Source organism: Pseudobdellovibrionaceae bacterium (assembly GCA_020635075.1).
Taxonomy (GTDB): Bacteria; Bdellovibrionota; Bdellovibrionia; order Bdellovibrionales; family UBA1609; genus JADZEO01.
Genome location: JACKAM010000001.1, coordinates 230,686 through 288,356, shown reverse-complemented (window position 1 = coordinate 288,356; position 57,671 = coordinate 230,686). Strand labels below are relative to the sequence as shown.

The window sequence follows — 57,671 nt, the reverse complement described above, 5'->3', positions numbered from 1 at the left end:
GAATCCCAGCGGCCACCTTAAGGGCAGAATCGCCGTTTGCATTGCCGACAATTATTTGTGGTGGTTTGTGGTAGCGCAAGAAGCGTTCGTAAAGGCCCACCTGCACAACGGCAGCAGCTAGACTCTTCAATCGAATGTTACTCATGAAGACACGGTCTTCAGAGGCAATGAAATTGAAGAAGTCGAAGTGGCTGGCTTCACTGGAGTCCCAAATCCTTTGAGCTTCCATGATTCTCCGGGTAACTTCCGGAATACGAACGACGCTTGCGCGAATCTCTTCGAAGTCTAGGGCATTAAGACCCTGAAAGACCACTGCATCAGACATGAATTTCCCCTCCCAAAAAATGGGTTCACGGTCGGCAGATGACAGTCACCTGCCACTTTGTTTCCAATACCAATTGCGAACCTTCCTTTTATTTTTTGAGTCCCCTCTGTCGCCGCCAATGGGATTGGCTGTCGACACAATTGATAGTGAGCAATCCCCGTGCCTGACAAAAATCTCAAAAAATTTGCCTCATTTAGCCTTGTGTTCGATTTGGTAAAAATGCTGCACTCCTGCCAAGACTAAGGTCCTTGAAGATTTTCTACGTGACCCTGAAGAAATCAACGGGGACTTAGGTCCTGCTCTCGGGCCTCTCCCGGAGTTCGATTTCCCAGACCTAAGGACCGGGACCCTTTTTGTCATCCACCGCAAAGGGTAAAGTCCTTTGAATCATTCAAAAAAATGAAATTTTTTTGGCCTCATGCCATGGCCTTTTGCTAAACTTTTTACCAATGAGATGGTTTGGTGGCGGAGGAACATTTTTAGATAACATGAAAGGTGGGGGACGCCCGCCCTTAGAAGGGGTCTATGTTTATCTCCTCGCCGCCTTCGCGGGTTACGTAATCGCCGATCTTTCCATCATGTCCTACCGACCCTCGATGCTGCCAACGGAAGCTCCACCTGCTCAGGTTAGACCTACTTCGCGGGCCCGCATGGCAACAAAGATGGACTACGAGTCCATTGCTGATCGAAACATTTTGAATTCAGACGGAAAGATTCCTCCCTCACTGGCTTCGGAAGGGAAGGAAGACGCGCCCACCGATGGGCCGGCCACACTGTCGCAACTGCCGCTCAAGCTTGAGGGCACCATTGTTCACCTCAACGTAAAAAAGTCTGTGGCCTCCATCAACATTCGCAATCGCAATGAAACCCAAGTGCTGTCGGTTGATGAGGAAATCGAAGGCATTGCCCGTATCACTAAGATCGAGAGGCGCAAGGTCACCTTCCGCAACCTGGCCAACAACCGCCTAGAGTACATCGAAATTCCCAAGGACATTAAGATCAATTTTGGAGTCAAAGCCATCAAGTCGGCTGAATCGGGAGAAGTGGAAAAGCGCGGTGAATTTGATTTCTCAATCAAGCGCTCTGACTTGAGCAAGTACACCTCCAACCTGTCTGAGATTCTCAATCAAGCGCGCATGGTTCCCAACATTGTGCCGGGCTCGGGTGGCCGAGTGGAGGGCTTCCGCTTTGTCTCCATTAACCCTGGAAGCATTTTTGAAAAACTGGGCTTTAAGACCATGGATGTGATCAAGTCGGTTAATGGGGAACTGATCAACAGCCCCACCCGCGCGATGGAATTTTACAATGCCCTTAAGACGTCGAACCAGATCGAATTGGGCGTTGAGAGAAACGGCAGGGATGAGAATTTTAACTACTCAGTCACTGAGTAAGTGAAACGGCAACAGTAAGTTGAGGCAACAAGGAAGGATTCCCATGAGAACCACAGCATTGCTTTCGGCACTTTTGGCTTTCTATTGGTGGACAGGCGTGGCCCAGGCCCAAGCCCCCATCCCTCCGCCTGCTGGTGTCGCCCCCATGACGGAGCCCAGTGCGAACGAGGAAGATCCCAAAAAGAAAAAGTTTGCCTACGCCAATCCGGAAGATATCACTAACGAGAATTTCCCTGATTTGATTGAGAGCTTCGACTATCCCAATGCCGACATTGCCGATGTGATCAAGGCCATCAGTGAACTCACGGGCAAGAACTTCATCGTCGATCCCCAGGTTCGCGGGAAAGTCACCATTATTGCCCCCACTCAGGTGTCGGTTGCTGAAGCCTACAAGGCCTTTTTGTCAGCTCTGGCCATTAACGGCTACACGGTTGTGCCTTCAGGAAAGTTTTTGAAGATCAAATCTGCACGGAACGCCCAGCGGGACAGTATTGAGACTTACTCCGGAAACTACTTCCCCAACACCGATCAGATGATCACCCGGATCATCAAGCTCAAGTATATCAGTGCGGCTGACGTGAATAAGCAATTGAGGATTCTGCCCTCTAAAGATGGCGAGATGGTGCCCTATGAGCCCACCAACTCGATTATTATTTCTGACTACGGTTCTAACATTGAGCGGGTGATGAATATTATCAACCAACTCGATGTTCCCGGCTTTGAAGAACAGCTGGCGGTGATTCGCATCCGCTACGCCAAAGCCAAGGATGTGGCCGATCTTTTGGACCAGATCATCAACAAGGGTGAAAGTTCAAACAAAAGCCGGTTTTCCTCCGGCGTTCCCCGCTTTCGCCGCAACACCAACCAGACCTCTAGCGGCGGCTCGGGGGCTGAGTCTTATTCCCTAGTGGTATCCGACGACCGTACAAACTCAATTATTGTCGTCGGTAACAAGGCCGGAATTGCCAAGATTCGCCGCCTGATTAGCAAATTGGATTTCAAATTGCGTCCCGAAGACCAAGGGGGCGTTTTTGTCTATTACGTTCGTCATGGCGAAGCCGAGCAAATCGCCAATGTGTTAAACGGCATTGCCACTGAATCCAAAAAGAGCCAACAGTCGGGAGCGAAGGCTTCTACAACCACCCCTTCGCCCACGGGGACCACCAATCCCCTAGCTCAATCCGCCAGCGTGTTCGGAGGCGAAGTTCAGGTGGCGGCTGACAAAAACACCAATAGTCTGATTATTACGGCCAGCCGCCAGGACTATGAAGTGGTAAAAAACATCCTTTCCAAAATCGATATTGCCCGTGATCAGGTGTTCGTGAAGACCATTATCATGGAAATGAATGCCACCAAAACCCAAACCTGGGGTGTGGACTACTATGCCTTTGACCGCAGCAGTAAGGGCGTCGGTCGTATTGGTTTCCGCTCCTCCCCCATCGGCAACCTGCTCAATCCAGCGACAGACTCGGGTGCCATTCTCGGTTTTGGTAGCGGGCAAACTTTTGAGCTTAAGGCCGGCGACTTTACGGCGACCGTCACCAGCCTTGTGGGTTTAATTAAGTTTTTAAAGGGAGCCGCGGGTGGAAACGTGCTGTCCACGCCACAAATTATGGCCCTCGACAATGAGGAAGCTGAAATCGAGGTCGGTGAAACGATTCCTGTGAACCTGTCCCGCGACTCGACCGCCACCGCTGGCACGCTTTCCACCACTGCCAACCGTGAAGACGTAACCATCAAGCTGAATCTCACTCCCTTCATCAGTCCCGATACAGATTCGGTGAAACTGAAGATTGAACAGCAGGTAAAGCAATTGTCCCGCACCAAAGTGGAAGCCGATGAGCTGGCTAAATCCGCTGTGGCCACCACCAAGAGGGTGATAAAAACTCAAATTGTGGTCAATTCCGGTGACACGGCCGTTCTTGGTGGTTTGATGTCGGACGTAGAATCAGAAGACGTCACCAAAGTCCCTGTACTGGGTGACATTCCGATTTTGGGGTGGCTCTTTAAGGGCAAAACCGTGGACAAACGGAAGTCCAACCTGGTGGTCTTCATCACGCCAAAGATCATTCGCAACACCACTGACAATGCCAATCTCCTCAACGACAAGATCAATGAGCGTATTACCTTTATTCAGCGCTACATGAACGGTCGGGACCCCCATGGCGAAGCCATTGACAAGCTTCCTCGTCGTTCCTTTGGCAACAATCAACCTCCTCCTTCCTCTTCGGCTCCATCTCCCCTGATGGAGCCGACTGATGATGGTGACGATGATGATGCCTCCCGTTTTTCCGATGACGAGCCCAAGGAAGAACCTGCCGTCGAGACGTTTTAAGGAATTGCTATGGCCACACCGAATTTTGAGTCTTTGCTAGTTAAAGGGACGGGGATCACTGAGGAACAGCTCCAGTCCCTCCTCAAGACCAATGATCGTGATGGCAACCCCCTGCGGGAGGCCATGGAAGGAAAAACCTACCACACGCCTGAGGACGCCTTGGCCGAGTTGTGTGACCGTTTGAATGTCGCCTACATCAAGGACATCCCCTACGGGGATATTCCGGTGGACTTGGTTCGAGATATCCCCATCAACTACGCAAAAAACCACGAAGTTCTCCCTTTTAAGTTGGAATCCGACCATCTGATCGTGTTGACCAGCAATCCGCTCAATTTAAAGGTTTTGGATGATCTAAGAGTCCTGTTTGGCAAACGCATCGAGGTCAGAGTCACCACCAGCTCTCGCCTGCAGGATGCCATTAATCGGGTTTACGAAAAGAGCACGGCGGCCCTGGAGGGCCTGGATGAAATCGAAGGCGAAGAGTACGACCTGGACGACCCGGTGATTGACCTTTTGGAAGCCGGTGACGACGACGCCCCGGTGATTAAATTGGTCAACACTCTGCTATTCCGCGCGGTGAAGGAAAAGGCCTCGGATATTCACCTGGAGCCCTACGAAAAGGATATGGTGGTTCGCTTCCGCATTGACGGAATTTTGTTCGATATTTTTAAGCCGCCCAAGAAGCTTCAGAACTCTATCACTTCTCGTGTTAAAGTAATGGCCAATTTAAATATTGCCGAAAAGCGCCTCCCACAAGACGGTCGCATTCCCCTGAAATTGGCGGGAAAAGACATTGATGTTCGTGTGAGTTCCGTGCCCACCGCCTTTGGAGAGCGGATCGTGATGCGTCTTCAAGACCGCAGTAACGTGGTGCTTGAGCTGGAGCAACTGGGCTTCTCGGAGAACAGCCTGGAACAAATCGATCATATGCTGACCAAAACCTATGGCATTTTTCTGGTCACAGGCCCTACGGGTAGCGGTAAGTCGACCACTTTGTATGCGGCCTTGAGCAAGATCAACACCGTCGATAAGAATATCATTACTGTTGAGGATCCGGTGGAACAACGGATTCACGGTATTGGCCAGATTCAGGTGAACTCCAAGATTGGTCTGACCTTTGCTTCGGGCTTGCGTTCGATTCTTCGTCAAGACCCGAACGTGATCATGGTGGGTGAGATTCGTGACTTGGAAACCGCTGAGATTGCCATTAATGCCTCTCTCACAGGTCACCTGGTGCTCTCAACCATTCACACCAATGATTCGGCCGGTGTATTCCCTCGTCTGATCGACATGGGTTGCGAGCCCTTTTTGATTGCCACTTCACTTTTGGGCGTGGTCGCCCAGCGTCTGGCCCGTGTGTTGTGCCCTCATTGTAAGGAGCCCTATGATCCCACAGAGGTAGAGTTGGCCTCACTTGAGATCAGCCGAGATCAGGTGCGCAACGCCAATATTCATCGCGCCGTGGGCTGCAATGAGTGCAACCAAAAGGGCTACATTGGCCGAACGGTCATTCAAGAGCTCTTGCTCGTTACCGACGAAATTCGCTCTTTGATCATGCAGCGCCAGGATGGGGGAACCATTAAAAAGGCCGCTCTCCGTAATGGCATGCAGACTTTTCGTGACCATGGAATTCAAAAGGTCCTAAAGGGCGTCACCACCATTGAGGAAGTATTGACCAATACCCAAGTGGATGCCTAAAGTGAGTTAAAAGGGCGGTCCAAATCATGCCATTATTTGAGTACAAAGGCCTTAATAAAGCCGGGAAGAATGTGCGCGGCTCGATCGATGCGGATAATGCCCGTACCGCACGTGCCCGCCTCAAAAAAGATGGCATTTACGTCGTAGATCTTAAAGACAAATCCAAGGCTGCTAAGAAAGGCAAAGCCAAAAAAGGGGGCCACAACAAAGGGGTCAGCGTTAATGATCTGTCGATCCTGACCCGTCAGCTGGCCACTCTGCTAAAAGCCAACATACCATTGGTGGACAGCTTGGGGGCGGTCTCTGATCAGTTGGAAAATGAAATGCTTTCTGACGTGATGGCGGAGATCAAAAACAACGTCAACGAAGGAGCTCCCTTTCATAAATCCATGCGCAAATATCCTAAGATCTTTAACAAGATCTATGTTTCCATGTGCGAAGCTGGGGAAATGTCGGGAACTCTGGACGTCATTTTATTGCGTCTGGCTGAATTTACTGAAAGCCAGAATGAGCTTAACAACAAACTCAAGTCGGCCATGATGTATCCAGTGCTAATGACGGTGTTTATGTTGGCCATGCTGGCGGCCCTTTTTATCTTCGTTATCCCAAAAATGGTCATGGTCTTTGACTCCAACCCTGACCTGGTCCTTCCCTGGTACTCGGTCATGGTCATCGACTTCAGCGGCCTGTTGGTGAACTACTGGCATGTGATTGTGGCCACCTTTGTGGTGATCTTTGTGGTTTTTAGAAGTTGGAAGAACTCGCCCAAAGGCCGAGGTCAGTGGGATGCGGTTGTCCTCAAGCTCCCCACAGTGGGCAAGCTGGCACGTATGGTGGCGGTGAGTCGTTTCACCCGCACTCTGTCGACTCTTTTGACTGGCGGTGTACCTATGCTGACCGCCATGCAGATCGTGCGCAATGTTGTGGACAACGAAGTCCTGGCCACAGCCCTGGACAACGCCCGGGAGAACATCAGCGAGGGGGAATCCATTGCCGGCCCACTTAAGAAATCAGGGCAGTTCCCTCCCATCGTGATTCACATGATTAATATTGGAGAAAAGACAGGCGAGTTGGAACAAATGCTAACGCAAGTCAGCGACGCCTATGACTTTCAAGTGAAGACCGAAGTGGAAGGCCTCACTTCCCTTCTCACTCCCATCATGTTGATCCTAATGGGTTGCGTTATTGGGGTGATAGTCTTTTCCATCATGATCCCAGTGTTTGAAATGTCTGGCCTTGGAGGATAAACTGGGTCCTCTTTCTCAACGATTGCTTGCGGAGGCAAAGGTATGCGCAAAATCTTGAACGCCCATGGCGTGGCCCAGAATGAAAAGGGTATGACCCTTTTGGAAATCATGATCGTCCTTGTGATTCTTGGTGGATTGGTTGCCAGTCTTGTGACTGTGGTGATGGGCCGATTGAAGTCAGCACGAATTAAGCAAGCAAAGATCACCATGGCTGAGGTGGGTAAAGCTTTAGATATGTACTACACCGACTGTGGTGGCTATCCGACGACAGATCAGGGCCTCGGCGCTCTGGTTGAGGCTCCCGGAGATGGCTGCTCCAGTTGGGGCCCAGATCCTTACGTCAAGAAAGTACCCCGCGACCCATGGAACCATGAGTACATCTATGAGTCTTCTGGTGGGACCTATGTTCTTCAGTCTCTAGGTCGCGACAACCGCGAGGGTGGCTCTGGCGAAGACGAAGATATCTCCTCTGAGAACCTCTAATTTCAGAGGCCTTTTTAAGTTACCGAAAACAATCCAGAGTTGCCGGCTCTCTGAAGCTGGCTTTACTCTTATGGAAATCATGATCGTGGTGGCGATCATTGCTGCTCTGTTGGCAACCGTCATGCCCCGGGTGGGCAATCAAAATAACCAACTTAAAGAGGTCATCCGCCGCTTTACTGTTTTAACCAAGGATCTACGTCACCGCGCCCGTCTGGAAAATGCCACCTATCGTCTGGTCATCGACATGAAGGACGGTTGGGAAAAAGGCGAAAAGGAACACGAGTACTGGGTGGAAAAAACCATCAAAAAGGTCGTTCTGCCGGGAGCAGACGCCGAAGAGGAAGAAGTCCTTGAGGATGAGGACGGCAATCCCATCGACCCTAACGGCTTTGCCATGGACGACACCGTGATGAGAAAGCAAAAGCTCCCACGTCCCCTCTTCTTTGAAAACGTGGAAGTGGCCCGGGAGAAGGATCCCATAGGAACAGGAGTGGCCTATATTCATTTTTTTCCCCAGGGCCTGGTGGAAGAGGCGGCCGTTCACTTTAGGCTGAGCGAACAGGCGCGCTGGACCCTTGCCATTCACCCGCTGACGGGTAAGAGTGAAATAGTCACAGAATACCTGGAGTTAAAGGATATTCGCGATCAGTGAAACGCCGGGCAAAAGGATTTACCCTTCTTGAAGTCTTGATTGCCATGTCAATTCTGACCATGGTCATTGTCACTGTGTCCTCGACCTGGTCGGGTAACTTCAACCGCATGCGTAAAATAAATCTTTCCAACAATGTGGCCACCCTGTTGGAAAGAAAGATGGTGGAACTGGAAGCCAAATACAAAGGCAAGCCCGTCAGCGAGATCCCCGAGGAAGAAAGTGGGGATTTTGGTGACGACTATCCCCAATACCGCTGGTTTCTCACCTCTCAGGAATTTCAAATGCCGGATTTGACCGCTCTACTCACCTCCCAAGAGGGCGGGGCCGACGAGATGCTGATCACTATGATCAAGCAGGTCAATGAGTTTGTCTCCAAAGCCGTGAAAGAGGTCACTCTAACGGTCTTGGTCACCGCTGGCAAAAAAGAGGTGTCTTACAAGATCACCACTTATTTTGTCGACTGGGAACAGGACATCGGCCTCCCGGGCGGCGGCGGTACCGGTGGCGGCGGCGGTACCGGTGGTGGCGACGGTTCAGGCGGTGGAAGTGACGGCGGAGGCAGCGGCTCCGGAGGCGGGGGTGAAAATTGAACGCCCTTAAGTCCCAGTCCGGCCTGACTCTTTTGGAGGTGGTGATTGCCACCGCTATTTTGGCCATCCTGTCCATCTACACGGCTGAAAGTGTACAAAATGCTGTGAAGTCCAAGGTGAAGGTGGAAAAAGAGGTCGACCGAGTCACCGGTGTTCGTGATGTGTTACGGATTATGGAAAGAGACATCAATATGGCTTTCCATTACCGTGACATCAACATTGATCTCTACAATTTAGCCGAGAAAGAGCGGATTGATCGTCTCAATAAGGGAACTGACACAACCAAAAAAGACGAAAACAAAAAACCTGACGAAGAAAAAACTGAAGAAGAAAAAAAGAAAGAGGAAGAGGAGAAAAAAAGGGCTGAAGAAAAGGCCAATCAGCCCAAAGAGCCTGCCAAAGAGTTTAAGCCCAAGGAACAAAAGATTCTGACCCATTTTCTTGGCGAGGAAGATGAGCTCAATTTCACCACTCTAAACAACTCGCGCATTCGCGCTGATGACAAATCCAGTGACCAGGCCGAAGTGGGTTACTTCCTTAAGGACTGCCGCAGCCGCTTTAACAAAAAGAAAAAGAGCAAATGTTTGTGGCGACGGATTGATCCGATCATTGATGACGATGTGACCAAGGGCGGGACGGAGACCGTACTTCTTGAGCATGTCACCCGCTTTGAACTGCGCTATTTGGGGCCAGGAAAGGAAGAAGAATGGGTCAAACAATGGAAAACCGACAAGGGCGGGGACGCCAACTCACAGGGCAAATTTCCCTATGCTGTTGAGATCACATTGGAGTTTCACAATAAGGAAGTGGAAAACGAAAAGCCGGTGGGCATGACGTTGGTTGCCGCGCTTCGCTTTCCCAATAACCGTAAACCCGAGGAAACGGATGAAAAAGGCAAAGCTAAACCTCCGCCAACGCCTTTTGGCACCAATAACTAACACACGTGGGGTAGCCATGATGATGGCTCTCTTTGTGATGATGATCCTCACCTTTTTGGCGACCGAGGTGGCCTTTCGCACGGGTATTGAAAACAACATTGCTGTGCAGGGGATCTCGCGTCTGCGCGCCTACTATGCAGCCAAGGCCGGACTGGAATTGAGCCTGTTTCGCATTTTGCTCTACAAAAAGGCCATGGCCTCGTTTGGTGAGCAACTTGGGGAGAACAAGTCCATGCTTGATCCGATTTGGCAGTTTCCCTTTGTCTGGCCTCCAGTTTTACCGGATGAAATATCAGGCGTGGATAAGAGTCAAATCCAGGCGGCAGTAAAGGAATCCAAGATGGACGCCTCCTACGCCGTGACCATTGAATCCGAGGGGGGAAAGATCGACATCAATGATCTGGGCTCCGATTCGGAAGCTCTGGTGAAAGCGACAAAGGATCAGATTCTTCAGATCTTCCAGGTTGAAGTAGAAAACAACGAGCAGTTTGCTGAGAAATACGGCACTTTCAATTTTGAGGACCTGGTCCACCACATGATCGATTGGGTCGACGAAAACAGCGAGAGCCTGGTCGGTGGGGATGAACGGAACTACTACCAGGATGTGCGCAGCGAATTCATTCCGCCCAATGCCCCATTTAAGACTCTAAATGAGCTTCACATGGTGGCCGAGATGACAGATGACCTCTATCAGGTACTGGCCCGCCAGGTGACGGTTTACGGCTCCAAGGGCGTAAATGTGAACTACTCGGATAAACATGTGCTCAAGAGTCTGGATGTGCAAATGACGGATGAAGTGGTCACCAAAGTGATCGAGAGGCGCAGCTCCCCTCAGGAAGGGGGGCCCTTCCGCAACTACGATGACTTTCTTGATTTCCTCGGCACTCAGGGGGTACGCACTGACTCCTTTAATCCCGCCGGCATTCCTCTGGTCTTTGATGCAGAGCTTAACTTTCGCATCAAGAGTGTGGGCAGCTACGGTAGGGTGACCCGTGAGATCGAAGTGGTCACCTATGACTTCGATAACATCAAGGAGAGATACATCGACATCTTGACCAAAGCCGAGGAAGAGAAAAAAGGTGAAGGTGGTGGCGACCCGGGCACCGCTAACAAGGGCGATGGCAAGTCCGATGATAAGGGAAAAACCACCCCTACAGCTAAGAAATTAAATGCCCCAAAAGGCCGCCCTACAGTAGTATATTGGTACGAGAACTGATACGATTCGGGAGTGATTTCCCTAGAGTGGAATCGAGCAGCACTGTGATCAACACCAGGAAGGTATTGGAGTACCGATAGCATGAGAAGCGTGGGCATCGATATCGGCCACTTCAGCATTAAGTTGGCTGAGGTTGAAGCGTCGAACCGATCATTCACACTCACTCGCCTTGAGGAGTTCCCCCTAAGCACCGATCCCACTAAAGACCATGAGATTGAAATTCTCGATTTCCTCCGCCAACTGTCCAGTCAGTATGACTCCAGCAGCACCTCTTTTGTTTTTGGTCTCCCCCAGGAACACACAGTGGTCCGCAACCTGGAGTTCCCTTTTCGTGAACGTCATAAAATTTTGAAAAGCATTCCCTTTGAGTTGGAAGATGACATTCCCTTCTCCGGAGATAATGCGGTCTTTGATGCCAAGATCACCCGCTACCGGGGACCTGGGGCTGAAGTGTTGGCCTGCACCAGTCCGACGGAGAGAGTTCGACGGGTTCTCCAGGTGGCTCGCGACGGGGGAATTGAGCCGGCCATTATCTCAGTTGAGGGATTGGCCTTCGCCAATTTATTTGAGGAGTGGACCGAGCCGCCTCGCGAAGGCCCCCCGCTGTCTTTGGACGAGGAAACCTCCCCGGCAACTCCTGGCACTCCCCTGTCAGCAAAGGTCGTCCTGAACATTGGCCACCGCTCAACTCTCATGATCGTGTGGTGCGAAGACCGGCTGTTGACGGCGCGAACCCTCGACTGGGGCGGTATGGACGTGGCCCAGGCCCTGGCCGGAAAATACAGTTTGCATATTGTGGAGGCTCTGAAGGAGCTGCGCAAAAAGGGATTTCTCCTGACCAGCAACGAGGGAGCCACCCGAGATCAAGTGACTTTTTCGGACACCATTAAGAGTGTTGTCGACGACTTTGCCCACGAGCTTCATCTGGCAATTCTGGAAACCGAATCGGATCATCAGATTCACATTGATAAGGCCCTGATGACGGGGGGCACCTGCCAGATCCAAAACCTGGGCCCTTATTTGACACAAAAGCTGGAGATACCTTTTAACCGCCTCAAACAGATTCCCGCCCATTCGGCTCTCAATTTTGAAACCGGTGGCGCAGGTGAGGTGACAAAAGCGGTAGCCATTTCCTTGGCTATTGAAGGCCTTAAGCGCCCGAGAAACCCGGCTATCAATATGCTACGCGGGGAACTCGCCAAACAAAGTCAGACGTTTAAGCGGTTAGTTGAAAAGTGGGGCCACACCATGGTCGTTGGGGGTACTGCCTTTTTGCTGCTTCTTGTTTGGTCCATCATGCGCGATTCATTTTCTTCAGACATGGCCAGCCAGGCCTATGAGCAAATGAAGATTCAGGCTAAAAATGTGACCGGCGGAGATTTAAAAGGGCCCCGGGCCAATCCGCGCAATATCCGCAAGTTCATTCGCGACCAGGAGAACGAGGCCAAGAACCGCAAGCTGGCCGAGAAGGTTCAGACCATCACCTCGGCCCTGGATGTGTTCAAGAGCCTCACCGAGACCACACCTTCAAAAAAGAAACTGGTCGTCGACGTGCAAAAGCTCATCGTTGATAACGACAAGGTCGAGGTACAGGGCTTGATTGCCCGCGGACCCGATATCGATGTCCTCGCCAATGCATGGAAATCCCTGTCGACCGACGGCAAGGTGGAGAAGTTTCGCCCTGGCTTTGCCAGCAAAGATGGTAAGACTCCATTTGGGCTGCGCCTGAAAGTCAATCGCCTGAAAGGAAAGTGATAGTTGCTGAACCTGGATGATCTCAAAGATAAGTTCACGGAAACCTTTAATCAGGTTAAGGATACCGTCGAGGAGAGCTCCCTCTACAATACACTGCGTGAACGCTATGAGACCCTGCCCTCCAACGGACAAAGGGCCATTGTCATTGGCAGTATCACCTTCGTGGTTCTGATTTTTCTTTCCATACCTTGGAGCTTTTTGAGTTCCTCTAGTAATTACGTGACCGAATTTGAAGACAGCCGGGCTCTTATTCGTGGTCTACTGAAAACTCGCAGTCTCTCAAAAGGGGCGCCCCTCCCAAAAGGGATGTCTTCGGGAGAAATTGAATCAAAGGCAAAGGGAATGCTTTCCACTGCCGGTCTACTGGACTCCCAAATCGGTTCCTCTATGCAATTGCCCGAAGGTGACCCCGGCAGCCGCCTGGCTCCGCCGAATGTGCAGCAGCAGGGAGTAAGACTAGAGCTGAAACAGCTCAATTTGCGGCAGATCATCGACATTGGCTACCAGCTGCAGAATCTCGATGCCAGCGTCAAAATGACAGGCATGGAGGTTCATGCCACGGCTGAAGACCCACATTATTTCAATGCCACTTTTAAGCTGATTAGTTTTTCCTTGCCTGAGACTGAAGAAGCTTCGGCCGGCAAAGATGCGGGCGGTCCAAAGGGTAAAAAACGGGGACGGGGTAAGTAATCATGCCAGCAGTGACCATGATAGCCAATTTTCTGCGCGATGTGGTCAAGTATCACAAAAAGAAAATCCTTGTCGCTCTCCTCAGCCTCTTGTTTTTTTCTGTCGTCCTGTTCCCCTATGATGACTTAGCGGATGTGATCACTGTCCAGGTGGCCAAACTTTCTAATAACCAGGTTTTTCTGCAGTTTGAACACCTTGGTCTGGACGTCATTCCCGCTCCTGGATTGAATTTGGAGCAAGTTGAGGTTTCCACCCCCTCCCTGCCCCCTCTCAAGGCCGATGAGCTCACACTGTCGCCCAGTATCGCAGGGCTTCTCACCTTTAAGCCAGGCTTTGTGGCTCGGGCGAAGGGCTTCCTTGAGGGCGATATCACCCTCAACTTCAAAAGTGGGGATAAGATTGAAGAGGGGGTTTACCGTCAGGATATTGATCTAAGTGTGGGCAGTTTGGAACTCAGCGCCCTAAAGGATTTGATTGAGCTTCCCGTAACACTTAAGGGAAAGGCCAACCTTCAGACCTCTCTGGTGGTTGATCCCACCTATCGGGATCAACCCGACGGTGAACTGGAACTCTCGACAGGAAAGATCAGCCTTCCCCCTTCCACTGTGCCCACCTACTATGGCCCACTCAGTTTACCCGCCTTTCATTGGTCGCAGGTAAAACTGAAGGGCCGTCTCTCAGCCGGGAAACTTTATATCGAAATGGCTGAGATCGGTGATGCCAAGGATTCCTTTAATGGACAGGTCAAGGGCTCCATCTCTATGAGTATGGCTCCTGGTCCCGGCGGCATGACACCCAAGTTTGGGGCCTATGAACTAAAACTCAAGTTGAATGTGGACAAGACTGCCCAAGACAGTCTGTCGTTGTTTTTGGGAATTCTCGACGGCTACAAAAAGCAAACTCTTAAAGGGGCCAGCTACGAAGTGAAGATTTCGGGTACTCAGTTTGGCGTGAACCCCTCCATTTCGCCGCTCACCACCTTCTAAGGTCTTTCACCCTCGCGGGTGATTCCCAGTCATTTTTATTCCGGGTTACCATATGAAGACATTCCTCCCACCCAAACAAATGAGGATCAATGGCCGGCATTTCGGTTCTGGTATCAAGCCCGGGAATTTTCACCCATCGCACCTACTTGCCTTACACCTGGGCACGGCTGAAAACCTACTTTGAAGTGGACCATAAGGCTTGTCCGGTCATCAAGTCACAACTGAATTGGCTGCCACCGCTGTTTCAAACGCGCACCGTGGAAGACCATCTTGCCCAATACGACCTTGCCTCCATTGATGTCCTTGGCATCAGCCAGTATTCGCCAAATTGGGAAATCAATATTGCCTTGGCAAAAAAGATCAAAGAGGCCAATCCCAACTGCGTGGTGATTTCCGGCGGCCCCAACAATAAGTGGGACTTCCCTCAGTTTTTCGCCGACCACCCCGAGATTGATGGGGTCGTCTTGGGTGAGGGCGAGTGGGTTTTCGCTAGTATTCTCGAAGCTCTGGTCAAGGGCAATGACTGGCGCGAAACCCCTGGCGTCGCCAGCCAAAAAATTCACAACCCGCCACGAGCACCTTACTTGGAGCTGGAATCACTCACCAGCCCCTGGACCCATCACCACGCTTACTTCACGGACCTGGTTGCGAAGCTCAAAGGCGAGGGACAGGCGGCACATGCTGTGTGGGAGACCAATCGAGGGTGTCCCTACAAGTGTACCTTTTGCGACTGGGGAAGTGTCACGGGAACTAAAGTCAGGATGTTTGACCTGCAAATGCTGGAGAATGAGTTGCGGACATTTGCTGAGGTGGGAATCGAAGTGATCACCATCTCCGACGCAAACTTTGGCGCTTTTAAGCGTGATATTGATTTGATCAAAAAAGTGATCTCACTCAAATCGGAGATTGGCTGGAAACCCAACATTGTCTTTACTGGCTCGAAGAATCCAAAGTCATCGGCCAATCTGGCCTTACGGATATTGTACGAAAACCAACTGACCACTCACTTCCAGGTGGGTTTTCAACACACTGACGACAGCGTTTTGGATGCCGTTAGCCGCTCGGACATACCGCCGACGAAGCAATTGGAATATCTCCAGGAGGCTTTTAAAGTTGGCGCCCCGATCGTTGGAGTTCTGATCTGCGGCAACCCGGGCGATACGCCGGAAAGGTGGATGCGCTCCTTTGATGATCTACTGGAGTGGGGGTTTCACGATAATATTCGTGTTCATGACTTTCTCCTGCTGCCAAATAGTCCCGCCGCCCAAAAGGATTACGCCCAGAAGTGGAAGATTAAAACTCTGCGCCGTCGGGTCACGGAGAATTACACCTTTGGCTTGCCCGACAATCTGAAGAGTCACGGCGATATTGTGGCTGGCTCTTATTCTTATAACCTGGATGATTTTGCCCAAATGCAGCTGATATCAGCAACTCTATTGGGCCTTCACCTTTGGGGCCCCCTCAAGTTGATATCGATTTACTTGCGTTACAATCAAGACGTCCGCTTCAAGGATTTCTACTCCGCCTGGGTGGATGATCAAACCAACGGAGCGGTATGGTCGAATATCCGGCAGCGGGTTGCCCAGGCCGTCAAGGAATTCGTCTCTAGCGAAGCAAAGGAGAAATTCATTGAGGAATACGGAATGAGAATGTCCTGGGATGATTACATTCTCATCACCATCTTGCAGAACAAGGAGAATTTTTATCGAGAAACACTGGACTTCCTTCTCACTCACTATGCCAGAACTGCTGAGCAGAAACGCCTCTTGACGGACTTGGTTCACTACCAAAAAGAGCTGCTTATTTCTCATGATTACAATCCTGAGGAGGGCAAACAGTTCCACACCAACTATGATTGGCACCAGTTGTTTCAGGAGTTCTTCGCCATAAACCCACTGGCTCGGACCTCCATGGCGACTCCCCGGCAGATTCACTGTGACATTGAAATCCGTCAGACTCACACGGGCCTCTACCAGGAAATCCAAATCCCTGGGAACGGTGATATACGCAAATACAAGGGCTGGATCATGAACTCAGGTACCTACTTTCGCCACCGCATGACCCTGTTTGAATCCCTCAACGTGACACGGGAAAGCCTCCCCTCCATCTCCGCCTCTTGAACACTTGACGCGTAGCTTAACCGGTGGCCGCAACGCATTGACTGAAAAGTACAGGTGACTCAGCAGGCCGTGGTTGCAAGGCCCTGACAAATGGGCCATAAGAAGTGACACACCTAAATTTGGGGGATTTCTAATGTCTGGAGTCAATAAGGTTATTCTCGTGGGTCGTTTAGGAGCTGATCCGGAAGTTAAAACAATTTCATCTGGAAACACCGTTGCTCAATTGAGTGTCGCCACCAGTGAAAACTGGAAAGATCGTGATGGCCAACGCCAGGAGCGCACCGAGTGGCACCGTGTGGTGGTATGGGGAAAACAAGCTGAACTCTGTGGCAAGTACCTGAGCAAAGGCCGCCAGGTTTACCTTGAAGGCCGACTGCAAACCCGTTCTTGGGAAGATCAGCAGGGACAAAAACGTTACACCACTGAGATTGTTGCCAATACCATTCAGTTCTTGGGTGGCGGAGCTGAAGCCTCTTCGCGCGGTTCTCAAGACTTTGACTCTCAGGATTTTGGTCCAGAGCCCAAGTTTGATGCTGATGAGGAAATTCCTTTCTAAGTTTCGGCTGAGCCAAAACTGATTATTTGAAAATCGATTCAGAGGTCCTGTTCTCAGGACCTCTTTTTTTTTCCTTCTCCCTCTCGACCCGGGATTCCGCTAGAATGGGGAGCATGATTCCTAATCTTAAACCGGCTCTTGTTGCGCTTATATTTTGCCACTTGATTGCTGCGACTCTTATGGGCTGTACCATCTGGCAATCGGAAGGACGGGAATTTTTGGAGAAGCAGGGGCTGGAGTTTGCCGCCAGCAAACTGCAGAAGTTTTTGGACTACAAAGACAAGGCCTGTAGCCCCGACGCCAGCACTCACCCCGAGCACTTGCTGGCCACAGGTGCTTTTGTCATTAACAGCGAGAGCGGTATCTGGCTGCTCGATACCTTTAGCCAAGAAGAAGGTCTAGGATTTTCCCAACACTTTGTGCAAATCAGGCCGAATGAAGGAGATTCAGTTTTTTATTGTTACCCAATTCAGGTGGATCCACCAACGGATCACCTTTCCTCGACCCATATTGACGAGTTTTTTGCCGAGTAATCTCAGGAACCTAAGTCCTGAATAGGTCTTCATCAGGGCTTTATTTTTGCGTTAAACCTCTGACTTTCTTAACATTATGTAAGAGCAGGAGTGCACCTATGAAGCCCATCATGCGATCCCTTGTGGTTCCTATTCTCGTTCTTATTGCCAGTCTGGTTATCGCTCACCCATCTGCATGGGCGGCGCGAGTGACCAAAGTCAAAGGCAAAAAAGTTTTGATCAACCTGGAAGGTGAGCCCGCGAAAAAGGGACAAATCTTTTACGTGGTGGATGAAAAAGGCCGCAAAAAGGGTGTGGTTAAAATCCGCTCCGTCAAGGGCGACAAAGCCATCGGACAAATGGGCAAAGGGAAGGCAAAAAAAGGCTACGCCCTACTCGAAAGAACCGGAAAAGGTGGCGGCAAGAAATCTGGTGCTGACAAGGCCGCTGCTGCTCCCAAAGATAGCAGCCCGACGATGAGCAGTTCACAAATGGGTTGGGGCCTTTTGCTGGGAATGGGGATGGACTCCATGGAAGTGGATTTGGATATCACTCCAGCAGAAAAAGCGAGTTTGTCGGGCTCGGGCATGAGTTATAAAGCCCTGTTTGACTATGCCCTGTTTGAAAAAATCTGGTTTCGCGGAACCCTCGGAATTGAGAACTTTGAAGCCGAAGGCGACAAGAAATCCTCAGCCTGTGACAATAAAACCTGTGGTGTGAGTATTCAGTATCTGTCTCTGGATTTTTGGGGCCGCTATTTGTTTTCCCTCGGCACCTTCCGCCCCTGGCTGGGAGCGGGCTTCACCCTGTGGTTCCCCATGTCTCAGGAAACCACGGCTCTTGAAGAGGACTCGATCACCAATACCAGCGTCATCGGTATTGGTGGCGGCTTTGACTGGTTTATGAACCCCAGTTTTTATATTCCCTTTCAGGTGGAATATGGTCTTCTGCCCGCCAGCGAACAGGTCAGTGCCACGGTGATTTCCATCCGCTTCGGCCTTGGGATGAATTTTTAGGTCAATTGTACCCCATTTGATAGTTGACCTCGCCCGTCGAGTTACCTCTTGAGGGTCGATCTCTTGCGATCAATAAGCTTAAAACCTCAGACATACGTTTGGCAGCAGCGCTCTCGCTCAGAGCGCAGCACCAAGCCGAACTCGGTTTTAACCATATTGATCTCCAAAGCTCGCCCCTCAACCAGCAACAAGAGCGGAGCTCGGTCAAAGGCGACTCGCCCTCTTCCGGGCATTGCTAGTTGACCAAGGAGATGGTGGGATGAGGATTCTATCTTAGTGTTCGCCGCCCTGGGTTTGCGGCTCGAAGCGTCTCTCAGGGCAAAGCGTGTAGTCCTTAATGTCGGCGACTTTACCATTCTCTTCAAATAAGCCGTGACTGATGACGAACTTACCATTGGGGAAGAAGGCTCGGGCTATTCCGTCTTTTGGCCAAGCGGTCTTGCTGCAGAGACGGTTGCCAACGGAATACTCTCCATAGGTTTGAATGGGCTCAATATACTGTCCCTTTTTCATCAGATAATGCCGGCTCGGCCCGCGATTAAATCCCACATAGGTGGGCTGAATGAGCCAAATGGCGTCTTCATATTGTTTTTGTAGTTCACTTGGGTTTTCACCAGTTTCGCGAAAAATCATCCAGGGCTCACCAGCTGCCCAGTCCTCGGGACCCCATGGGTTATAGAGAACCCAATCTTTGTTCATCCGAGTCCCAATACCGCCGAGAGTGGTCTCTTGGCGCTTAACCAGTTTGCTGCGTTTGATGTTAGCAACGGGTTCATTTTCAAAGAAGTAAAGCTGAATGCGCAGTTCATCCGCCTGAGTGGAGGAGCGACTTTCAACCTTGTAAGCGACAGTCCCGCGCTCAATATCCAGGTAGTAATCAGGCATGGCCTGGGCGCTGAGGGAGGATACCAATAAACTTGCGATGATTAACAGAGAATGCTTCATGACACTAATTCCTAAATCAGTTGCCAGGGCTAACAGATGTACCCTGAGGTTGAGCCAGGGCAATCGTCGATGCTTCGTCCTGGATTTTTATGTAATTGGGAGCCATATGAGCCAGTTCCAATCCTTGAAAGCTGGTCTCCCCTTCTTCAATCCACCGGTTCTTGACCGTGAGTTCGTAAAACTGCTGATCGGCCTGTCTTAAGGTTTCGTAGTAGACCTTGTTAGCACCCTCTTTATCGGGATTGACCGTGCCTTTCGAAAACCAAGGAGCATGAAGAACAAAGGTGGAGGCCGCACCTGCAATCCGCTCATCGCCGGCATTAAAAACCATCACACAGGCGGAAGCGCAGAGATAACCCGAAGGCACCTCGGTTTTGATTGTCACTCCCTTGCCGTTGAGCCAACGCAAGAAGTGATAAATGTTGTAACCCACAGCTGTGAGGCCACCAGGAGAATTGAGATATACATGAAGGGTATCGCCGGGACTCAATGGCTGAAATCTAAACTGGTCCACCACGCTCTGGACATCTTGCTCAACCAGGTCCCCATCAATCAGCAAGGTTTTACCTTGCATGATGATTTCAGCTGCCGGGGCCTCCAGCCCAGGAAGGGAACAGAACAATGCAACAATGAGAAGAAGGGGGATCCTCACTTTTGGCCTCCGTTAACGCGTTAGGTCAGACTCTATCTATAGGGGAAATCATGGAAAAAACGAAGGTCCCAGCTGTTCCCGGGGCCGGCTCCTGCAAAAATTACAGGGTTCAGATCACCTGGAAAAACAAGCCCTTATAGGTCCCATAAGGACTGGCTAGTTGTCGCCCCGGTAGCCGCGGTTCACATGGGTGCCGATGAGAAGCTGGATTTGCTGGTTCATGGACTGAATCCTCAGGAGTAGCCCGGTAATGACCCATTCGGGAATTTCCATCCAGGCTCTCATCGATGGATCATAGAGGGAGGACGGGACGGATGACAATACCTGTGATTCGCCACTTCTTCGGCGAAGAATTAAAACCTTAGTGAGGTATTGTTCATCATTTGAGAGTCGGCGCGAGGCCGCCTGGAGAACATCTAACACCGGGACTTTCTCCTGGGTCCACTTACGAAGGTCGTCTTCCTCAAAGCGCAGCTCCCGCCAAAACTTGGCGGTGGCCTGCAAAAAATCCATGTGATGGAGGTTCAGAAATTCCTCAAGACTCCGGCAGCGGAAAAACATTAACCAAGGATCTTTTCTTTTCAAGGGGTCTTCCCCATCAACCAAACGCATGGAAGCAAAATCATGGCCCTTGTAAGGAGCCAGCGCCTCCTTGACCGACATCACTCGTGGCGAATCACCCGCACCGTTAAAGGTTTTTTGAAACACCTGAGAGTCGTTCAAGTAAACGGCACCATGTTCTTCAGAGATATAGGCTTCACCCAGTTTGCTACGCGTGGACCGAACCGCGACGATATCACCCGCCTGCACTTTATCCTCCCCACGAAGAGGCCGGCACAAAGGGGATTCCATCCAAAAGCCAAACTGGCTGCCATCCATGTAGCCGGCTAAGGGGACCACGCCAGTGGCAGCCAAGGCAGTTGCCCAGCAGTTGGTTCCCATGGCAGTCGGATATTTGTTGGAATTCTGCTCGATGTAGGATTTAAGAGGCTGTGGGAGTTCAGTTTCTTCACCTATGGCCACGATGGCAATGGAAACCAGAGTGATCACAACCAGGGCGCGCAAACCCCATATGATGTCTTTCATGCTGTTCTCTCCTTAAGGCTTTTGCAGGACAAAGATCTTCACCTTTTCCATTCCCTTGTGAATAAAACCCAGGGCTTTGGCCGCCTGGTAGGACAAATCAATAATCCGGTTCTTAATAAAGGGGCCACGGTCATTGATGCGCACTTGAACCGTTTTTCCGGTCGCCACACTCTGCACCAACACCACACTGCCAAAGGGCAAATTGGGGTGGGCAGCTGTCATTTGATTCATATCAAACTTTTCACCACTGGCGGTCTTATGCCCGTGAAAACGCTTGCCGTAGTATGAGGCCACACCTTGCGAGTGAACCGTTAACCCTTGAGTGGGGCCCGGACGGGTTTCCACCGTCTGACAGGAACTCACGTAAAGCGCCACCACTGTCGCCGAGACTATGCAACTGAACCTCTTCAGTTGGCCCTTGCTTCTGTTGTAGACCTTCTTGGTCATGTCAGTTCCATGAGTCCCCATGGCTTTGACCTCCATCTATAGATGTTTAGAGATCAAAGCCCATACCAAATTGACTGTGGGAAACATTTAGTTCTTTAGTGATTTCAAGCTAATAGCTGGGCTCTACCGGCCCAACTGTTGCCAAAGGGTTGCAACTACCCAGGGTGCCCATTTGTGTTATCCGCCTGACTACTTTTAGGTGATGAGGCCGTTTGAACTAAGGCATCATGACGAACTCGATTTGCGTTCGTTCCCGGGCTTTGTAGGCTCCCATTCGCGCCAGGGCGCTGACCATAAAGCCGACAACCTCTCCCCTTACCCATCTAGGTGGCAAAGGTGAGCTTGTAGATTGAGGCTCCCGGGTGATCGGCGAGATCAAGAAGTTCAAGGTCATCGATTTCCTCAATTTGTAAAATCGCCTGGCATTCACGAAGAGAGCCAAGAGCAATTGAGTAAAATCGCCTCTTGTCTTTTGGACTTGGCTTACCACTCCCCTCTGCGAGATTTAGTGCCACCGAGGAGGATGCCCGGAGCATCTGATCCCGCAAATGAATCGGCAGCTTCAAACGTTTCACCATCTGACAAAATTCCACTGCCAAATCCAATGATCTAAATCTGTATACGCATTTTTTCTGATTCATTTTAACTTCCTTTGTAAAGTGTGTTGGCCGTCACCCCAAGGTGGGCCAACCACTGCGACAAAGGAACAACTCCCGTGAACGTTACCCGTAACCCGTTAACGTGACAGTGACAGTCTCCGATTCCGTGACTGTAAACGGTGCCGTCCACAGAAACGGAAACCGTCACGGAAACGTTTACGGATGACGGATCACGGGTTACGGACCACGGGTTACAGACTTCGGATTACGGACGACGGAAACGCGCCCTAAGAATGGGTAATCCTCGTCACCCCAATAATGCCATTGATTTTCATGAGATTGCTCATGACGTCGCTGAGTTGATTGGTGTTGCGAACACTGACGTCAAAGATACAAATGGCTTTGCGGTCCTTGGTGGTTCGCGCCTGGGCATTGTGAATGTTAATACCGGCGACTGAGAAGACTTCAGTCATAGATTTGAGCAATCCTGGAACATCGTGGCTGACCACGCGGACGCGCACCAGGCGGCCTTCGTCTTGCCCTTTCTCACTGTTCCATTCCACATCAATCCGGCGGGCCTGATCCATTTCGAAGGCCTTGGCACAATCGGCTCGATGAATGGTAATCCCCCGTCCACGGGTAATAAAGCCCATGATGGGATCCCCCGGAATGGGCGTGCAACAGCGGCCAAAGCGAACGAGGAGATCTTCCATCCCATCCACGCGAATGGGTGAAGAACTTTTTTTGCGTTTGTTGACGGCCGATTTGAAGGCCCGAGCCAAAAACGAGGATTCCTCTTCCGTCGGAGAAACCGGGGCTTCTTTTTCTTCAGGAATGAGGCGATCCAGAACATGCTGGGGCATGAGTTTTCCGTAACCCACGCGAATCAACAAATCATCAATGGCGTTGCAGCCATTGTCTTTACAGAGCTTATCAAACTCAGTGCCTTGCATGTACTTGGTGTAATTGACCCCCTTCTTCCGAAAGGTCTTTTCCAAAAGCTGGTGGCCAATCTCGGCGGCCCGCTTACGCTGCTCGGCCTTCACATGGGCGCGAATTTTGGATTTCGCTCTGGTGGTGACACAAAACTTGAGCCAGTCCTTTGAAGGCGTTTGGTTCTTACTGGTGATCACTTCAACCGAGTCGCCGTTTTTGAGCTTGTACTTTAAAGGCACCAAACGGCCATTCACTCTGGCGGCCACCACCTTGTGCCCGACATCGGTGTGGACACTGTAGGCAAAATCAATGGGAGTGGCTCCCTCAGGAAGCTCTTTCACATCTCCTTTGGGAGTGAAGACGTAAATCTCTGCATCGAACAGATCGGTCTTCACATTCTCCAGAAACTCGTCCGGATTGTGGGTCGACTGATGCATATTAACCAATTCGCGTAGCCAATTGAACTTCTCAACGGCATCGTCACTATCGTCGTCGGCATCCCCACGAGAGATCTCTTTGTATTTCCAGTGGGCGGCAATACCTCGCTCAGCCACAAGATTCATCTCAAAGGTGCGAATCTGGATTTCAATGCGCTCCCCGCCTGGACCAATCACGGTGGTGTGCAGACTCTGGTAGTTATTGGCCTTGGGCATAGCGATGAAGTCTTTAAAGCGCCCGGGGATGGGCTTCCACAGGGAATGGACAAGACCTAAAACCTCGTAGCACTCCGCTGTGGAATTCACACACACGCGGAAGGCAAGAACGTCGTAGACCTGCTCGTAGTCAATAGCGCGAACCTGCATCTTACGAAAAATGGAGTAAAGATGCTTCGGCCGACCGGTGACTTCGAATTTAATCTTGGTGCGCCCGGAGAGTTCTCCCGACAAGAGCTTTTTGACCTCGTCGATGTACTTCTCCCTTTCTCGCTTTTTCTTGGCCACTTTTTGCACCAGAGTGTAGAAGGAATCTGGGTGGGCGTAACGAAAGCTCAGATCTTCCAGCTCCACTTTGAGAGTGCTAATACCCAAGCGGCTAGCCAGGGGAGCATAAATATCCAAGGTTTCGTTGGCAATGCGGGCCTGTTTTTCGTAGGGCATGTGGTTGAGGGTTCTCATGTTGTGCAGGCGGTCCGCCAGCTTGACCAGTACCACTCGCACATCGCGACCCATGGCCACAATCATCTTGCGGATGTTCTCTCCCTGCTTTTCATGGGTGTTGCGGAACTTCATACGCGAAATCTTGGTCACGCCATCCACCAGGTGTGCGATCACCTTGCCAAACTTGTCCTCAATGTCCTCTAAGGTGACCGGCGTGTCTTCCACCGTGTCGTGCAGAAGACCGGTGGCAATGGTGGCAAGATCTAATTTCAACTCGGCTAGGATGGTGGCCACCCCTAAGGGGTGGGAGATATAAGGCTCTCCACTGCGACGGATTTGCCCCGAGTGGGCTTTCTCAGAAAACTCGTAGGCCTGTTCGATCAATGTGAGATCATCATCCGGATAGTACTCACGGATTTTGACCAGCAGGTCGTCCAGACTCCGCGGATTTGATTCAGCTATGACTTCCAGTGGTGAAGTGTCACTCATATGGCGTAGAATTTCCCTACTCACATTGTCGGAAAAAAAGCCCTTCCCCTGAAGAGGAAGACCCGCCTAAAACTGGAAAAATTCAAAGGAAATGGGAATTTCCCGGCGCTTTACCGATTCAGATCATTAACGATCTGAGTTTCCGGATTCCCCATGGTCTCATCCACGTCAAAGTAGACGTTGCCACCCGCCACTTCTCGCAGTGAAACCACGACATTTTTATTGCTTTTAGCAGAGAGGGTGGCTTGAGAGCCCTTCATTAGCTGCTTGGCTCGCTTAGATACCAATAGGACCAGAGCAAAACGATTTTGAACCTTCGTCAAACAATCTTCAACCGTAACTCGGGCCACGCACCTTCTCCCTTTTCAGATTAGCGTCATGAAGCTCGCAGATTAACTGGACTTCAGTAATTCATCAATCATTTTCTTGAGTTCAGCGTAGGACTGATCAAACTCCCGATTGACCATCTGGCGGTCAAATTCCCCGGATACAGCCATCTCCTTTTGGGCGTTCTCCAGCCTCAATTCCAAATCCTTAGGCGGACCCCCATCCCGCTCAATGATTCTACGACGCAGCTCGTCAATTGAGGGCGGGTGGATGAAGACCGTTAAGGCGTGGGGGAATTCCTTTTTGAAGGCTCTGGCCCCCTGGACATCCAGGTCCATAATGATGGCCAGGCCCTGAGCCCAGGCCTCCTCGATAGGCTTCCGGGGAGAGCCATAGTACTTGTCGTGGACCCGAGCCCACTCGACAAAAAACTTCTTCTGGATCATCTCCTCAAAGCGCTCTTTGGCTACAAAGTGGTAGGGACTCCCCTCGCTCTCACCCTTGCGCATGGGGCGCGTGGTGTAGGTGATAATGTCACGAAACTGGGAATAGTCTCCTAAGACCTTCTCAAGAAAAGTGGACTTTCCGGCTCCACTGGGGCCCACCAAAATGATGATTGGCTTGGTGGCCATTGATCTTCCTTCCCGATGTTTATTCGACGTTTTGCACCTGTTCCCTGATTTTTTCAATCCTTGTCTTGGCTTCAACCACCATCTGCGTCAGACGACTGACTTGAGACTTGGAACCAATGGTGTTGGCCTCACGAAGAAGCTCTTGGGCGTAGAAATCCAGTTTTTTCCCCTCACATTGAGTGGATTTGACGGCTTTGCCGAATGCCTTCACGTGTTCGGTCAACCGCAAGATCTCCTCGCTGATATCCGCCCGATCCACGAGCACGGCCACTTCCTGAGCCAGCCGATCGGCGTCCACCCGATCCTGGAGTTGCAGAGTGCTGAGACGGGTTTCCATCTTCTTGAGCAGCTCCTTGTTGGCTCCCTCTCGCTCTTTCTCCATGTCCGTCACGAGTGAAGCCAAGGCGTCCAGATGACCCATAAGATCATCGCGAAGAGCTGCGCCTTCCCGCTTGCGTTCTTTGTCCAAATTGGCCAGTGCCTTTTTGACGTGGGTAAAGACCACTTGTTTTTCCTTCTCAGTGACCTCGCCCACTCCTTCCACTTCCAGGACATGGGGAATGGACGCCAAGGTTTCTAGGCTGAGTTTCTCGTCAAGACCGACAACTTTGGCCAACTCGTCATAAGCGGCCATCCACTTTTTGGCGAGGGGCTTGTGCACACCCACTTTGACTTCGGGGGCATCTTCCACAATCCGCCTTTGAACAAAAACATCCAAAGTCCCGCGCCGGGCCACCTTGGACACTTCCTTTTTCATTTCTAATTCAAAGGGAAAGTACTCGCGAGGCAAATGAAAGCGCACATCCAAAAATCTTCCATTAATGGACTTCACCGACACTTCAAGATCTAAATAAGAGGACACCCCGGCACTGTTTCCATAACCTGTCATACTTTTCATGGGACAATTTTCCTTTTCAACATCTTCATGGCACCGATTCTCTCTGTCAAGGCGACCGCAAACTGAACAAAAACTCCTCGGCAAAACCAATGGCCTGTTCCCACTCAGATTCCACATCGAACCATTGAATCGCCGAATCCCGACGAAACCAAGTCCCCTGCCTTTTGGCCAATCTCATGGTGTTTTTGCTGATCTCCTCCACCAACTGGTCTTGGTCCCACTCCCCGCGCAAATAGGCTTGGGTCTCCTTGTAGCCGACACTGAGCATGGGACTCCAGTTGCCCCAGCCCTCACCAACCATGGCCTTTACTTCTTCAATCAACCCCTGATCGATCATGGCATGGGTTCTTTGTCGTACCCGCTCCCGCAACTGATCCCGATTCATTTTAAGCCCTATGGTGGCCATTAGGTAAGGAAAAGCCTCGTCCTGTTGAGAGGAGAACTCTCTCTGAATCTGGCTCGGGGATTTCCCATGGGTACGAATCAAGGCTAGGGCACGAAGAACGCGGTAGGCATCCTGATTACTGACTTTTCTAGCAAACTCCGGGTCCTGGATTTTGAGTTCCTCATACATAGCAGCCAGGCCCTTTTGCTCCTTTTCTTGTTTCACTTGCGCCAAGATCTCTTCATCGACCTCACTGGTCTCGTACATTCCCTTTTGCAGAGCCTGCACATAAAAACCACTGCCCCCCACCACCAAAACCGGCGATTGAGGAACGAGTTCAGCCAAAACCTCAAGCGCGCGACGGCGAAAGTCACCGGCGGTAAAGGTCTGTGGCGGAGCGACTTCATCGAGTAAATAGTGAGGGACTTCTTTCCGTTCCCCATCCGTAGCCTTGGCGGTGCCAATGTTCACTCGTTGATAGACCTGGACACTGTCGGCGTTGACGATGGGGAGTCCATGGCGTCGGGCCAGCTCGATGGCCAATCGGGATTTCCCTGTTCCAGTGGCGCCAACTATGAAGAGGACGGGATGATGCTTCACCAATCACCCTTTAGACGATGCGCCCGAAATCCCGCTCCAATTTGCTGAAGGGGTATTCGACAAAGACAGGACGGCCGTGGGGACAAAAGCTCGACAGAGGATGGCGGTCCATCTCTCGCAAAAGACCCTTCATCTCCTCAAGGCTCAACGCCTGTCCAGCGCGAACCACCGAATGACAGGCCATAGTGGCACACAGATCAGCGATCACTTTTTCCAAGGCAAAGCTTCCACCTTTGTCGACGATCTCTTCCCCCAGCCACTTGAGGGCTTTTGCAATACCGGATTCTTTTAGTAAAGCAGGAGCCGAACGAACAGCCACAGATTCAGGACCCATTTGCTCCACAGCCAAACCCATTTTTTCCAAATAGGGCACCTGCTCCATTAGGGCTTCGATCTGCTCGGGATCCAGATTGAAGGTGAGAGGTAGAAGGAAGTTTTGAACTTCAATCTTTCCGTCCTTCCAAGCCGCCATTAGATCCTCAAAGGCCACTCTTTCGTGGGCGGCATGTTGATCGACGAAAACCAGAGAGTCATCACTCTGGGCAACTATATAAGTCAAATGAGCCTGACCCAAAACCTGCAGGGAGCTCCACTTACCTTTCGTGGCCAGGGCCTCACCTGCTTCAGGAGTTGAGTCGTCTGGCGCATGGACCGAGACCTGAGCTGCCCGCCGCAAATCCTCAAGACTGATGGTTGGTTCCTTCACCTGAGAGGGACTTCGCGGCGCCCACCCTGACTTTTGTTGATATTGGGTGCGGGTGAGTTCTTGATCTTCAAACTTCAATGTGGGTGGAGTGATTTCGACGGATAATGAGCGATCTGAATCCAAAACATGCTGATGACTAGCGGATACAGTCTGATCCTGCAAGATTCCACTGAGCCACGGGGCTTTTTCCAAAGCCGCTCGTAAGACGTGAACCACAGCGCGGAAGGCTTGAGGCTGCTGACGAAACTTCACTTGAGACTTGGTCGGGTGGATATTGACGTCCACTTCATCGGGCGGGCAGTCCAACCACAGGGCGACTACGGGATACTCTCCGTGCATCAGTAAATTGCGGTAGGCCTCCATCACCGCCGTGGCCAAGCCTCGATCGTTCACCCAACGGCCACGCACAAAAATCCATATCTGCCGATTGTTGCCCACCACCTGGTGAGGAGCACTAAAAACCGCCTTAACCTTAAATCCGTTCTCCTCCCCTTCACAGAAGTAAAGGGGTTCATGGTCCAACACCAATTGGCAGCGCTCAATGGGGTCACCGGTTCCTGGCCAATAGTGGAGAAGCTTTCCCTTGCAACGCACGCGAAAATTCACTTCTGGTGAAGCCAAAGCCATAGCCTTGAGCACATTGCGGATCTGGGTTGTTTCAGCTTGATCTGATTTGAGAAACTTCAAGCGTGCGGGTAAGTTAGCAAAGAGATCGCGAATCCACACCAAGGTGCCTTCTTCGCCACCCACGGGTATGGGCTCAATCAGAGAGCCGTAGTGGCTTTTGAGTTCGTAGGCGGACTCTGCTCCCTGGCGGCGGGAAATCAAACTCAGATCACTCACTGCCGAAATACTTGCCAGGGCCTCACCGCGAAACCCATATGTATTCAGGTGCCACAAATCATCGGCCACATGGATCTTACTGGTGGCATGGCGAGAAAGAGCCAAAGCCAAATCTTCCGGACTGATCCCTTTGCCGTTGTCACGCACCCGCACCTGGCGGCCGCCTTCGTCCAACTCCACTTCCACTTCAGTGGCTCCAGCATCCAGGCTGTTTTCCACCAATTCCTTGACCAAATGGGCGGGACGCTCCACCACCTCACCGGCTGCGATCTGGTTGACCACCTCAGGGCTTAAAGTCTGAATCTCCATGGCTATGGCTATAACCTCTCCCCTCGGCCCTGTCCAACCTGGAGCCCAGGGGTCCTCTTTTGCCACATCTTGTCGTTTCAAAATGAGAGGTCAATGGTGCAGCAGGCTATTTGTGAGGAGATCTTCATTCCGTCCTCATACGGTTCTGACAGCCAGGAAGTAAATTGAATGAAGACGAGGTCAAGACAGCTCACAGAAGAGGGATGTATGAAGAAAAAGCTGATAAGGACAGGGAACTCAGCAGCACTGGTGATCGAAAAGTCCACCATGGAGGCCATGGGCCTGGACGCTCAATCTCAGGTATTGGTTCACTTTGATGGGGAAAAGCTCACTGTGCAGCCAGCCCCCTCACAAAGAGAAAGCATTGAGAGCCTTCTCGAAGTCTCCAAACGAACCAATGAGCTACTCGAAAAACTCCTGGCAAAGTTAGATGGATAAGAAGCCTGGGCTCAAGGGCATGAGCCCGGGCCGCTTGATGACAAACTAATAGCGGCCCATAAAGGTGAGAAAGTAAGCCAAGTAATCGGTGCGTTCGTAGTAATACTTGGCTTCGAGACGCAGCAAATATTTATTGTCAAATCGGACTGAGTAGCCAGCTTGAAGAGCCAAACCGGCACGTAGCTCCTGAGAATCAAAAATTGTGTTTTTGATTTGTAAACTAAACTTGGTGTATGTGGCCATAAAACCAAGTCCCCACGATACCAGTGAATCCTCGGTTTCCAAAAAAGGATAGGGAAGAAAAAGATCTCCCAATATGAAAAATCCAGATGGGTTTCCTCCTGCCACTTCCTTTTGGTAATAGGTTGGTGCTCCCGAGTGAAACAATACCGCCAGGTCCATGGGGAGACCCTCAGTAACTGTTCCCGGACCAGACATTCTCAAGCCTGCCATCCATTCGCCAGAGCTAAATTTGCGTCCAGAAAATTTCTCGGTAAAATTCACCGTCCCGAAAGTTCCACCGATGTAGCGAGTGAAAAAGATCGGCAATTTTTCCTCAGGCGGTTCATTGGGATCGCGGTCAAAGCCGGGATTCTTCTCCGCCGAGTTATTGCCCTTACCAAAGTTATTTGGCGCCTTGTATTCGGGTGCCATATCCACATCAGCAACGTAACCATAGGTCTTCCCAGCAATCTTCACCTTGTAAAAGGCGCCAAATCCACCGATGCCTTTGTACACCTTTTGTGAGATGCGCAGCTTTTGACCGGCCTTTAAGTAATCCAAAACCGGGGCATCAAAATTGGGCACCTTGTAGGCCGCCGCACCGTCAGTCTGGACAATTCCCCACTGACCTTTGACCTTTGGCTTTTTTGTAGCCGTTTTCTTCTTGTTATCTTTGCCAGATGGTTTTTTCTTTTTACGCCTCTTCTTCTTCTTTTTAGGCTTTTTCTTTTTTGATGACCTGGCATCGTCGAGTTTTTTAGGTGGATCCGAAATCAGTGGTTTGGCTTCGGCGGTGGGAGCTTCTTCACTTCCCACATCGCCCGATGGTTCACCGGCCTTTGGGGCTTCGTCGGCCGGAGGTGGTGGCGGCGCCTCTGCCGCGGGCGCATCTCCTCCGGTTGATCCTCCGCCCTCCTCCTGTGCCATAGTGGAAACGAGGAAAAACAGACTGAGGGCGACCAATAGGACTCTAATCATCCTGCTTTCTGTGCCAATGGTTTAAAGCGAATAAGCCAGACACGGTACAGAGCTTCCAAAACAATTCGCGAAGACATTTTGCTCTGTCCTTCCCGACGTTCATCAAAAATGATAGGCACTTCCGTGCCTTTGAATCCACAGGAACACGCGCGAAACTTGAGTTCGATTTGAAAACTGTAGCCTTCAGATTTAACCTCATCCAGGCCAATCCCTTGAAGAACCACCGCCCGCCAGGCATTAAATCCCCCAGTCCAATCGCGGAGAGGGTAACCAAGAATCAGGCGCGAATAAAAACTTCCACCAATGCTGATCAGTTTGCGCCATATGCTCCAGTTGAGGGTTGAACCACCCTTGATCCACCGTGAACCAACCACGAAGTCATGACTATTTGCCGCCTCAAGGACTTTGACCAGATCGACGGGACGATGGGAGAAGTCGGCGTCCATTTCGACAACGACTTCGTAGCCCCTATCGAGTCCCCAGCCGAATCCAGCAACATAGGCGCGTCCCAAACCTTGTTTCCCAGGGCGCTTGAGGCAATGGACCTCCCCTGGATGGGACTCTCCCAACTTTTCAACTAAGCCAGCCGTACCGTCAGGTGAATTGTCGTCAACGACAAGAACGTGCAACCCGGGACGGGCTCCACGAATTTCGGAAATCAGCGACACGATATTGGCCGCCTCGTTATAGGTGGGAATCACCACCAATGTCTTCATCGGCATGCTGCTACACCTAGGTTGTCATTACTATCATAGCGAAATCAAAGGAGGAGGTAACGTCAAATCTGTGCAGAAGGCAAGGACGTCGAGTCGCCTTTTTCCTTTGCTAACTCCAACTCGCTTAAGATATTGCGCCGCGACTTCTTAGTCAGCGGTGCCAGGTGGGTCCAAGGGTTGTGCACGGACAAAAGTGCAGTGCCTTCTTTTGCCCTTTCAAGCTTCACCCTTACCCTTGAAGCGGCTTCTTGGGGGTTTTTAACGTACAAGACGGGATCAAATCCACAAAAGGGACAAGCCAGTGTCAAACGCCAACGAATCTGAATAAACAATTCTGAAATGGCCAGGCAAAAAACAAAAACAACCAGCACCCGAGCATCCACGGCCTGCCAAACGCCAATCATCACCGCCAGACTGGTGATCATGGCGAGCAGGATGTTAGTCGGGGATATGTGTTTTTTACGGTAAATCCTTCGCTCCAATCGGCAAAAGGCACACAAACATTTGTCCGGTTTTTTAGCCATAAGTCCTCTCTTGCCCTATTTTCGCCTGTTCCGTGTCTTTTGCAAAGACGAGTTTTTGCAATCAAAGAAACTTTTGCTAAACTGGAAACAGGAGGACACGGATGTTTTCCAAGTCTAAATTATTAATCTGTTGTTTGTTTTTATCGACCTCAGCCTGGGCCCAGTCGGCGGACGAAGACTATGTTGGCTACGACACCATTGTCGATGATCTCACGGCGTCCACCCGTGCTCCACAAGTCCGAGGCGGAGATCCATTTGACCTGATCAGTATCCATGGCGGGTTCGGACTGGTGACCAGTCACCTTGCCCTCGATATGGCTGACGGCCAAAGATACACAGGGTTTCAAAAGGGATTCGAGGCTAGCCTGGGGATTGATTTGTTCTCCCCTCGATGGATGGCCGAAGGGGCATTGAGGAGCTTTTCCTCGTCGCAGTTAGAAAAGGGCGCTTATGCAGCCCTAAGTGAATTCAATCTGCGCCTCCTCTACCGCAACCCCGTCAGTCGTTTGGTGAAGATCCGGCTTGGGGGCGGAGTTGCCGCTCGCTATTTGGAACTCAAAACCAACGGGCAAAAGAAGGAGTTTTCAACTCCGGCATCGATCCTTTCCATTGGACTTGAAGCAGCTCTTTCCAGAAATCTCAGTGTTGGCGCCGAACTCGCCTATCGCTCGGCCCTGATCACCGAAACCGCCGATAGCGGAGCGGCCGATGCCACCCTGAGCCTGGGAGCTCACTTCTAAAGAAGGTAACCCGTGGAACTTAGAGGACTTCTATTATGTTGTGGATTGCCATCGCAAGCGCCCTTATATTAGTTGGCCTGTTGGTCGGCCTCAACTACTGGAGAGGCAAGGTCCGTTTCGACTTTGAACTCCAACCCAACTGTCTCTTAACCCGTCACCCACTTCTTTTTCTCAGTGGCCGTCGTTCACTATTGTACTTTCGGGATTATTGGAATCACATTCCCGACTATCTCAGTTCTCACGGCTACGAAGTTATTCAGCTCAATCTGCCGTGGCGAAACCCATCTGTTCGCGACAAGCACCTCAAAGCTTTCTTGATCGCAGCAGAGGCCGAAGGACTCAAGGTTCACGTCATAGGCGACGCCACCTGCGAAAGGGAACTTAAGCACCTGGCCCAGGGCAACTCACCGGCCATTCAAACTTGTTGGGAAATCTTGCCGGAGGAGAAGTCCCGTTTAACCAAGAGTTACAGACCTCGGGTGGAGGATCTAAAACCTCGAGTATCGGCTTTGCGCCACTACTTTCTACCCACTTCGAAGCTCAAGGGATCATCCAAGGGCTTACTTTGGCGGATTCTACTTAAGATACATAATCTCGTAGTTATGCCGGAGAAAAGTCTGGACCCAGTGACTTTGGCCGTGCCTAAAGTCAGTGACCGATTGGCTGTCTCCAAGGAATACCTGAATTTCGCTATTTCCCTTGCCGAGTCTGATTTGAAATGTTCCCATTAATCTATGTCTGAGGCCACATCCAAGATCGACTGGCAGGCACTACAATCCCGTACAAAGGAAGTATTAGGTTTTCTACTGGAGTACTTTAAGAATCCCATCATTGGGATTCGTCAGGTACCGGAATGGGATTGGCCGACCGTGCTGATTGTCCAAGGTGCCTTAAGTTCGATCTGCGGAATGTTGTCGGGTATCGTAGCACAGAGCTTTTCCGGTGCCATACTGGGCTTTTTGTTTTTCCCCATCTCAGCCATTGTCACACATTTTATTGTCTCGGGTTTTTTCTATTACACGTTTTTGTTTTTTTACCAAAGCCAGGTGGTCTTTCGTAAGCTCTATATCATTACCGTGTTGGCCAATCTGCCCTTCATTGTCCTGACCATTTTATCCCCACTCCTACGCCCCATCACCTTGATTGGACTGGCGGTGACTGGCCTATTATTGCTGGTCGGATTTGTTGAAAACTTCCAATTGCCCAAGCGATCCATTGCCCGCTTTCTGTTGATTCTCTATGCTCTCTATGTGCTGATGTGGGTGGTGAGCACACTGAATCTCAATAAAAAGGAAACCGCTTTTAGAAAAATGGCGACGCCTGAAAGCTTGGATATCTTGGAAAAGGAACTCAAGAGCGACGAATAGCCTTACTCACCAACGATATTTTGATTGGCAACAATCTCGCCTGTGGGAAACTCAGCTGAAATATCAAAATACTCAACCTTGCCGTCACGAACATAAGAAAAGCAACCATTTTTATTGGCATGGAAATACAAGCGAAGATTGGTCGAGTATCCGGGCACTACATTTATCAAGTTACTGTTGTCGCCTTCCTTTGCACCACCATTTAAGACTTCGAGTGCGCGGGAGCCGTCATTCAGGCCAAAAAGGTTGCGGTTCATGAATCTGTGCTTAACGTAGTCACGGTATCTTCTCAATTCCAGATCAACCTGCCGAACCTTGGTCTTCTCTGCAATTACTTTTGGAGCATTTAAGTTCATCTGCTCAGCCGTGTGGTAGAGCATTCCAGTTTTATCCGAATCAAGAACCCGAGTGTAGTACTCCGGCTGGGTGTCTTCCAAATCACCAATCATTTGCCCAAAGGAGGCTGACTCCGTCTGCATGTGAACGTGACCCATGTCAGGAAAGGCCACAACTTCGCCGTACTGATGATCCATAGCCTCTTCGATGTGTCCCGCATAGTTGTCTGGCAACTGCATGGGCACCTGGAAATTCACATCTATTCCTGCGAACTCGTCAATGTAGCGCATACGAAGCTGACCACTGTCGGAATCGTAGTAGGCGCGCTCAAACATGCGCTTCCCGGACTCATACATCTCGATACTTTGGTCTAGCAATTCCGCTGGACTGATGTTCCAGGGGAAATCACTGCGGACCACAACCGGCTCAGAATCCACAGGCTTTTGGCAGTGGCTGCGCAAACGACGAAGCTTCTCGTTTAGACTCAACTTTGGACTCACCGTCAGTTGGGACTGCATCCGCTTGAGATCCTCGTTCACGCCCCCATAGGCCAGGCTGCTCACCATGGCTACACCAACCAATATTCCCCCAAGTCCCAATGTCTTTGCCAATTTCTGTTTCACGGTCACATTCCCTTTTTTTTCTTTGGACAACCATTTGTGGCAAAGGGATGCGAAATTGATAAGACAGAAGACATAAGTGGACCCATAATTGATATTTATGAGTCGCTACGCCTATAAGTTACTGAAATTGTTAGACTTTAAAAGGCGGTCAAAATAGAGCGAAAACCGACATGAAATCTTTTCTCAAATCTCTCAGTTTTCAGAACTCGCCGAGGCCAAATCCGACTGTCCGGTGCTGCCAAAACCGCCCTCACCCCGCTCGGTCTCACCCAAGTCGGTGACGGCTTCCAACTCAGCCTGCAAGACAGGACACAAGACCAATTGAGCGATACGGTCTTGGTCATTAATAATCACTGTCTGCTGACCGAAGTTGATCAATATGACTTTCACCTCACCTCGATAATCAGCATCCACTGTTCCCGGAGCATTGACCAAACCGACACCTTCGCGAATGGCCCAACCAGAGCGGGGACGCACCTGCAGCTCAAATCCCGGCGGGATTTCAAAGCTCAATCCAGTCGCCACGAGAGCCCGTTGCCCCGGGGAAAGGCTGATCGGCTGGTCTAGCTGAGCCCGTACATCAAAGCCACTGGCTAGCTCGGATTGGTAGCTGGGCAGATCCCCTTTAAAGTGATCCCACTTGCGGACCTTTACTCTGAGTTTCCCTCCAAAGCGCCCACTCCAACTGTCTTTGACGAATTTCTCCGCATTCTGCAGTAGCCCCTTCAATTGAGCATCGAGCTGATCTTTTTCAATGAAGTTCTGCTCGACAAAACGTTCCACCACACCGGCAAGCGCCTCAACTCGGGTGGAAAAATGCTTCATCTTGTCTGCAAAACGGGGTTGTTGTGTTTCCATGTTACTTCCTCCTCTTAAAAGGCGGCCGAAACCCAGCTCTGGGCCGTGGCTTCATCCACATCACCCATCACCATCACTCCGCGGTTCTCAGGCTTGAAGTTGTCGTCGATGTATTCGCGAATAGAGTCGACCGAAATCCGATCAATTTCCTCAACGATTTCCTCAACTGGACGGTAACGCTGAAAAATCATTTCATTCACCGCAATTGAGTTCATTCTGTTTTCAATATCATCAGCGCCCAAAAGAATCGTACCTTTGACCTGGGTTTTAAAGAAATCCAGATCTTCCTGAGTCATTCCCTCTTTGCGTAGACGTTTCATTTCCTCAGCCATGTTTTGCAGCACCACAGGAGCGTTCTTCGCCGACGTCCCGGCATAAACCATGATCAGGCCTGAATCGGTAAAGGTGTGTAAATAGCTATAGATAGAATAAACCAGGCCCTGTTCTTCCCTCACTTTTTGATAGAGTCTAGACGTCATCCCTCCGCCCAATAAGGCATTCACAATATAGGCTTCAAAACGACGAGGATCCACAAAGGACCCTGAAGGCATTCCAGCCAGTAGATGAATTTGCTCGCTGGGCCGATGAATCACAGATGAAAAGGGTTCCACTCGCGGGATATCTCGCTTTGGCGTCTCAACTTTAGAGCGGGTCTGACTTAGGCTCTTTTCCACCAGCTCCAAAACACGGTCATGATCCACATCTCCGGCCACACTAACTAGAAGATTCTTGCCTCCATAACGGGAGTCATAGAAATCAAACAAGCTATTCCGAGTCATTGAGTGAAGACTTTGCCGAGTTCCCAGGATTGGTAGGCCCAGCGAATGGCCTTTATAGGCATGCTCAAAATAGAGATCAAAAATGTACTCTTCAAGGAGATCCGCCGACATATCGATCTCCTGCTCGATCACCTCTCTCTCCTTGCCAAACTCCTCCTCAGCAAACACCGCCTGGGTGGCGAGATCCACCAATACATCTAGGCTGAGCGACATGTGTTCACGAAGGCTGGTGGCGTGAAAACAGGTGTACTCACGGGAGGTGTAGGCATTGAGCTCACCACCAACAGCCTCAAGGCTTTTAGCAATTTCAAATGCGCTTCGCTCCTTGGTGCCTTTAAACACCAGGTGCTCTACAAAGTGGGCAGCTCCGTTCAGGTGTTTAGGTTCGTCCCGAGTGCCAAGGTCCACATACACGGCCGCACTCGTGGCGCGGGAAAAGGGATGGTGTTCAGTAACAACCCGAACACCATTATCTAATGTCGTTTTTTTAAATACTGGCTGAAAATCAAAAGCCGTCACCCGGCCTCCTTAGCAGCCTTAGTGGGGCTTCTCGAGCAGAGCCTTACGACTCAGCTTGATTCGGCCAGCGCGATCCACGTCCAGAACTTTCACATCCAGAACATCGCCTTCATTCAACACATCCGTCACATTGCGAATGCGCTCATGGGCAATTTCCGAGATATGGAGCAGCCCCTGGTTGCCAGGCAGCACTTCCACGAAAGCACCAAAGTCCATAATCTTCACCACTTTACCTTTGTACACCTTGCCCACTTCGGCCTCGGCACAAATGTCGTTGATGATAGCGATGGCTCTTTTGGCGGCCTCAGGGTCAATTGAGGCAATGTGGATTTTACCGTCGTCTTCAATATTAATTTTAACGCCGGTTTCCTCAATAATGCCTTTGATCACCTTACCACCGGCACCAATCACCTCACGCACCTTTTCAGGCTTGATTTGAATGGTCTCGATGCGAGGAGCGTACTCGGAAATCTCTCCACGAGGGGTGGTGATAACTTCTTCCATCTTGCCAAGAATATGGTTACGCCCCTGGTTGGCTTGAGAAAGAGCTGTCTCCATGATGTCAAAGCTGATGGAATCAATCTTAATGTCCATTTGCAGAGCGGTAATTCCGTCGCGAGTACCAGCCACTTTAAAATCCATGTCACCTAGGTGATCTTCATCACCCAAGATATCTGACAGAACAGCAACTTTGTCGCCTTCCTTGATCAGACCCATGGCAATACCTGCGACATTACCCTTAATGGGCACACCGGCATCAAGTAAGGCCAGAGTTCCTGAACATACGGTTCCCATTGAGCTTGAACCGTTTGACTCAAAGACTTCACTGACCACACGGATCACATAAGGAAACTTCTCAAAGTCAGGGAGAACAGCCTGCAAAGCACGTTCTGCCAGGAATCCATGACCAATTTCACGACGGCTTTGTCCGCCCATGCGTCCGGTTTCACCCACACAGTAGGGAGGAAAGTTGTAGTGAAGCATAAACTTCTTTTTTACCACACCTTGAAGAGCATCAATAAACTGCTCGTCATCGCCCGTTCCTAAGGTCACAGTTCCCAACACCTGGGTTTCCCCACGGGTAAAGAGACCGGAACCGTGAGCGCGAGGCAGCAGAGCCACTTCACAGGCAATCGGACGAATGTCAGTCGTCGAGCGGCCATCAATGCGGACTTTCGTGTCCAACACAAGATCACGAGCTGTCTTGTATTTGACGTCACCAAAGATGGTGCCCAAGTCCTTAGTCCTCTTAGCCGCCTCGTCCTTGTCTTCCACCTCAGCTACAAATTTCTCTTGTGCTTCTTTGAGAGCAGCATCCAAGGCATCGTAGCGACCCAGCTTTTCACGAATTCCCAAAGCTGCCGCAATTTTGGGGGCGAGGAATTCAGTGGCCTGATTGGTGAAGTCAGAGTCAATCTGAGGCGGAATAAATTCACGCTTCTCTTTGTTACCCGATTTTGCGCGCAGCTCCTCCTGGGCGGCAATCGAAGCCATCATCGACTGGTGACCAAATTTAAGAGCTGCCAAAACATCAGCCTCGGAAACAAACTGACACTCACCTTCAACCATGAGCAGACCGTTTTTGGTTCCTGCGACGACGATGTCCATGTCAGATTCTTTCAACTGCTCAAGCGAAGGATTGGCCATGAACTGACCATTGATCCGCGCCACCTGAACGGCTGAAGTTGGGCCATTAAAAGGGATGTCACTCACATGGAGAGCGGCACTGGCTCCAATACTGGCCAGAATGTCAATGGGGTAGGTTCCATCGTAGCTCAATGTGGTGGCAACAATTTGTGTTTCCTGCCGATAGCCCTCAGGAAAGCTGGGACGGATCGGACGATCGATCATGCGCGCATTCAAGGTCGCCATATTGGTCGGGCGGCCCTCACGCTTAAAGTAGCCACCGGGGATCTTTCCCGAAGCATAGAATTTTTCAGAATATTCAACCGTTAGCGGAAAGAAATCCAAGGTGGACTCTCTTTTACTTGAAACCGCTGTCACCAAAACAATATTGCTTCCACAAGTCACAAGAACGGACCCGTCAGCCTGTTTGGCCAGTCGACCTGTTTCCAGAACGATTTCCTTACCGTTCAACTCGAAGGTCACTGTTTGCTTCATCTTTTCTCCTTCCATTGGGCACATTTCTCCCCCTCAGGAGCCAATAGCAGACCCCATGGGATTAGTGCCAACCCATTTATTGAAGCGTCAATTTTTTGAGAATGGTTTCCTGCCATTACTTTCTCAAGCCGAGATCGGCGATGAGTTTTGTGTACTCAGCAGGGCGCTTGCGGCGCAAATAATCGAGAAGCTTACGGCGACGATTCACCAGCTTCACCAATCCACGTTGGCTGTGGACATCCTTTTTGTTGGTCTTGAAGTGCTCGGTCAGCTCATTGATTCGTTGAGTGAGTAGAGCCACTTGAACATGCGAGCTGCCTGTGTCGAGCTCGGATTGACGGAACTTTTTTACCAGTTCTTCTTTCTGAGATTTCTGTAGTGCCATGTTTACCTCCTGAAATGGAACCCTCCCTGGACGTTTTGGCTTTCGTCACGGAGAGCATTAAGTGGCCATATTTACAGGGATTTCCCTAGGAGCGCAAGCCTTCACCAGGATTTATTTGGACCCCCGGCCGGGAGCCAGGAAAATCCTGCGTATTTTCAAGCCCCCCTCTGGCAGGGCCTCCAAAATGGACAGTAAATTGCCGCTTTGAGAGCTCAGGATCTTAATCGGGACGGCCCTTTGCCTTTGGCTGGCCTCTTTTTTCTCCACGATGAGGCGTCGGCTGAGATCGTGGCTCACCTGCCCATTGGCCATCAGTTGCTCGTCCCGGCCACTGATGGTGACGGCTTTCCACTGGGGGAGGGCACTTTTCAGCGGAATATAGACATTTCCGAAAGCCTCCAGGCCCTTTTCCTCCGCGTCCTGAACAAGCTGCCCCAGCCTTTCCAGACTCACTGACTCTTCCACCCGGTGTTGGCCGGAGGCAATCCGCCTCAGTTCCTCAACCGAAGCTCCGCAACCCAACTCTTCTCCAACGGCCACGGCCCAGGAGCGGATATAGCCGCCCTTATGACAAAAAACCTCGGCTTCAAACCAATCTTTGCCGCTGGCGACAACTCTCACATCATAAAAATGCATGGTCCGCAAGGGGGCTTCAACCGGGATGGATTCCCGAGCCAGCTCGTAGAGCTTTTTGCCTTCTTTTTTTATTGCCGAATAAAGGGGGACAGGCAGCTCAAGACGGCCCTCACACTTATCGACCGCCCGACGGATCTGCTCATCGCTAAAGGCCACTTCCTGACGGGATTGGACTTCACCGGTCATATCCAGGGTGTCCGTGGTCACTCCCAGACGCACCTTCACTCGGTAACCCTTATCTCCCGACAAGATGTACTGGGAAATTTTGGTGCCCTCACCAAGGAGAATCACCATCAGTCCCGTCGCTAAGGGGTCCAGGGTTCCGGTATGACCAACGGCTTTGGTCCCACAAATGCGGCGAATAGCCTGAACCACATCGTGGCTGGTCACACTCTGGGGCTTATCCACCAAAAGTAATCCATGAAGAGAAGGACCAAGACTAGTCTTCATCCCCATCCTCCTCAACGGCCAGAGAACGCCCGGTTTTTTGCACCTCTGCCAGCATTCTCTCGATCTTGTCGGCGTATTCTGCTGACGTATCCAATATCAATTGCACTTTAGGAGTGTACTTCATCTTGAGCTGACGACCGACGTGGCGCTGAATTTCCGGAAGTTGCTCCTCCAACAAGGACCAATCATCATCTCGGTTTGCTTGATCACCGATAATACTAACAAAAACCTTGCCGTGCCGAAGATCGGGGCTCACCTGAACACGTGTCACTGAGGCCAAGCCCATCAACGGCTCTTTGAGCCCCGTGGTCAAGTAGCCTGCAATTAGCTGGCGCAGCTCTTTTTCAACTCTTAGAATACGGCGGTTCGGACCTGCCATCAAAGCTCCCGGGCAATGCTCTCCATCTCGAAGGCCTCGATGACATCCCCCACTTTGACATCATTATAATTCTCAATGCCAATTCCACACTCAAAGCCTGATGCCACTTCTTTGACATCGTCTTTAAATCGCCTCAAGCTGCTGACTTTACCTTCAAATATAATCCGGCCATCACGCACCAGCCGTAGTTGGCTGTTGCGATTGATTTTGCCATCGACAACGGAACATCCAGCGATAGTTCCAATTTTGGGCACGCTAAAGGTGTCTCGCACTTCAGCCCGTCCCAGTGATTTTTCCACCACCTCGGGATCGAGCAAGCCTGAGAGAGCCTTTTTCATGTCATCCATCAGCTCATAGATGATGGTGTAACACTTGATCTCAATGCCATTTTCCTTGGCCATCTTTTGAGCCGAGCCATCGGGCCGCACGTTAAAGCCCAGGACTAAACCTTGAGCCGTGCTGGCCAAAAGAACGTCGGATTCACTGATTCCTCCGACAGCTGAGTGAATGACTTTAATCTTCACTTCGTCGGTACCCAATTTATCAAACATTCCCTTGATGGCTTCCAAACTTCCAGCGACGTCACCTTTGACAACAACTGAGAGTTCTTTCACTCCACCCGCTTTAACCTTGGAGAATATCTGCTCCAAGGACATGCCTTTAGCATCAGTTGCCGCTTCAGCATCAGCCTTTTGTTTTCGCAAGTTCGCCACTTCCTGAGCCAGCTCTTCCGTTTTGGTCGCATCAAACCGATCTCCAGCCTCTGGGGTCTCAGGCAGACCAGTGATCTCAACTGGCGCACCAGGTCCAACCTTCTTCACCTGTTCGCCGCGATCATTGGTCATGGCACGAATACGACCGGCCACCTTACCCACAACTACGGACTGCCCAACCTCAAGAGTCCCGTCTTTCACCAACAGAGTGGCCACACTTCCACGTCCCTTGTCCATGCGACTTTCAATGACCAGGCCTGTTCCTGAGCGTTCGGGGTTCGCTGTGAGCTCACCCATTTCAGCCACCAAGTGGATCTGCTCGAGCAGCTCCTTAATGCCATCGCCCTTAAGAGCAGAGACAGGACAAAAAATAGTGCTTCCACCCCATTCTTCCGGCACCAGTTCAAACTCTGTCAGTTGCTGCTTGATCTTGTCGGGATTGACATCAGGTTTATCCATCTTATTGACAGCAACAATGATCGGAACCCCGGCCGCTTTGGCATGGTTGATCGCCTCAGCCGTTTGCGGCATTACACCGTCATCAGCTGCCACCACAATGATGGCGATATCAGTGGCGTTTGCTCCCCGCGCCCGCATGGCGGTAAAGGCAGCGTGCCCAGGAGTATCAATAAATGTCACCTGAGCACCATCTTCCAATGTCACCTGATAAGCACCAATATGCTGGGTGATCCCTCCGGCTTCGCGGGAAGCCACGTCGGCGTTGCGAATCGAGTCGAGCAAGGTTGTTTTACCATGATCAACGTGACCCATAACTGTGACTACAGGAGTGCGAATCACCGGTTCTGCCTCAAGATTACCAAATGAAGCTTCCTCAAGAAGACTGTCTTCGTTTAAAGCAACATTAGTCGCTTCAAAGCCAAACTCAGGAACTATCAAAGAAACAGTATCAAAATCCAAATCGGTGTTCATGGTAGCCATCATGCCATCCTGCATGAGCTTCTTGATTAACTGAGGAGCTTTGATTCCCATTTGGTTGGCCAGCTCACTCACTTTGATCACGTGATGAACCTTCACCACTCGTTTACTCGCCTTAGGGGTGGTCAACTGAGTTTTCTTAGCTTCGCCCTTGCCTGGAATCTTCTTCTTTTTGGGCTGGAACACGATTTCGCGCTTGCGGAACTCCGTCGCAGTAAAGGTCACTGGTGGTTGTTCCTTGGCTCCGGGCCGTTTTTTCAGGCGATCATCTTTTGCCTCATCCACCTGATCATGTATCGGTGACGGAGCAACAAAACCAGTGCGCAGTGTGCGCCCGGCACCTGCACGAGGAGGACGGCCGGCGAGGTCGGGACTTCCCGCGGCGCCAGCAGGGCCTCCGCCGGCCTGAGCTCCACCGGAATCTCGATCTCCTCCACGCGGCGCCCGTTCTTTGGGGGCGCGTGTGACTCGCTTCAGGTCCATACGGCCAACAATGTTTTGTCGTACCTTAGGCGCTGGAGCTTCAGCTTGAGTCGCTGAATCTGCCGCCACCACTGAGTCCGCTGCCGCAACCTCAGCATCTCCACCTTCCGGCACCTGTTCAGTTTCCATGGCACTGACAGCTTGGGCGGCTTCAACATTTGCTGCTGCTGCTTCAGCCGCAGCCTGTTCGGCCTCTTCTCTTTCCTTGTCCGCCGCGCTTCGACGAATCACCGTCTTTTTGCGAACGACCTTTTTAGCCGTTTTCTTTTTAGTCCCGGTGTCATCATCGGCTGCTTTGGTGGCTGCCGTTACCACTTTACCAGCCACTTTTTTCTTGCGGGCGGTTGTGGTCTTTTTTGCCGCTGTCTTCTTAGCAGCCCTTTTCTTAGCCGTTTTTTTGGCTGTCTTCTTTTTAGCACCTGATTTCGCCGCCGTTTCAGCCTCCATGCGAGTCTTGATTTCCTCGATGGTGGCTTCGTCCAGGGCAGCCATGTGACTCTTGACCGGCAAATTCCACTCACGGATCTTGTCCATCAAGGCCAGGGTTTCAACGCCAATCTCTTTTGCAAATTCATATACTTTCGGTTGGCTCACTCAAACTCCTTCAACCGGGTTGTCTCTTCTACTCGTCGCCAATACCTATTTATTCCTTCGCTTCTTAACTTTCTACCGGAGGCTCTTCCTGACCTCCGCCCTCGCTTTTCATTTCTTCAACAGGAGCCGCATCTGCACTCCCTTCAGTAGCAGCTGCTGTGGCGCCCATTTCTGAGTCAGCCGCTGCCGCTTCGCCAGACTCTGCCTTTGCCAACTGGGCCATTTCTTCCTTCAAGCGCTGAGCCGCCTGGGCCTTGGCATCGCCTGTTCCCTCAGTGGACTCCTGACCGCCACCTTTTGTGGGCGCCGTGGGAATCTCCTTACCTTCATCAACATACTGCTGAAGAAGGGTTTTGGAATCGTCCACCAGTTTTTGAGCTTTTGCTTCCTCGTCGTAGCCAGGAATACGCATAATGTCTTCCACATTTGCTTCCGCCAGAGCCTGGAACGATCCAAAACCAGACTGGAAGATATTCTGAGCCATAGTCTGAGTCATGTTTGGCACCAACATCAGGTTGAAAATGGCCTCGGCTGTCCTTTGAGCTGCGTTGGACTCCGACATAATGTCCAATTTCCAGCCTGTCAGCTTTGCCGCCAATCGCACGTTTTGACCCTTACGACCAATCGCCAAACTGAGCTGGTGATCAGGAACCACGATCTCCATTTCCATTTGGTTTTCATCCATATAGACCTTGGAGATTTCCGCAGGTGCAAGAGCATTACAAACAAAGCGGGCAGGATCTTCGTCCCAGTTCACAATGTCGATCTTTTCACCGCGCAACTCCTGCACGATGTTTTGTACCCGACTTCCTTTCATACCCACGCAGGCACCTACTGGATCAACAGCGGCGTCCTTACTGATCACCGCAATCTTGGCCCGTTGGCCAGGCTCACGGGCAGCAGCTTTGATTTCCACAATCGCATCATAGATCTCCGGAACTTCCATTTCGAAAAGCTTGGCTAGGTAGCGCTCATCCGCACGGGACATGATGATCTGCGGACCACGAGTGGTCTGACGAACATCCGCAATGTAGCCCTGGATACGATCTCCTGGCTTATACTGTTCACCTGGAATCTGTTCCCGGGGCGGGATGTAGGCTTCAGTACGGCCCAAATCCACAACAATCGCACCACGCTCCACGCGGCGAGCGATTCCAGATGCAATGTCACCTTTGCGCTGTTCAAATTCGTTAAAGATCAATTCCCGCTCGGCATCACGAACCCGCTGGGTAATGATTTGTTTGGCAGTTTGGGCAGCGATGCGGCCCAGATCACCCGATTCAAGCTTGCTACCGATGGAGTCATTCAGCTGAGCATCAGGATCCAATTCAAGGGCCTCTGAGAGTTTGATTTCCACTTCTTCGTCGCAGAATTCCTCGTCCGTGACCACTTCCTTAAATTCGTAGAGTTCGATCTCACCCGTCTCTTCATTGTACTGAGCCTCAATCTCACGGTAGGTGCCATACTTTTTGCGAGCCGCAACCAACATGCCTTGGATAACCGCATCGATGACCACCTGCTTGTCGATTCCTTTGTCCTTACCGACTTGCTCAATCATCCGACTCAGATCTGAAAAAACGTTTTCAGCCGCCATTATGTATTACCTCTTCTTTTTTTTCTTTCCGCGATTCGCCTGAAAGTCGAAAACGACTTTTGCCTGGCGAATGATGGCGCGGGGAACTTCCCAGTTCACTTCCTGTTTCTTAACAACCACCAGTTCGTCCTCAGCCCCCACCAACTCGCCTTCGATGGACATCGGACCACTCTTACCTTCTTTGCGCTCTATTCCCTCTGGCAATGGAATCGGACTCGTGGTGGAAATGCGAACGCCCTGGCCGAGGACCTTTTGAAAGTGCCAGGTTTGATTCAAGCGCCGATCAATTCCCGGGCTGGACACCTCCAATTCGTAGGCACCGCCGGGGATGAGGTCCCCCACATCCAACTGTAAGTTCAGGCCCCTGGATACATTGGCACAATCGTCGACTGTTACCGTACCTTCCGGGCGGTCAATAAACACGCGCAAGATGCGATTGCGTGTTCCACCTGTGAACTCCAGGTCGTAAAGGAGACATCCTTCACGTTGACTCACTTCTTCCGCCATTTGACGGAGCTTGACCAAAACGTCTTCCGCTAAACGGCTCAAACTTACGTCCTCAATTCCACTCCGACTCCGATCAGCCGGAAACGGACACAATAAAAAAGAGGGCCACGGGCCCTCTTGCGAGTGTTCCGATTTATACTGAAGCCCTTTCTAAAAATCAAGTCATTATGAGAGCTTAATGGTTTCGTGGGGGAGTCGGAACTTGAAGAGAAAAAAGAATGGCATCGGCCCCGTCTCGATAGTAGCGGGGGCGCCGGCCGGCCTCAGAAAAGCCTAGTTTTTCATAGAGGTTACGGGCACCCACGTTGCCGGCGTGGACCTCCAACCAAAATTCACAACCCGGAGGGATCTGCTCAATAACTGAGCGCAGCAATCGAGCCATCAATCCCCGCCTCTGCCACTTGGGGTGGGTTCCGAGCAGGCGCACTTCATGAGCCCCCGGCAGTTCCTGCCACAAGACGAAACAGGTCAGTCCGAAGGGTTTGTAAAACACAGCGAGGGACTTGTTCTGCTGAAGCTCAAGAGCCAGCTGCTCCTCACTCCAACCGCCGCCAATGGGATGGGATGAAGAACCATAGACTTGATCCACACAACTCACCAGAGCTGGCAAATCCTCAGGCAGCAAGGGGCGCCAACTCCATTGCGGGCCTGCAAATGGTGAAGTCACATCTCCACCAAAAGATTGCGCACTTTGTACTTAGCTTGAAGCACTTCAAACCAGTCTTTAAGTCGGCGGTCCACCTGTTGGCGGCTCAAGAAAGACTTAATGTTGGACTTGAACTTATCAAAGGGGAAGTTACCAAACTTTAAGCGGTTCTTTTCAAAGTAGTCCTGGGCTTCGTCGTCTGTTACTGGAACCACTGAGGTCTGAGCCTTAAACTGAATGAAGTTCTTTGCCCGGATCTTACGGTCAAGCAATAGACGCAGCTCTTTGCGGGTCACACCCAACTGAGCCCACTGGGAGTGGGAGCGAAGCTTTTCACGCACGGTTTTCTCAGCTTTGTCCACATCGAGTGAGGTCACCTTGGTGGCGGCAAAGTTTTTGGCTTCCAGGTGGACCACCCATTCTAAAAGAACTCCATTCACTTCGCGGGGAAAGTTCTTGTGACCCCACTCTAGGGGCGGAATAGATCGATTACTCCGACCTTTTCCGTAAAGAGCCTTCTCAACCAAATAGTTGATCTGCACCTCACGACTGGTCACCACCTCATCGGAGACGTGGCCCACTGTGGCGGTCAACACCTTGCCCTGAACAGCCCCGGCCTCATGCGGAGCAATGGTCAACAAGGACACCAAAAGAAGAATTATGTAACAGAATCGCCCAACCATGCCCTATTTTACCCCGAGAGAAAGGTCCAAGGTCACGGACTTTGGCAGGGAAACAAAAAAAATCCGGACCCCGAAGGGGCCCGGCGATCAGAGGACAACAAAGAGTTTTTGGGCTCTGTTGTTATTCAATTCATGCAAATCAATCTTAAAAGCGGAACTTTCCGTTGAGGGTGATCAGGGTGTAGTCCAGATCCTCAACCGGGTCGCCCCACAATGGCTTGAAACGGCTTGTCAGGAACTCGGAATCGGTACGACTGGTGACATTCATGATGTAACGGTAGTCGACGCCGATAGCGAAGCTGTCTGTGAGGTCCACGTCCAAACCGACGATCATACCCAAATCAAATGACTTACTAGTGACTTCTGAGTCGTTGGAATAACCGAAGGACTGATAGCCACGGTCAAAGTACTTTCGATAGGTATAACCGGCCAAAGCCCCAATCTGCGGACGGATCTTGCCCTTCAGGAGGCTATATTTGGCGGCAATGGTGAAGTTGTATTGATCCAGTTCCTTAAAGAAGGGATAAGACCAGTACTCATCAATATAATAATTGGAGTAGTGAAAGCCGGCTTCAACCACAACGCCGGTGTCCATTTCAGTTCCGAAGGTCAAGCCAGTGGCCACGTTGCCTTCAACGTTTACGACGTCGATGTACTCGGCCATGCCGATGGCACCTGACAAATAGTAACGTTGCTCGGGCTTTTTCTTCTCTTCTTTTTTTATCTCAGAAAGCTCGGTGCGAACTGCGTCCATGATTTCGGCCTTCATGTCCTCGTCGTTTTCCTGAGGAGCAGGAGCCGCCATGGGTTGCTGGATGACCTGAACGGCCTGAGGCTCAGTGTAAACAGGAACAGGGGCCTGAGGCTGAGGTTCGGCATTCATGGTGTTGAGGCGATCGCCAAACAGATGATTCGCGCGACGCTTTTCATCTTCAAGGCGAGATTCCTCGAGCTTTTCCACAATCTTCTTTTCTGTGGAGATCTCCGCATCCTGACGGGCCCGGCGCAGTTGATCGGCGCGGGAGTCCTGGAGGGGATTGGCCTCTACATATGTCGTAGGTTGCTGAACAACAGGGACAGCTTGAGATCCTTGATTGAGAATCACAATGCCTTGTTGAGGACTGGCAACGGCGCCATCCTTGACTCGCACCACTTTTTTAGGTTGGGCAGGCTGTTCTTGTTCAGCTTCTTGAGAAACATCGATGGGCTCGACCTGGAGGCCGGCATCGATCACTTCACCTTCTTCGACTTGAGCGTTGGCGACACCCAACATCACCAAGCACAAAGAGGCTATTAATAGTTTAGTCGTCTTCATAGTCACACTCCTCTGATCTGATCTATATCTTGTCCGCGTTCGACAAGACTCCTTTCAACGTCCTACCCATGAGCAAGGGCCATGCCGTAAATGGGCAATTTTGGTCACCATCTAAATATTTGTTTTTACTGGATTATTCTTGTTTGAAATTATTATATGGAAAGAAATCGTCTGATGACTTTACGCAAAGACAAATTCCATTCCAGGTTTTTGGTTGCCATTTTCTTCAGCAATTTTTGAATAACGAGCTGGAATTGTTTTGAAAAAGCCAATCAACATGGGATTGCTGGTTACCTCTGTCGAACTCTCAAACACAGCCTGAAAATTCTTCTTGAGAAACGAGTCAACGTCCTCTAAATTGTGCCCCTTCACACAGATGCCTCTGTGGCGGAATTGGTAGACGCAGTGGATTCAAAATCCACCGATCGCAAGGTCATGGGAGTTCGAGTCTCCCCGGAGGCACCAGTTGAAAAGCGCCGTAGGCGCGATTTCAACTGGTGAAAGAAACTGAGTGCAGTTAGCGCGAGTTCTGAAAACCCTAAAAGCAGCAACCCCCCCTTAATTGTTGATCCACAAAACCGTGTGCCGCCTTTGTCCGGGAATAGGTCTGATTGCCGAGCCATTCCCGGAAATCCGAATCCTCCGCCGTCGCGCATGGGTGTATCCGGGGTGCGGCAGCACGCTGACGCACTCCGAAGACACGCCTGCGGCCGAAAGGCGCGTGAGGATTTGCGGAGAATGGTCGGCAATGGACCGACTTCACTGATAAAGGATTTTGTGGATCAACAATTAAGGGGGCCAGTTTAAAGGTGTCTCACTTTGAGACACTCCCGGGGCAATCCGCCGTTCTAGGTTGAGACATGGACCCTCCCTGGTTAGACTGAATATTAAGGGATTTGGTCACAGACTGTGAGGATGGGTTGAAATTACCAAGGGTAGTTATCGGTGGAGCTTTTTATCTGCTCCTAGGAATCTCTATTACATTGTGTTTGGGCTGTAGTACTGACGGGATGGTGAAGTCCTCGGCTTCAAGCGGCACTCCTAATCCACCAAATTCCCTGACAGAAGCCGGAGGCGGTCATGGCTCCGGTTATGACGGCAAAATCCATCCTGGCCTTTATGTTCATCAAGAACCTGAGAATACCTGCTACCTTGAGGATGGCTCAGCATCACATGTGACGTCCATGGTTCGGGTTTACGCAGATGACTCGATCAACTTTTTTGACTCCTGCCGGGAAGAAAACCCTCTTCCAATACAAGAGGCAGACGTCAAAGCCCTGAGTGAAACCACTGTCGAATACCAAAGCCAGATTTTCGAATACTCAGATAGTGTTCCCAGGTTTGCGGGACCTCCTCCACCGCCCCCACCGCCACCTCCCCCTGTGGAAAAGGTGGAAGCGCGACTGATGGGAGTTTGCCATTTTCGGGACTTGGATCCGCCCAACTTCGTTGGCGCATTGACGAACCTGAGGACTGCCGTCTACGAAGACACTCAAGCCAAAACCAATTTTAGTATGGTTGAAATCGACGAAGTTGAAATTGTCGGGCAGGCGTTTAGCACCACGGGTTTCCCAAAGGCGGATACCTCGCTCACCACCCCTGCCCCGAGTCAACTGGGCATGGGGACTTTCAGCGGACCCTATAATCTGGAAGTAATCATTCTTGATCTGGTCAGCGGTGATGCAGAGATGAGATTCAAACTTCCCGATCGTCCATTTGGAATCGGTGCATTTCGACCGGGAGCCTGTAGCTTCTAGGCCAATACACTGGCCATTTTTCTGTCGGGTTTTATCAGTGTGATTCGTCTTCTCAATTTGAGATCCTATCCTTGGTTGGTTGTTTTTCTAATATCCATATAAGGTAAGGAGATGAAAATGCTTAGATTTTTATCTGGGTTGGTTGTCCTGTGTCTTTCAGCAGGATGTGCGGATCAGGTGGGGTTTCAAACAAAGTCCAATGCAAGTGACGAACAGGCAAGTGGACTCCCACAAATTCAATACCTCGCCAGCTACCAAAGTGGCCAAGAGCTGGTGAATAGTCTCAGTCAGGAGGATGTAAAGGAGTGCCAGGCCAACGCCCTGGAGAAGTGCATTCTCATCTGCCACTTCAATGTGGTGGTTCAGAGTTTCAGCACCGTCGAAGTGGAGCTCAATCTCCTCATCGAGGACATCGAAAACGGGCAAATATCACAGACGGAGCTCTCCTACCGCGGACGTTGTCAGCTTGAAGGGGCTGGGGGCGAGCGGATCGAGGTGCAAGTCCCAGAGGTCAAGGAACCTAAGGTGCCGGTTCCCAATGAACCGGAAGAACCCAAAGAGCCCAAAGAGCCCAAAGAACCCAAAGAACCTAAGACTCCACAGCCCAAAAATCCAGGCCAGCCTTCAGCTTGCCAGGTCAAAATAGAAAACATGATCAAGGACTTCGAAAAAAGAGTGGATGACGCCCACAAAAAGTTCGAGGCTGAAGCCAGGCAACTGAACGAGTTGATCCAAAAAACCGATGATCCTGGTGAACGGGCTAAGCTGATGCAGGAGTTGCGCATGAAAGAGCAAACCTTTGCCTTCGAAACTCGCCAAGAACACATCGCCTTCGAGCAACGTCTAAACGCAGAGGTGAGAAACTGTCCTGGTATCAGAGGAGAGATCATTGAGGAAGGACCTGGTCACCCAGGCCCCAGGGGCCCCAGAGGACCTTTTCCTCCTCCTCCGCCTTTTCCCAAGCCGCCTAAGTTCCCATGGTGATCACAGAGGGAGGCTCAAGGGCCTCCCTTTTTTTTGGGTCCTGGGGCGCAGCTACAAACCCAGGGCGTCCATTAAGGTTTTTACAAGGTCATCTTCGTGGAAAGGCTTTTGCACGATCGCGCAGACCCCTGATGCGGTTGCCTGATCCTGCAACTCCCGGGCAGAGTTGCCGGTCATCAACACGACTGGAGCGCTCATCCCAGAATCCCGGATATGGCAGGCGAGGCTGAGACCATTTCTCCTTGGCAGTGTAAAATCAGTCAAGACAATATCCACCGGATTTTGGCCCAAGACTTCAATCGCCTGATCAACGCTTGAGGCCTCAAGAACGACGAATCCATTTTCGTCCAGCACTTCTCCCACGAGACTTCGCATCACTTCCTCATCGTCAACGACTAGAATTGTTTTTGCGCAGTTTCCAACCGCTAAAGCACTTTCCCCAGCCATTATTCTCCTCCATCGCAAACGTCCGGCTTCGGCAGAACAACCGTAAACCGAGCCCCCTCACCAGGGGCTGACTTCAACAGAATCTTGCCACCGTGATCTTCTATTATTTTGTGAGTGATCGACATTCCCAAGCCCGTACCCTTACCTGGCTCTTTAGTAGTAAAAAATGGATCGAACATTCTATCCTGAATCTCCGAGGGAATCCCGACCCCATTGTCCTCAATCTCAATCATGACCCTATTATCATCTTCTTTTGTGCGAACGACCACCGTCTTCATGATGTCATCACCTATGTCACTAAAAGCATCTCGGGCATTGGTCAAAAAATTGATCATCACCTGCTCAAGAGGTACCTTTTCACCCATCACAAGCAAAGGGTGATTACTTAACTCAGTTTTGATCCTAATGCTCCTTAAGCGCAGTTGTTCTTTGACCAGGTTGATCGATTTTTCAATGACGGAGTTGACGTCCATCTGTTCCCGTTTTGTTTCTGTCTGACGGGCAAAATCCAGAAAGCTTTGAATAATGGTTTTCATTCGATCTGCACCCTCGTCAATCTGTTCTGTGTACCTAAGGATCTTCTCCCGGGCAGGCAGGTCATCCTTTGCCAGCGCAGATTTAATTCGGTTGTTATAGCCGACGACAAACATCAGAGGATTGTTTAACTCGTGGGCTATACCGGCACTCAGCTCCCCGAGTGAGGCCAGCTTTGCCGTCTTGATTAACTGGGATTGTGAATTGCGCAGGGTCCGCATGATTTTCGAGTCCCGCACATCCCTGGCCGATATGACATAGGCCCTAGGACTACCGTCCCCATTTAGGACCTCAGTCCCGGTAATCAGGATAGGAATTCTCTCCCCCGATTTGGTTCGGTAGTAACCACGAAGCTCCTCGGCCTTTCGCTGCTCTATCAGCAGTCTGAAATCTGCAAAACTCGCGAGGGAATTGCGTTCCTCCTCAATCACCCACTCTCCGATCATTTTGCCTACGAGATCCGCTTCTGCCTCAATACCCCCTAAGGCTAGACATCGGCTGTTCGTGATCTGTATTTCTCCCTCTGGAGTGACCACAAAAAGCATCTCCTCAAGACTGTTCAATATCTGCGTCCTCTCACGGGCTAAGATTTCTATCTCCCCCTTTGCATACTTTAATTGATCGATGAGGCTGGTGATCTTTTTGCGAATACGCTCCCCCTGCTTGATTCCCTCTTTAAGGAACCGATTCTCCTCGCGCAGGAGGGTGATTTCGCTTAACAGATCTTCATAGCTCCGGTCAGCCACGGACACCTCTCCTTTTCTTACTCGTAAATCAGATCAAGACCGCATCTGAGGTCTCTCAAGTACTCCTTAGCCTCATTGACAAAATTGGCGCCAATGACTGATCCGTGCTGAGGCAGGATGGCATCGATCTCAAATTTATCGAGTTTATTGGCAAACCCTCTGGCAGCGACGTTGCTAGCCATGTAATCCAAGTGAAACAGGTTCATTTTAGGAATATGATCCTCGAAATTCTGCACACAGAGAGTCCACTCCATGCTCAGTGCTGCCCAAACATCTCCTGAAAATAGAAATCTCGAAGTATTGTCATAGGTGGCAATTGCCCCAGGGAAGTGCAAAAAAGGAGCATCGACAAAGGTTAACTTCGATCCTGCCCCAAATTCATAGGTCGGCCTTTCCTCCGTGTTCACAAACTTGAAATCCGCCTTCCCATAGTGGGGCAGCAAAACATGAGTTCTTGGAGAAGTAATGATGTCTAATCGAGAATTGAGTTCCAGCCAATTCCCCATTGAGGCCGCGACATCCGGGTCCTGGTGGGATAGAACCAAACCCACCACCTTTTTGGGATCAATCACCTGTCCCACTCTTTCCAAAACCGTTTGAAAGTGCTGAGCACTTCCCGGATCTACGACGACGGCCTCGCCCCCGCTCACTACCATGTAGGTGTTACAGCGAAAGGCTGTTTTCGCCTCTACCCCCAACCAATAGATGGAGTGGTCGCCACACTTATAAATGGCACATGTTCCCCCAGGGGTGATTTCTACTGAGTTAAGATCGAGCTCGTTGTTGGCCATAATTCCTCCATAAACGTCGTTATCTGCTTTGAATCGTTACCTTGTGGGGTACCGATTTAGGGTAAGAACTCTCAATACTTAGCTAGAATAGCAGCAAACAATTTCTATCCAATCGGTAAACGCCAGGTTATGGGCTGAAGGCGAGGGTTTCGATCACTTAGGTCGAAAGATGAAAAAAAATTCTTCCTTACTTAAGATGAACTTAACTCAAAATATCCCATTCTAAATCAAGTCACCTGTGGGGATGAACCGGAGGTCACCTCAATCCTCAAGATTCATTGCTAGGAGAGATGACCTGGGCCAATGGCCACATGAGGAAACAAAACCCTATGAACTTAAGAATTACCTACTGAGTACCTGGAGCAGAGCCATGAGAGGAACCCGGGGTAACGGCAGGCCCACCTTGAGCGACACATTTTTTATGAATGCTGAGACCACGCCGGTGAATGGCATCGAACATCGGTTCATTGTAAGAGAGGCGCCGGGTCTTGGGGTGCGCAGGAAAGCGCTTTTTTAGAAGCTCATAATAATAAAGTGCACTGGTTCGGGCAGCGTGAACCATATCATAGCGGCAGGCCATGGCTTGACGGGAATCCAAAGCCACTCCTAAGGGGTAGCCGGCGGTGTTGTTTCTCTCCATCATTTCACCCAGATATCGCGGGTCGACACCTTGGGCTATCTCTAGCTGGTCGGCAAAGCCCAACAAATTGTCCACCAAGGTAGAGTAAAGCTCCACGTCTTCTCCCAGTGCCAGGCCACCTTCATCCAGTTTCTGCTTGGTGACTAAGATCTCATACCAGTAATGGGGGTTACGGTTTTTTTCTTTCTTTTTGCTCTTAGGCTTCGGTCCAAATAAAACCGAAATTCGCGCTCCAATCTGATGGTCCAAATCGCCTGTTTCGTTCATCTGTTGAGAAGTACCAAAGGAAACCATCGACCTGTCCGACAATTTCTGTTCAACCTGAAGACGTCCAGTGAGTCGATGGCTCTTGCCATTGAGGTCATCTTCGTAGGTCACGGCTGATTGAAACTCAGTGGTTGGGGTCACTCTGTAGCTATGACCGGCACCACCCCCCACTCCCACATGCTCAGTTCCTAAAGCAGCACCTTCTTCGCTCGGCTGTGGGGCAAACTCAGTTGTGCCGTAAACACTGGCCCGAACTTGATGGCGCTGATCGCGATAAAGCCCCTGACTGACTCCCACCTTGGCCGTGGTTTTGTCCTCTCCCACATTGGTGTGGTAGATCAAATCCGTGTTGTCTTTCACCCTGACCTTGCCAAATCCGGGCTGGATAAACTCGCCTTGGTCTTGAAACTCCACGGACTTGGACGGATCGCCATCGAAGGAGCGAAGCTGCTGGATTTTGCTCGCGACAGGCAATGGAACCATTCCATCATCGTCATCGCGAAGCCCCTGGGCGGAAGAAAAGGCGGAGAAAGCCACCACCCCAATGAGGGGCAACAGTGCCGCATGCCTGGCAAATCCCTTCCACATAACCTAAATCATTGCAATCCTTATGCTTCCCCGGGCTCTCCTGGTAGGAGATGAGCGCCTAAGGCTTTGACAGCTGTGGAAGGGTCCATCACCAAACTGCTCATTCTTGTCCTTAGTCTATCGCCATAGGTTGATCGATCTATCGAGGTAGACAAAGCCAATCTGAACGGAATTGATTACAGTGGGAAATGAAAAAAGCATCTCTTCATTGCATCAAGCATGGGGATTTTGCATTTGGCACTAGTGAAAATTCAAGAGCCGAGCCCCTGACAGGCGAAAAGTTGCGATTTCTCAAGACGTATGCGACTTCTGATCCTTCGATACCCCCAAAAATATTTTTCAGAAGAATCCATTAGGAGGATACACAATGAAAAAGTTCATTCTTGCTTTAGCACTTATGGTGAGTGCCACTTCATACGCTTGCATTCCTGGCTCAAAAGTTCTGGCTGGCGGAGCCATCACTTTGTGGGCGGAGAAAATCGTATTCAAATTTGATACTGGAACTGTGGAGCACTCTCCCTATCAGTACGAGCGTCCGCAAATGGTTCTCACTGATGTCGGTCTGTTTGTGATTGAAGCTCTTGAGATTCAACTGACCAACGACGGCAAAAACATCATGCACACAGACTACAAAGTGAACGGCCCTCAAGATGAGGAAGCCATTTACCGCATTAAGAGCAACTACATGGCTGATGGTGGCATGACCCGTAGCGCTCCACGTATGCCCGACTATCCCATCACAGAGACTATTGGCTGCGGACAGCGCTAATTGATTCTTTGTAGCAAATGGAAAAAAAACGGAACTCCCAGTGAGTTCCGTTTTTTTTATGGCCAACTGATGATGTAGTCCACCTGGTAACCAAAGTGATCGGACAACTCGGGGCCCAAGACTGGATCTCCAGAGAAGCGCAGAAGAACCTGAGTCGGGAACATCCTCAAGACGGAAGCCGAAGGGACATGAAAAAACTGGCGATCATGGGTGTCTTCCCAAATGTTCTCGGGCTCACTGCGACCGCCAAAGACTGATTGGCAAGAAAGGGTGCTCTTGAGACAGACCTGACCGGCATCGAAAAGCCCGGAAAGATTTAAAAAATAGTCATAGCTGGGTCGACTTGGTTTTGAATTAAAATCGCCAGCAAAGATTTGCACTAAATGAGAGACCCCCATGAGAGGCAAAAACTCCCCTATCATTTGATCCATTTGCTTCAAGCGGATGTCGTCGTTTTCCCTCCCCGCCTGCAGATGAGTGGTGACAATAGCCACCGGCTCAGGAAGTTCTGGAATGGTGACCTTGACCCCAATCACCCCTTTGTGAGCCCAGCAGTCCGTCCCCGAACAGTTGTTGCCATACAAAATCTTTTGTAGTCCCTGGAGGGGAAACTCACTGAGAAAGGCCAGGCCTGTTCCGTAGGTGCGACCCTCTTCCTTGACTTGCCAATAGCTATGGGGATAGCCGGAACGGATCAAGAGTTGGTCGCAGTCTTCGACCATCATCTCCTGGAGAACCACGACTTGAGGCGCAGTTCCAAGGCGTCTCAGCTCAGCCAACTCCTCGCCAATCAGCTTACAGCGCTTTTTTGCGCTCTTGCCATTAACCGTCCCCACCGGCCAAGGCAAGCCCTTGACGTTATAGCTGAGAACCTCCAACCGATAGTTATGCTGCGATTGAGACCAGGCCGGAATGGCCATACCGACGACAGACAAAGCCACAGCCAACCAACAGGCTGGCCAACGAAGAGTTCGCTCCATGATTCCCCCCGACGAATACTCCCTAGTCCACAGCTTATTGAGCCCAGTATTCCCCGCTCAAGTCCGGCCGTGTTAATCCCCCTGTGAGACGCTTAAATCAAGGCTTTGCCAAGATTCGGTGGCAAAATCCCCTTGACCGCTCCATTTTTGCCTCACATTTGCCTC

General features: G+C 50.8%; 56 protein-coding genes, 1 tRNA gene and 1 pseudogene (1 of these 58 running past the window's edge). 24 read left to right on the top strand and 34 right to left on the bottom strand.

Annotated features, from left to right (window positions below; all coding sequences use genetic code 11):
* Positions 1–325, bottom strand: partial view of a hypothetical protein gene (locus H6624_01130; GenBank protein MCB9082911.1) — the 5' portion only. Its footprint begins 389 nt before the window's first position; only the first 325 of its 714 coding nucleotides appear in the window; the start codon lies at positions 323–325; its stop codon lies beyond the left edge, outside the window.
* A gap of 449 nt (positions 326–774) precedes the next feature.
* On the opposite strand from H6624_01130, the gene H6624_01125 reads away from it, so the two are divergent.
* The 16 genes and pseudogenes from H6624_01125 to H6624_01050 all read left to right on the top strand — a co-directional run bounded on the left by H6624_01125 (position 775) and on the right by H6624_01050 (position 18,510).
* Positions 775–1,716, top strand: a complete 942-nt coding sequence (locus tag H6624_01125) for a general secretion pathway protein GspC (GenBank protein MCB9082910.1) — start codon at positions 775–777, stop codon at positions 1,714–1,716.
* Positions 1,717–1,759: 43 nt separating this feature from the next.
* Positions 1,760–4,051: a type II secretion system secretin GspD gene (gspD, locus tag H6624_01120; protein MCB9082909.1), complete on the top strand. Its 2,292-nt coding sequence runs from the start codon at positions 1,760–1,762 to the stop codon at positions 4,049–4,051.
* 9 nt (positions 4,052–4,060) lie between these two features.
* Positions 4,061–5,749 carry a type II secretion system ATPase GspE gene (gene gspE / locus H6624_01115; protein MCB9082908.1) on the top strand — a complete coding sequence of 563 codons (1,689 nt, stop codon included), beginning with the start codon at positions 4,061–4,063 and terminating at the stop codon, positions 5,747–5,749.
* Positions 5,750–5,775: 26 nt separating this feature from the next.
* Positions 5,776–6,996 carry a type II secretion system inner membrane protein GspF gene (gspF, locus tag H6624_01110; protein MCB9082907.1) on the top strand — a complete coding sequence of 407 codons (1,221 nt, stop codon included), beginning with the start codon at positions 5,776–5,778 and terminating at the stop codon, positions 6,994–6,996.
* Between the two features lie 42 nt (positions 6,997–7,038).
* Complete coding sequence (gene gspG / locus H6624_01105) at positions 7,039–7,479, top strand: type II secretion system major pseudopilin GspG (GenBank protein ID MCB9082906.1); 441 nt, start codon at positions 7,039–7,041, stop codon at positions 7,477–7,479.
* A gap of 70 nt (positions 7,480–7,549) precedes the next feature.
* Positions 7,550–8,131, top strand: coding sequence for a type II secretion system protein (locus tag H6624_01100; GenBank protein MCB9082905.1), 582 nt, complete (start codon positions 7,550–7,552; stop codon positions 8,129–8,131).
* 44 nt (positions 8,132–8,175) lie between these two features.
* A pseudogene (locus H6624_01095) lies at positions 8,176–8,616 on the top strand (general secretion pathway protein GspI).
* A gap of 101 nt (positions 8,617–8,717) precedes the next feature.
* Positions 8,718–9,659 (top strand): prepilin-type N-terminal cleavage/methylation domain-containing protein, encoded by a 942-nt coding sequence (locus H6624_01090; protein MCB9082904.1) that lies wholly within the window; start codon positions 8,718–8,720, stop codon positions 9,657–9,659.
* A 16-nt stretch (positions 9,660–9,675) separates the two neighbouring features.
* Positions 9,676–10,875, top strand: coding sequence for a general secretion pathway protein GspK (locus H6624_01085; protein ID MCB9082903.1), 1,200 nt, complete (start codon positions 9,676–9,678; stop codon positions 10,873–10,875).
* An 81-nt stretch (positions 10,876–10,956) separates the two neighbouring features.
* Positions 10,957–12,630 (top strand): pilus assembly protein PilM, encoded by a 1,674-nt coding sequence (pilM, locus tag H6624_01080; GenBank protein MCB9082902.1) that lies wholly within the window; start codon positions 10,957–10,959, stop codon positions 12,628–12,630.
* A 3-nt stretch (positions 12,631–12,633) separates the two neighbouring features.
* Positions 12,634–13,320, top strand: coding sequence for a hypothetical protein (locus H6624_01075; GenBank protein MCB9082901.1), 687 nt, complete (start codon positions 12,634–12,636; stop codon positions 13,318–13,320).
* A gap of 2 nt (positions 13,321–13,322) precedes the next feature.
* Entirely contained in the window at positions 13,323–14,306 is a 984-nt protein-coding gene (gene gspN / locus H6624_01070) for a type II secretion system protein GspN (protein ID MCB9082900.1), read from the top strand.
* 89 nt (positions 14,307–14,395) lie between these two features.
* Complete coding sequence (locus H6624_01065) at positions 14,396–16,426, top strand: radical SAM protein (GenBank protein MCB9082899.1); 2,031 nt, start codon at positions 14,396–14,398, stop codon at positions 16,424–16,426.
* Between the two features lie 133 nt (positions 16,427–16,559).
* On the top strand, positions 16,560–16,982 hold the full coding sequence (locus tag H6624_01060; GenBank protein MCB9082898.1) for a single-stranded DNA-binding protein: 423 nt from the start codon (positions 16,560–16,562) through the stop codon (positions 16,980–16,982).
* 113 nt (positions 16,983–17,095) lie between these two features.
* On the top strand, positions 17,096–17,515 hold the full coding sequence (locus tag H6624_01055) for a hypothetical protein (GenBank protein MCB9082897.1): 420 nt from the start codon (positions 17,096–17,098) through the stop codon (positions 17,513–17,515).
* A 98-nt stretch (positions 17,516–17,613) separates the two neighbouring features.
* Positions 17,614–18,510, top strand: a complete 897-nt coding sequence (locus H6624_01050) for a hypothetical protein (GenBank protein ID MCB9082896.1) — start codon at positions 17,614–17,616, stop codon at positions 18,508–18,510.
* 273 nt (positions 18,511–18,783) lie between these two features.
* Here the strand turns inward: H6624_01050 and H6624_01045 are convergent, their stop codons facing one another.
* From H6624_01045 to mutL, 11 genes are all read right to left on the bottom strand, one after another.
* Positions 18,784–19,455 carry a hypothetical protein gene (locus H6624_01045; GenBank protein ID MCB9082895.1) on the bottom strand — a complete coding sequence of 224 codons (672 nt, stop codon included), beginning with the start codon at positions 19,453–19,455 and terminating at the stop codon, positions 18,784–18,786.
* A 16-nt stretch (positions 19,456–19,471) separates the two neighbouring features.
* Positions 19,472–20,107 (bottom strand): ATP-dependent Clp protease proteolytic subunit, encoded by a 636-nt coding sequence (locus H6624_01040; protein MCB9082894.1) that lies wholly within the window; start codon positions 20,105–20,107, stop codon positions 19,472–19,474.
* A 156-nt stretch (positions 20,108–20,263) separates the two neighbouring features.
* Complete coding sequence (locus H6624_01035) at positions 20,264–21,193, bottom strand: hypothetical protein (GenBank protein MCB9082893.1); 930 nt, start codon at positions 21,191–21,193, stop codon at positions 20,264–20,266.
* A 12-nt stretch (positions 21,194–21,205) separates the two neighbouring features.
* Complete coding sequence (locus H6624_01030; GenBank protein MCB9082892.1) at positions 21,206–21,661, bottom strand: septal ring lytic transglycosylase RlpA family protein; 456 nt, start codon at positions 21,659–21,661, stop codon at positions 21,206–21,208.
* Positions 21,662–21,963: 302 nt separating this feature from the next.
* Entirely contained in the window at positions 21,964–22,281 is a 318-nt protein-coding gene (locus H6624_01025) for a four helix bundle protein (protein ID MCB9082891.1), read from the bottom strand.
* 245 nt (positions 22,282–22,526) lie between these two features.
* The gene (locus tag H6624_01020) at positions 22,527–24,761 is read right to left on the bottom strand and encodes a bifunctional (p)ppGpp synthetase/guanosine-3',5'-bis(diphosphate) 3'-pyrophosphohydrolase (protein ID MCB9082890.1); all 2,235 of its coding nucleotides are present in this window, start codon (positions 24,759–24,761) and stop codon (positions 22,527–22,529) included.
* 110 nt (positions 24,762–24,871) lie between these two features.
* Entirely contained in the window at positions 24,872–25,111 is a 240-nt protein-coding gene (locus tag H6624_01015; protein MCB9082889.1) for a DNA-directed RNA polymerase subunit omega, read from the bottom strand.
* 42 nt (positions 25,112–25,153) lie between these two features.
* Entirely contained in the window at positions 25,154–25,720 is a 567-nt protein-coding gene (gmk, locus tag H6624_01010; GenBank protein MCB9082888.1) for a guanylate kinase, read from the bottom strand.
* A 19-nt stretch (positions 25,721–25,739) separates the two neighbouring features.
* Positions 25,740–26,618: a YicC family protein gene (locus tag H6624_01005; GenBank protein ID MCB9082887.1), complete on the bottom strand. Its 879-nt coding sequence runs from the start codon at positions 26,616–26,618 to the stop codon at positions 25,740–25,742.
* Between the two features lie 46 nt (positions 26,619–26,664).
* The gene (gene miaA, locus H6624_01000) at positions 26,665–27,606 is read right to left on the bottom strand and encodes a tRNA (adenosine(37)-N6)-dimethylallyltransferase MiaA (GenBank protein ID MCB9082886.1); all 942 of its coding nucleotides are present in this window, start codon (positions 27,604–27,606) and stop codon (positions 26,665–26,667) included.
* Positions 27,607–27,613: 7 nt separating this feature from the next.
* On the bottom strand, positions 27,614–29,461 hold the full coding sequence (mutL, locus tag H6624_00995; GenBank protein MCB9082885.1) for a DNA mismatch repair endonuclease MutL: 1,848 nt from the start codon (positions 29,459–29,461) through the stop codon (positions 27,614–27,616).
* A gap of 207 nt (positions 29,462–29,668) precedes the next feature.
* On the opposite strand from mutL, the gene H6624_00990 reads away from it, so the two are divergent.
* Entirely contained in the window at positions 29,669–29,899 is a 231-nt protein-coding gene (locus tag H6624_00990; GenBank protein ID MCB9082884.1) for a hypothetical protein, read from the top strand.
* Between the two features lie 45 nt (positions 29,900–29,944).
* On the opposite strand, the gene H6624_00985 is transcribed toward H6624_00990, so the two are convergent.
* The 3 genes from H6624_00985 to H6624_00975 form a co-directional block, all read right to left on the bottom strand.
* Positions 29,945–31,099, bottom strand: a complete 1,155-nt coding sequence (locus tag H6624_00985) for a hypothetical protein (protein MCB9082883.1) — start codon at positions 31,097–31,099, stop codon at positions 29,945–29,947.
* The gene (locus tag H6624_00980; GenBank protein ID MCB9082882.1) at positions 31,096–31,815 is read right to left on the bottom strand and encodes a polyprenol monophosphomannose synthase; all 720 of its coding nucleotides are present in this window, start codon (positions 31,813–31,815) and stop codon (positions 31,096–31,098) included. Before H6624_00980 ends, H6624_00985 begins: the two co-directional genes overlap by 4 nt.
* Positions 31,816–31,877: 62 nt before the next feature.
* Positions 31,878–32,339: a hypothetical protein gene (locus tag H6624_00975; GenBank protein ID MCB9082881.1), complete on the bottom strand. Its 462-nt coding sequence runs from the start codon at positions 32,337–32,339 to the stop codon at positions 31,878–31,880.
* Between the two features lie 101 nt (positions 32,340–32,440).
* Here H6624_00975 and H6624_00970 point away from each other — a divergent pair, with 101 nt between their 5' ends.
* The 3 genes from H6624_00970 to H6624_00960 are packed head-to-tail and all read left to right on the top strand — an operon-like array spanning position 32,441 to position 34,446.
* On the top strand, positions 32,441–33,079 hold the full coding sequence (locus tag H6624_00970; protein ID MCB9082880.1) for an outer membrane beta-barrel protein: 639 nt from the start codon (positions 32,441–32,443) through the stop codon (positions 33,077–33,079).
* A gap of 35 nt (positions 33,080–33,114) precedes the next feature.
* Positions 33,115–33,810, top strand: coding sequence for a hypothetical protein (locus H6624_00965; protein ID MCB9082879.1), 696 nt, complete (start codon positions 33,115–33,117; stop codon positions 33,808–33,810).
* A gap of 3 nt (positions 33,811–33,813) precedes the next feature.
* Complete coding sequence (locus tag H6624_00960) at positions 33,814–34,446, top strand: hypothetical protein (protein ID MCB9082878.1); 633 nt, start codon at positions 33,814–33,816, stop codon at positions 34,444–34,446.
* Between the two features lie 2 nt (positions 34,447–34,448).
* Here H6624_00960 and H6624_00955 read toward each other — a convergent pair whose 3' ends face one another.
* The 14 genes from H6624_00955 to H6624_00890 all read right to left on the bottom strand — a co-directional run bounded on the left by H6624_00955 (position 34,449) and on the right by H6624_00890 (position 49,375).
* A complete protein-coding gene (locus H6624_00955) occupies positions 34,449–35,405 on the bottom strand; it encodes a hypothetical protein (GenBank protein MCB9082877.1) in 957 nt (318 codons plus the stop codon).
* A gap of 192 nt (positions 35,406–35,597) precedes the next feature.
* On the bottom strand, positions 35,598–36,230 hold the full coding sequence (gene dut / locus H6624_00950) for a dUTP diphosphatase (protein ID MCB9082876.1): 633 nt from the start codon (positions 36,228–36,230) through the stop codon (positions 35,598–35,600).
* 47 nt (positions 36,231–36,277) lie between these two features.
* Positions 36,278–37,561: an insulinase family protein gene (locus H6624_00945; protein MCB9082875.1), complete on the bottom strand. Its 1,284-nt coding sequence runs from the start codon at positions 37,559–37,561 to the stop codon at positions 36,278–36,280.
* Positions 37,562–37,579: 18 nt separating this feature from the next.
* A complete protein-coding gene (gene pnp, locus H6624_00940; protein MCB9082874.1) occupies positions 37,580–39,682 on the bottom strand; it encodes a polyribonucleotide nucleotidyltransferase in 2,103 nt (700 codons plus the stop codon).
* 115 nt (positions 39,683–39,797) lie between these two features.
* Positions 39,798–40,067 (bottom strand): 30S ribosomal protein S15, encoded by a 270-nt coding sequence (gene rpsO, locus H6624_00935; protein ID MCB9082873.1) that lies wholly within the window; start codon positions 40,065–40,067, stop codon positions 39,798–39,800.
* Positions 40,068–40,178: 111 nt separating this feature from the next.
* Entirely contained in the window at positions 40,179–41,153 is a 975-nt protein-coding gene (truB, locus tag H6624_00930) for a tRNA pseudouridine(55) synthase TruB (GenBank protein ID MCB9082872.1), read from the bottom strand.
* Entirely contained in the window at positions 41,143–41,532 is a 390-nt protein-coding gene (gene rbfA, locus H6624_00925) for a 30S ribosome-binding factor RbfA (protein ID MCB9082871.1), read from the bottom strand. Before rbfA ends, truB begins: the two co-directional genes overlap by 11 nt.
* Entirely contained in the window at positions 41,532–44,258 is a 2,727-nt protein-coding gene (infB, locus tag H6624_00920; protein ID MCB9082870.1) for a translation initiation factor IF-2, read from the bottom strand. The genes rbfA and infB overlap by 1 nt, the downstream gene beginning before the upstream one ends.
* Positions 44,259–44,322: 64 nt before the next feature.
* On the bottom strand, positions 44,323–45,852 hold the full coding sequence (gene nusA, locus H6624_00915; protein ID MCB9082869.1) for a transcription termination/antitermination protein NusA: 1,530 nt from the start codon (positions 45,850–45,852) through the stop codon (positions 44,323–44,325).
* Between the two features lie 6 nt (positions 45,853–45,858).
* Positions 45,859–46,401, bottom strand: a complete 543-nt coding sequence (locus tag H6624_00910) for a ribosome maturation factor RimP (protein ID MCB9082868.1) — start codon at positions 46,399–46,401, stop codon at positions 45,859–45,861.
* A 133-nt stretch (positions 46,402–46,534) separates the two neighbouring features.
* Positions 46,535–47,026, bottom strand: coding sequence for a GNAT family N-acetyltransferase (locus H6624_00905; GenBank protein ID MCB9082867.1), 492 nt, complete (start codon positions 47,024–47,026; stop codon positions 46,535–46,537).
* Positions 47,023–47,688 carry a hypothetical protein gene (locus tag H6624_00900; GenBank protein ID MCB9082866.1) on the bottom strand — a complete coding sequence of 222 codons (666 nt, stop codon included), beginning with the start codon at positions 47,686–47,688 and terminating at the stop codon, positions 47,023–47,025. Before H6624_00900 ends, H6624_00905 begins: the two co-directional genes overlap by 4 nt.
* A 145-nt stretch (positions 47,689–47,833) precedes the next feature.
* Complete coding sequence (locus H6624_00895) at positions 47,834–49,003, bottom strand: porin family protein (GenBank protein ID MCB9082865.1); 1,170 nt, start codon at positions 49,001–49,003, stop codon at positions 47,834–47,836.
* 180 nt (positions 49,004–49,183) lie between these two features.
* Positions 49,184–49,375 (bottom strand): hypothetical protein, encoded by a 192-nt coding sequence (locus tag H6624_00890; GenBank protein MCB9082864.1) that lies wholly within the window; start codon positions 49,373–49,375, stop codon positions 49,184–49,186.
* 6 nt (positions 49,376–49,381) lie between these two features.
* On the opposite strand from H6624_00890, the gene H6624_00885 reads away from it, so the two are divergent.
* The 3 genes from H6624_00885 to H6624_00875 all read left to right on the top strand — a co-directional run bounded on the left by H6624_00885 (position 49,382) and on the right by H6624_00875 (position 51,744).
* Positions 49,382–49,468: transfer RNA gene (locus H6624_00885), tRNA-Leu, on the top strand.
* A gap of 455 nt (positions 49,469–49,923) precedes the next feature.
* On the top strand, positions 49,924–50,760 hold the full coding sequence (locus H6624_00880; GenBank protein ID MCB9082863.1) for a hypothetical protein: 837 nt from the start codon (positions 49,924–49,926) through the stop codon (positions 50,758–50,760).
* Positions 50,761–50,877: 117 nt separating this feature from the next.
* The gene (locus H6624_00875; protein MCB9082862.1) at positions 50,878–51,744 is read left to right on the top strand and encodes a hypothetical protein; all 867 of its coding nucleotides are present in this window, start codon (positions 50,878–50,880) and stop codon (positions 51,742–51,744) included.
* Positions 51,745–51,795: 51 nt separating this feature from the next.
* On the opposite strand, the gene H6624_00870 is transcribed toward H6624_00875, so the two are convergent.
* The 4 genes from H6624_00870 to H6624_00855 form a co-directional block, all read right to left on the bottom strand.
* Positions 51,796–52,191 carry a response regulator gene (locus H6624_00870; GenBank protein MCB9082861.1) on the bottom strand — a complete coding sequence of 132 codons (396 nt, stop codon included), beginning with the start codon at positions 52,189–52,191 and terminating at the stop codon, positions 51,796–51,798.
* A complete protein-coding gene (locus H6624_00865) occupies positions 52,191–53,471 on the bottom strand; it encodes a PAS domain S-box protein (GenBank protein ID MCB9082860.1) in 1,281 nt (426 codons plus the stop codon). The genes H6624_00870 and H6624_00865 overlap by 1 nt, the downstream gene beginning before the upstream one ends.
* Positions 53,472–53,488: 17 nt before the next feature.
* The gene (locus H6624_00860; protein ID MCB9082859.1) at positions 53,489–54,262 is read right to left on the bottom strand and encodes an MBL fold metallo-hydrolase; all 774 of its coding nucleotides are present in this window, start codon (positions 54,260–54,262) and stop codon (positions 53,489–53,491) included.
* Between the two features lie 346 nt (positions 54,263–54,608).
* Positions 54,609–55,757: a hypothetical protein gene (locus H6624_00855; protein ID MCB9082858.1), complete on the bottom strand. Its 1,149-nt coding sequence runs from the start codon at positions 55,755–55,757 to the stop codon at positions 54,609–54,611.
* A 367-nt stretch (positions 55,758–56,124) separates the two neighbouring features.
* Between H6624_00855 and H6624_00850 the strand changes: the two genes are divergently transcribed.
* The gene (locus H6624_00850) at positions 56,125–56,526 is read left to right on the top strand and encodes a hypothetical protein (GenBank protein MCB9082857.1); all 402 of its coding nucleotides are present in this window, start codon (positions 56,125–56,127) and stop codon (positions 56,524–56,526) included.
* Between the two features lie 56 nt (positions 56,527–56,582).
* Here the strand turns inward: H6624_00850 and H6624_00845 are convergent, their stop codons facing one another.
* Positions 56,583–57,506, bottom strand: coding sequence for an endonuclease/exonuclease/phosphatase family protein (locus H6624_00845; protein MCB9082856.1), 924 nt, complete (start codon positions 57,504–57,506; stop codon positions 56,583–56,585).
* Between the last annotated feature and the right edge of the window lie 165 nt (positions 57,507–57,671).

Coding starts and splice junctions, on each gene's coding strand:
- H6624_01025 (MCB9082891.1), bottom strand. CDS start 22,281: ATGAATCAGAAAAAATGCGTATACAGATTTAGATCATTGGATTTGGCA.
- H6624_01060 (MCB9082898.1), top strand. CDS start 16,560: ATGTCTGGAGTCAATAAGGTTATTCTCGTGGGTCGTTTAGGAGCTGAT.
- H6624_00985 (MCB9082883.1), bottom strand. CDS start 31,099: ATGATTAGAGTCCTATTGGTCGCCCTCAGTCTGTTTTTCCTCGTTTCC.
- H6624_00975 (MCB9082881.1), bottom strand. CDS start 32,339: ATGGCTAAAAAACCGGACAAATGTTTGTGTGCCTTTTGCCGATTGGAG.
- gspD (MCB9082909.1), top strand. CDS start 1,760: ATGAGAACCACAGCATTGCTTTCGGCACTTTTGGCTTTCTATTGGTGG.
- H6624_01085 (MCB9082903.1), top strand. CDS start 9,676: ATGATGATGGCTCTCTTTGTGATGATGATCCTCACCTTTTTGGCGACC.
- H6624_00960 (MCB9082878.1), top strand. CDS start 33,814: ATGTCTGAGGCCACATCCAAGATCGACTGGCAGGCACTACAATCCCGT.
- H6624_00855 (MCB9082858.1), bottom strand. CDS start 55,757: ATGTGGAAGGGATTTGCCAGGCATGCGGCACTGTTGCCCCTCATTGGG.
- pilM (MCB9082902.1), top strand. CDS start 10,957: ATGAGAAGCGTGGGCATCGATATCGGCCACTTCAGCATTAAGTTGGCT.
- H6624_01005 (MCB9082887.1), bottom strand. CDS start 26,618: ATGAAAAGTATGACAGGTTATGGAAACAGTGCCGGGGTGTCCTCTTAT.
- H6624_00870 (MCB9082861.1), bottom strand. CDS start 52,191: ATGGCTGGGGAAAGTGCTTTAGCGGTTGGAAACTGCGCAAAAACAATT.
- gmk (MCB9082888.1), bottom strand. CDS start 25,720: ATGGCCACCAAGCCAATCATCATTTTGGTGGGCCCCAGTGGAGCCGGA.
- H6624_00875 (MCB9082862.1), top strand. CDS start 50,878: ATGCTTAGATTTTTATCTGGGTTGGTTGTCCTGTGTCTTTCAGCAGGA.
- H6624_01125 (MCB9082910.1), top strand. CDS start 775: ATGAGATGGTTTGGTGGCGGAGGAACATTTTTAGATAACATGAAAGGT.
- H6624_01035 (MCB9082893.1), bottom strand. CDS start 21,193: ATGAAAGACATCATATGGGGTTTGCGCGCCCTGGTTGTGATCACTCTG.
- gspF (MCB9082907.1), top strand. CDS start 5,776: ATGCCATTATTTGAGTACAAAGGCCTTAATAAAGCCGGGAAGAATGTG.
- H6624_01050 (MCB9082896.1), top strand. CDS start 17,614: ATGAAGCCCATCATGCGATCCCTTGTGGTTCCTATTCTCGTTCTTATT.
- H6624_01055 (MCB9082897.1), top strand. CDS start 17,096: ATGATTCCTAATCTTAAACCGGCTCTTGTTGCGCTTATATTTTGCCAC.
- H6624_00860 (MCB9082859.1), bottom strand. CDS start 54,262: ATGGCCAACAACGAGCTCGATCTTAACTCAGTAGAAATCACCCCTGGG.
- mutL (MCB9082885.1), bottom strand. CDS start 29,461: ATGGAGATTCAGACTTTAAGCCCTGAGGTGGTCAACCAGATCGCAGCC.
- H6624_00845 (MCB9082856.1), bottom strand. CDS start 57,506: ATGGAGCGAACTCTTCGTTGGCCAGCCTGTTGGTTGGCTGTGGCTTTG.
- pnp (MCB9082874.1), bottom strand. CDS start 39,682: ATGAAGCAAACAGTGACCTTCGAGTTGAACGGTAAGGAAATCGTTCTG.
- H6624_01030 (MCB9082892.1), bottom strand. CDS start 21,661: ATGGGGACTCATGGAACTGACATGACCAAGAAGGTCTACAACAGAAGC.
- H6624_01100 (MCB9082905.1), top strand. CDS start 7,550: ATGGAAATCATGATCGTGGTGGCGATCATTGCTGCTCTGTTGGCAACC.
- dut (MCB9082876.1), bottom strand. CDS start 36,230: ATGAAGCATTTTTCCACCCGAGTTGAGGCGCTTGCCGGTGTGGTGGAA.
- gspN (MCB9082900.1), top strand. CDS start 13,323: ATGCCAGCAGTGACCATGATAGCCAATTTTCTGCGCGATGTGGTCAAG.
- H6624_00850 (MCB9082857.1), top strand. CDS start 56,125: ATGAAAAAGTTCATTCTTGCTTTAGCACTTATGGTGAGTGCCACTTCA.
- H6624_01045 (MCB9082895.1), bottom strand. CDS start 19,455: ATGAAGCATTCTCTGTTAATCATCGCAAGTTTATTGGTATCCTCCCTC.
- truB (MCB9082872.1), bottom strand. CDS start 41,153: ATGAAGACTAGTCTTGGTCCTTCTCTTCATGGATTACTTTTGGTGGAT.
- H6624_01065 (MCB9082899.1), top strand. CDS start 14,396: ATGGCCGGCATTTCGGTTCTGGTATCAAGCCCGGGAATTTTCACCCAT.
- rbfA (MCB9082871.1), bottom strand. CDS start 41,532: ATGGCAGGTCCGAACCGCCGTATTCTAAGAGTTGAAAAAGAGCTGCGC.
- H6624_00965 (MCB9082879.1), top strand. CDS start 33,115: ATGTTGTGGATTGCCATCGCAAGCGCCCTTATATTAGTTGGCCTGTTG.
- gspE (MCB9082908.1), top strand. CDS start 4,061: ATGGCCACACCGAATTTTGAGTCTTTGCTAGTTAAAGGGACGGGGATC.
- nusA (MCB9082869.1), bottom strand. CDS start 45,852: ATGGCGGCTGAAAACGTTTTTTCAGATCTGAGTCGGATGATTGAGCAA.
- H6624_00900 (MCB9082866.1), bottom strand. CDS start 47,688: ATGGTTGGGCGATTCTGTTACATAATTCTTCTTTTGGTGTCCTTGTTG.
- H6624_01020 (MCB9082890.1), bottom strand. CDS start 24,761: ATGAGTGACACTTCACCACTGGAAGTCATAGCTGAATCAAATCCGCGG.
- gspG (MCB9082906.1), top strand. CDS start 7,039: ATGCGCAAAATCTTGAACGCCCATGGCGTGGCCCAGAATGAAAAGGGT.
- rpsO (MCB9082873.1), bottom strand. CDS start 40,067: ATGGCACTACAGAAATCTCAGAAAGAAGAACTGGTAAAAAAGTTCCGT.
- H6624_00895 (MCB9082865.1), bottom strand. CDS start 49,003: ATGAAGACGACTAAACTATTAATAGCCTCTTTGTGCTTGGTGATGTTG.
- H6624_00970 (MCB9082880.1), top strand. CDS start 32,441: ATGTTTTCCAAGTCTAAATTATTAATCTGTTGTTTGTTTTTATCGACC.
- H6624_00990 (MCB9082884.1), top strand. CDS start 29,669: ATGAAGAAAAAGCTGATAAGGACAGGGAACTCAGCAGCACTGGTGATC.
- H6624_00980 (MCB9082882.1), bottom strand. CDS start 31,815: ATGAAGACATTGGTGGTGATTCCCACCTATAACGAGGCGGCCAATATC.